Origin of the sequence: Pseudomonas sp. PS02302, from assembly GCF_029959585.1 — a bacterium.
Lineage (GTDB): Bacteria > Pseudomonadota > Gammaproteobacteria > Pseudomonadales > Pseudomonadaceae > Chryseomonas > Chryseomonas aestiva.
Genome location: NZ_JASCON010000007.1, coordinates 1 through 55,431, shown reverse-complemented (window position 1 = coordinate 55,431; position 55,431 = coordinate 1). Strand labels below are relative to the sequence as shown.

Annotated in this window: 55 protein-coding genes and 7 tRNA genes (1 of these 62 only partly in view); 26 read left to right on the top strand and 36 right to left on the bottom strand. The window is 65.9% G+C overall.

The window, feature by feature from the left end; genetic code table 11:
- The 4 genes from glpK to metR form a co-directional block, all read left to right on the top strand.
- A protein-coding gene (gene glpK / locus QMX82_RS04235) for a glycerol kinase GlpK (RefSeq protein ID WP_282281339.1) crosses the window boundary here: on the top strand, positions 1–817 show its 3' portion. Its footprint begins 692 nt before the window's first position; only the last 817 of its 1,509 coding nucleotides appear in the window; its start codon lies beyond the left edge, outside the window; its stop codon occupies positions 815–817.
- A 170-nt stretch (positions 818–987) separates the two neighbouring features.
- Positions 988–1,752: a DeoR family transcriptional regulator gene (locus QMX82_RS04230; protein WP_282281338.1), complete on the top strand. Its 765-nt coding sequence runs from the start codon at positions 988–990 to the stop codon at positions 1,750–1,752.
- Positions 1,753–1,908: 156 nt separating this feature from the next.
- Entirely contained in the window at positions 1,909–3,438 is a 1,530-nt protein-coding gene (gene glpD, locus QMX82_RS04225) for a glycerol-3-phosphate dehydrogenase (RefSeq protein WP_208694752.1), read from the top strand.
- A gap of 150 nt (positions 3,439–3,588) precedes the next feature.
- Positions 3,589–4,506, top strand: coding sequence for a transcriptional regulator MetR (metR, locus tag QMX82_RS04220; protein WP_187978968.1), 918 nt, complete (start codon positions 3,589–3,591; stop codon positions 4,504–4,506).
- Positions 4,507–4,530: 24 nt separating this feature from the next.
- Here metR and QMX82_RS04215 read toward each other — a convergent pair whose 3' ends face one another.
- Entirely contained in the window at positions 4,531–4,791 is a 261-nt protein-coding gene (locus tag QMX82_RS04215; protein ID WP_133859431.1) for a type B 50S ribosomal protein L31, read from the bottom strand.
- 397 nt (positions 4,792–5,188) lie between these two features.
- Between QMX82_RS04215 and QMX82_RS04210 the strand changes: the two genes are divergently transcribed.
- Genes QMX82_RS04210 through QMX82_RS04195 form a run of 4 tightly spaced genes read left to right on the top strand, consistent with a single transcriptional unit; the run spans position 5,189 to position 10,183 of the window.
- A complete protein-coding gene (locus tag QMX82_RS04210; RefSeq protein WP_282281337.1) occupies positions 5,189–6,961 on the top strand; it encodes an N-acetylglutaminylglutamine amidotransferase in 1,773 nt (590 codons plus the stop codon).
- A gap of 13 nt (positions 6,962–6,974) precedes the next feature.
- Positions 6,975–8,714: an N-acetylglutaminylglutamine synthetase gene (ngg, locus tag QMX82_RS04205; RefSeq protein ID WP_282281336.1), complete on the top strand. Its 1,740-nt coding sequence runs from the start codon at positions 6,975–6,977 to the stop codon at positions 8,712–8,714.
- Positions 8,711–9,898: an osmoprotectant NAGGN system M42 family peptidase gene (locus QMX82_RS04200; protein WP_017640298.1), complete on the top strand. Its 1,188-nt coding sequence runs from the start codon at positions 8,711–8,713 to the stop codon at positions 9,896–9,898. Before ngg ends, QMX82_RS04200 begins: the two co-directional genes overlap by 4 nt.
- Before the next feature lie 54 nt (positions 9,899–9,952).
- A complete protein-coding gene (locus tag QMX82_RS04195) occupies positions 9,953–10,183 on the top strand; it encodes a YheU family protein (RefSeq protein WP_158896618.1) in 231 nt (76 codons plus the stop codon).
- A gap of 15 nt (positions 10,184–10,198) precedes the next feature.
- Here QMX82_RS04195 and QMX82_RS04190 read toward each other — a convergent pair whose 3' ends face one another.
- From QMX82_RS04190 to QMX82_RS04130, 13 genes are all read right to left on the bottom strand, one after another.
- On the bottom strand, positions 10,199–10,528 hold the full coding sequence (locus tag QMX82_RS04190) for a YnfA family protein (protein ID WP_282281335.1): 330 nt from the start codon (positions 10,526–10,528) through the stop codon (positions 10,199–10,201).
- Positions 10,522–11,664 (bottom strand): GNAT family N-acetyltransferase, encoded by a 1,143-nt coding sequence (locus QMX82_RS04185; protein ID WP_282281334.1) that lies wholly within the window; start codon positions 11,662–11,664, stop codon positions 10,522–10,524. Before QMX82_RS04185 ends, QMX82_RS04190 begins: the two co-directional genes overlap by 7 nt.
- A 134-nt stretch (positions 11,665–11,798) precedes the next feature.
- Positions 11,799–11,874: transfer RNA gene (locus QMX82_RS04180), tRNA-Glu, on the bottom strand.
- A gap of 34 nt (positions 11,875–11,908) precedes the next feature.
- Positions 11,909–11,984, bottom strand: a tRNA-Ala gene (locus QMX82_RS04175).
- Positions 11,985–12,024: 40 nt separating this feature from the next.
- Positions 12,025–12,100: transfer RNA gene (locus tag QMX82_RS04170), tRNA-Glu, on the bottom strand.
- A 34-nt stretch (positions 12,101–12,134) separates the two neighbouring features.
- Positions 12,135–12,210: transfer RNA gene (locus QMX82_RS04165), tRNA-Ala, on the bottom strand.
- A gap of 39 nt (positions 12,211–12,249) precedes the next feature.
- Positions 12,250–12,325, bottom strand: a tRNA-Glu gene (locus QMX82_RS04160).
- A gap of 41 nt (positions 12,326–12,366) precedes the next feature.
- Positions 12,367–12,442: transfer RNA gene (locus QMX82_RS04155), tRNA-Ala, on the bottom strand.
- Between the two features lie 99 nt (positions 12,443–12,541).
- Entirely contained in the window at positions 12,542–13,420 is an 879-nt protein-coding gene (locus QMX82_RS04150) for a ParB/Srx family N-terminal domain-containing protein (RefSeq protein ID WP_282281333.1), read from the bottom strand.
- Positions 13,421–13,490: 70 nt separating this feature from the next.
- Positions 13,491–14,612: a beta-ketoacyl-ACP synthase III gene (locus tag QMX82_RS04145; protein ID WP_282281332.1), complete on the bottom strand. Its 1,122-nt coding sequence runs from the start codon at positions 14,610–14,612 to the stop codon at positions 13,491–13,493.
- A gap of 72 nt (positions 14,613–14,684) precedes the next feature.
- Entirely contained in the window at positions 14,685–15,674 is a 990-nt protein-coding gene (locus QMX82_RS04140) for a DctP family TRAP transporter solute-binding subunit (RefSeq protein ID WP_282281331.1), read from the bottom strand.
- Between the two features lie 187 nt (positions 15,675–15,861).
- The gene (locus QMX82_RS04135) at positions 15,862–15,993 is read right to left on the bottom strand and encodes a hypothetical protein (protein WP_007162893.1); all 132 of its coding nucleotides are present in this window, start codon (positions 15,991–15,993) and stop codon (positions 15,862–15,864) included.
- Positions 15,994–16,050: 57 nt separating this feature from the next.
- Positions 16,051–16,290, bottom strand: coding sequence for a DUF2789 domain-containing protein (locus QMX82_RS04130; protein WP_208694744.1), 240 nt, complete (start codon positions 16,288–16,290; stop codon positions 16,051–16,053).
- A 139-nt stretch (positions 16,291–16,429) separates the two neighbouring features.
- On the opposite strand from QMX82_RS04130, the gene cprA reads away from it, so the two are divergent.
- A complete protein-coding gene (cprA, locus tag QMX82_RS04125; protein ID WP_208694743.1) occupies positions 16,430–17,581 on the top strand; it encodes an SDR family oxidoreductase in 1,152 nt (383 codons plus the stop codon).
- Positions 17,582–17,624: 43 nt separating this feature from the next.
- Here cprA and QMX82_RS04120 read toward each other — a convergent pair whose 3' ends face one another.
- Positions 17,625–18,563: a bestrophin family protein gene (locus QMX82_RS04120; protein WP_222613582.1), complete on the bottom strand. Its 939-nt coding sequence runs from the start codon at positions 18,561–18,563 to the stop codon at positions 17,625–17,627.
- 283 nt (positions 18,564–18,846) lie between these two features.
- Here QMX82_RS04120 and QMX82_RS04115 point away from each other — a divergent pair, with 283 nt between their 5' ends.
- Positions 18,847–19,485, top strand: coding sequence for a DsbA family oxidoreductase (locus tag QMX82_RS04115; protein ID WP_282281330.1), 639 nt, complete (start codon positions 18,847–18,849; stop codon positions 19,483–19,485).
- Here the strand turns inward: QMX82_RS04115 and def are convergent.
- Positions 19,482–20,021 (bottom strand): peptide deformylase, encoded by a 540-nt coding sequence (def, locus tag QMX82_RS04110; RefSeq protein ID WP_282281329.1) that lies wholly within the window; start codon positions 20,019–20,021, stop codon positions 19,482–19,484. The genes QMX82_RS04115 and def overlap by 4 nt on opposite strands.
- 60 nt (positions 20,022–20,081) lie before the next feature.
- Between def and QMX82_RS04105 the strand changes: the two genes are divergently transcribed.
- Entirely contained in the window at positions 20,082–21,272 is a 1,191-nt protein-coding gene (locus tag QMX82_RS04105) for a serine hydrolase domain-containing protein (protein ID WP_282281328.1), read from the top strand.
- Here QMX82_RS04105 and QMX82_RS04100 read toward each other — a convergent pair.
- From QMX82_RS04100 to QMX82_RS04060, 9 genes are all read right to left on the bottom strand, one after another.
- Complete coding sequence (locus tag QMX82_RS04100; RefSeq protein WP_282281327.1) at positions 21,260–22,105, bottom strand: hypothetical protein; 846 nt, start codon at positions 22,103–22,105, stop codon at positions 21,260–21,262. The genes QMX82_RS04105 and QMX82_RS04100 overlap by 13 nt on opposite strands.
- Positions 22,106–22,108: 3 nt before the next feature.
- Positions 22,109–23,011, bottom strand: coding sequence for a response regulator (locus QMX82_RS04095; protein WP_158889922.1), 903 nt, complete (start codon positions 23,009–23,011; stop codon positions 22,109–22,111).
- Positions 23,012–23,079: 68 nt separating this feature from the next.
- Positions 23,080–24,687, bottom strand: coding sequence for a M48 family metalloprotease (locus tag QMX82_RS04090; RefSeq protein ID WP_282281326.1), 1,608 nt, complete (start codon positions 24,685–24,687; stop codon positions 23,080–23,082).
- Positions 24,688–24,723: 36 nt separating this feature from the next.
- Positions 24,724–24,939 carry a hypothetical protein gene (locus QMX82_RS04085; RefSeq protein WP_282281325.1) on the bottom strand — a complete coding sequence of 72 codons (216 nt, stop codon included), beginning with the start codon at positions 24,937–24,939 and terminating at the stop codon, positions 24,724–24,726.
- 4 nt (positions 24,940–24,943) lie between these two features.
- A complete protein-coding gene (locus QMX82_RS04080; RefSeq protein ID WP_282281324.1) occupies positions 24,944–25,531 on the bottom strand; it encodes a LemA family protein in 588 nt (195 codons plus the stop codon).
- 123 nt (positions 25,532–25,654) lie between these two features.
- A complete protein-coding gene (locus QMX82_RS04075) occupies positions 25,655–26,263 on the bottom strand; it encodes a hypothetical protein (RefSeq protein WP_282281323.1) in 609 nt (202 codons plus the stop codon).
- A 317-nt stretch (positions 26,264–26,580) separates the two neighbouring features.
- Positions 26,581–29,220, bottom strand: coding sequence for an aminopeptidase N (pepN, locus tag QMX82_RS04070; protein ID WP_282281322.1), 2,640 nt, complete (start codon positions 29,218–29,220; stop codon positions 26,581–26,583).
- A gap of 11 nt (positions 29,221–29,231) precedes the next feature.
- On the bottom strand, positions 29,232–30,074 hold the full coding sequence (locus QMX82_RS04065; RefSeq protein ID WP_208694943.1) for a DUF2797 domain-containing protein: 843 nt from the start codon (positions 30,072–30,074) through the stop codon (positions 29,232–29,234).
- Positions 30,075–30,345: 271 nt separating this feature from the next.
- Positions 30,346–30,609, bottom strand: coding sequence for a YeaC family protein (locus tag QMX82_RS04060; protein ID WP_007162881.1), 264 nt, complete (start codon positions 30,607–30,609; stop codon positions 30,346–30,348).
- Between the two features lie 296 nt (positions 30,610–30,905).
- On the opposite strand from QMX82_RS04060, the gene pdeM reads away from it, so the two are divergent.
- Positions 30,906–31,565 carry a ligase-associated DNA damage response endonuclease PdeM gene (pdeM, locus tag QMX82_RS04055; RefSeq protein WP_282281321.1) on the top strand — a complete coding sequence of 220 codons (660 nt, stop codon included), beginning with the start codon at positions 30,906–30,908 and terminating at the stop codon, positions 31,563–31,565.
- Positions 31,566–31,583: 18 nt separating this feature from the next.
- Here the strand turns inward: pdeM and QMX82_RS04050 are convergent, their stop codons facing one another.
- Entirely contained in the window at positions 31,584–31,808 is a 225-nt protein-coding gene (locus tag QMX82_RS04050; protein WP_208694734.1) for a hypothetical protein, read from the bottom strand.
- 67 nt (positions 31,809–31,875) lie between these two features.
- Positions 31,876–32,757 (bottom strand): polyprenyl synthetase family protein, encoded by an 882-nt coding sequence (locus QMX82_RS04045; RefSeq protein WP_282281320.1) that lies wholly within the window; start codon positions 32,755–32,757, stop codon positions 31,876–31,878.
- A gap of 135 nt (positions 32,758–32,892) precedes the next feature.
- On the opposite strand from QMX82_RS04045, the gene fni reads away from it, so the two are divergent.
- From fni to QMX82_RS04015, 6 genes are all read left to right on the top strand, one after another.
- Positions 32,893–33,942 (top strand): type 2 isopentenyl-diphosphate Delta-isomerase, encoded by a 1,050-nt coding sequence (gene fni / locus QMX82_RS04040; RefSeq protein WP_208694732.1) that lies wholly within the window; start codon positions 32,893–32,895, stop codon positions 33,940–33,942.
- Entirely contained in the window at positions 33,942–35,237 is a 1,296-nt protein-coding gene (locus QMX82_RS04035) for a nucleotide disphospho-sugar-binding domain-containing protein (protein WP_282281319.1), read from the top strand. The genes fni and QMX82_RS04035 overlap by 1 nt, the downstream gene beginning before the upstream one ends.
- Entirely contained in the window at positions 35,200–36,393 is a 1,194-nt protein-coding gene (gene crtY / locus QMX82_RS04030; protein WP_282281366.1) for a lycopene beta-cyclase CrtY, read from the top strand. The genes QMX82_RS04035 and crtY overlap by 38 nt, the downstream gene beginning before the upstream one ends.
- A complete protein-coding gene (locus tag QMX82_RS04025; RefSeq protein ID WP_133859456.1) occupies positions 36,390–37,886 on the top strand; it encodes a phytoene desaturase in 1,497 nt (498 codons plus the stop codon). Before crtY ends, QMX82_RS04025 begins: the two co-directional genes overlap by 4 nt.
- A 2-nt stretch (positions 37,887–37,888) precedes the next feature.
- Positions 37,889–38,824: a phytoene/squalene synthase family protein gene (locus QMX82_RS04020; RefSeq protein WP_282281318.1), complete on the top strand. Its 936-nt coding sequence runs from the start codon at positions 37,889–37,891 to the stop codon at positions 38,822–38,824.
- Between the two features lie 172 nt (positions 38,825–38,996).
- Positions 38,997–39,530, top strand: a complete 534-nt coding sequence (locus QMX82_RS04015) for a gluconate 2-dehydrogenase subunit 3 family protein (RefSeq protein ID WP_282281317.1) — start codon at positions 38,997–38,999, stop codon at positions 39,528–39,530.
- 40 nt (positions 39,531–39,570) lie between these two features.
- On the opposite strand, the gene QMX82_RS04010 is transcribed toward QMX82_RS04015, so the two are convergent.
- From QMX82_RS04010 to QMX82_RS03990, 5 genes are all read right to left on the bottom strand, one after another.
- A complete protein-coding gene (locus tag QMX82_RS04010) occupies positions 39,571–40,098 on the bottom strand; it encodes a sterol desaturase family protein (RefSeq protein WP_282281316.1) in 528 nt (175 codons plus the stop codon).
- Between the two features lie 165 nt (positions 40,099–40,263).
- Positions 40,264–41,208: a lipid kinase YegS gene (gene yegS / locus QMX82_RS04005; RefSeq protein ID WP_208694726.1), complete on the bottom strand. Its 945-nt coding sequence runs from the start codon at positions 41,206–41,208 to the stop codon at positions 40,264–40,266.
- 126 nt (positions 41,209–41,334) lie between these two features.
- Positions 41,335–42,531, bottom strand: coding sequence for a molybdopterin molybdotransferase MoeA (locus QMX82_RS04000; protein ID WP_282281315.1), 1,197 nt, complete (start codon positions 42,529–42,531; stop codon positions 41,335–41,337).
- On the bottom strand, positions 42,528–43,067 hold the full coding sequence (moaB, locus tag QMX82_RS03995; protein WP_133859462.1) for a molybdenum cofactor biosynthesis protein B: 540 nt from the start codon (positions 43,065–43,067) through the stop codon (positions 42,528–42,530). Before moaB ends, QMX82_RS04000 begins: the two co-directional genes overlap by 4 nt.
- 233 nt (positions 43,068–43,300) lie before the next feature.
- The gene (locus QMX82_RS03990) at positions 43,301–43,792 is read right to left on the bottom strand and encodes a hypothetical protein (protein WP_133859463.1); all 492 of its coding nucleotides are present in this window, start codon (positions 43,790–43,792) and stop codon (positions 43,301–43,303) included.
- A gap of 204 nt (positions 43,793–43,996) precedes the next feature.
- Here QMX82_RS03990 and mobA point away from each other — a divergent pair, with 204 nt between their 5' ends.
- The 3 genes from mobA to QMX82_RS03975 all read left to right on the top strand — a co-directional run bounded on the left by mobA (position 43,997) and on the right by QMX82_RS03975 (position 45,056).
- The gene (gene mobA / locus QMX82_RS03985) at positions 43,997–44,572 is read left to right on the top strand and encodes a molybdenum cofactor guanylyltransferase MobA (protein WP_282281314.1); all 576 of its coding nucleotides are present in this window, start codon (positions 43,997–43,999) and stop codon (positions 44,570–44,572) included.
- Between the two features lie 109 nt (positions 44,573–44,681).
- Complete coding sequence (locus QMX82_RS03980) at positions 44,682–44,903, top strand: YgdI/YgdR family lipoprotein (protein WP_059314378.1); 222 nt, start codon at positions 44,682–44,684, stop codon at positions 44,901–44,903.
- A 76-nt stretch (positions 44,904–44,979) separates the two neighbouring features.
- Positions 44,980–45,056: transfer RNA gene (locus QMX82_RS03975), tRNA-Pro, on the top strand.
- Positions 45,057–45,295: 239 nt separating this feature from the next.
- On the opposite strand, the gene QMX82_RS03970 is transcribed toward QMX82_RS03975, so the two are convergent.
- Positions 45,296–46,099, bottom strand: a complete 804-nt coding sequence (locus QMX82_RS03970; RefSeq protein ID WP_282281312.1) for a cation transporter — start codon at positions 46,097–46,099, stop codon at positions 45,296–45,298.
- Positions 46,100–46,167: 68 nt separating this feature from the next.
- On the opposite strand from QMX82_RS03970, the gene QMX82_RS03965 reads away from it, so the two are divergent.
- Positions 46,168–46,602, top strand: a complete 435-nt coding sequence (locus QMX82_RS03965; protein ID WP_208694721.1) for a MerR family transcriptional regulator — start codon at positions 46,168–46,170, stop codon at positions 46,600–46,602.
- Positions 46,603–46,708: 106 nt separating this feature from the next.
- Here the strand turns inward: QMX82_RS03965 and QMX82_RS03960 are convergent, their stop codons facing one another.
- The 3 genes from QMX82_RS03960 to QMX82_RS03950 all read right to left on the bottom strand — a co-directional run bounded on the left by QMX82_RS03960 (position 46,709) and on the right by QMX82_RS03950 (position 48,529).
- Positions 46,709–47,329 (bottom strand): LysE family translocator, encoded by a 621-nt coding sequence (locus QMX82_RS03960; RefSeq protein ID WP_282281310.1) that lies wholly within the window; start codon positions 47,327–47,329, stop codon positions 46,709–46,711.
- A 108-nt stretch (positions 47,330–47,437) separates the two neighbouring features.
- Positions 47,438–47,926, bottom strand: coding sequence for a hypothetical protein (locus QMX82_RS03955; RefSeq protein WP_133859468.1), 489 nt, complete (start codon positions 47,924–47,926; stop codon positions 47,438–47,440).
- A 216-nt stretch (positions 47,927–48,142) separates the two neighbouring features.
- Entirely contained in the window at positions 48,143–48,529 is a 387-nt protein-coding gene (locus QMX82_RS03950; RefSeq protein WP_133859469.1) for a response regulator, read from the bottom strand.
- A gap of 232 nt (positions 48,530–48,761) precedes the next feature.
- Here QMX82_RS03950 and QMX82_RS03945 point away from each other — a divergent pair, with 232 nt between their 5' ends.
- From QMX82_RS03945 to QMX82_RS03930, 4 genes are all read left to right on the top strand, one after another.
- Entirely contained in the window at positions 48,762–50,375 is a 1,614-nt protein-coding gene (locus tag QMX82_RS03945) for a histidine kinase famiy protein (RefSeq protein WP_282281309.1), read from the top strand.
- Positions 50,376–50,610: 235 nt separating this feature from the next.
- Entirely contained in the window at positions 50,611–52,104 is a 1,494-nt protein-coding gene (locus tag QMX82_RS03940) for an ATPase domain-containing protein (RefSeq protein WP_133859471.1), read from the top strand.
- Entirely contained in the window at positions 52,101–54,203 is a 2,103-nt protein-coding gene (locus QMX82_RS03935; protein ID WP_282281308.1) for an ATP-binding protein, read from the top strand. Before QMX82_RS03940 ends, QMX82_RS03935 begins: the two co-directional genes overlap by 4 nt.
- 35 nt (positions 54,204–54,238) lie before the next feature.
- Positions 54,239–54,724 carry a GNAT family N-acetyltransferase gene (locus QMX82_RS03930; protein ID WP_133859473.1) on the top strand — a complete coding sequence of 162 codons (486 nt, stop codon included), beginning with the start codon at positions 54,239–54,241 and terminating at the stop codon, positions 54,722–54,724.
- Positions 54,725–55,431 lie beyond the last annotated feature (707 nt).

The following is a 55,431-nucleotide window of genomic DNA, read 5'->3' as shown; positions in this document are numbered from 1 at the left end:
CCTGGGTAGCAGCCAGACCACCGGCATCCCCATCGCCGGTATCGCCGGCGACCAGCAGGCGGCGCTGTTCGGCCAGATGTGCGTGGAACCCGGCCAGGCCAAGAACACCTATGGCACCGGTTGCTTCCTGCTGATGAACACCGGCGAGAAGGCGGTACAGTCCCAGCATGGCCTGCTGACCACCATCGCCTGCGGTCCGCGCGGCGAGGTCAACTACGCCCTGGAAGGCGCCATCTTCAACGGTGGCTCCACCGTCCAGTGGCTGCGCGACGAACTCAAGGTGATCAACGACTCCCTGGACTCCGAGTACTTCGCCACCAAGGTGACCGACAGCAACGGCGTCTACCTGGTCCCGGCCTTCACCGGCCTGGGCGCGCCCTACTGGGATCCCTATGCCCGCGGTGCGCTGTTCGGCCTGACCCGTGGCGTCAAGGTGGACCACATTATCCGCGCCACCCTGGAATCCATCGCCTTCCAGACCCGCGATGTGCTGGATGCCATGCAGCAGGATGCCGGCGAAGCCCTGAAGTCCCTGCGGGTGGACGGTGGCGCCACCGCCAACAACTTCCTCATGCAGTTCCAGTCGGACGTGCTCGGCACCCGGGTCGAGCGGCCGGTAATGAAGGAGACCACCGCCCTGGGCGCGGCCTACCTGGCCGGTCTTGCCACCGGCTTCTGGAGCAGCCTGGACGAGTTGCGCAGCAAGAGCACCATCGAACGGGTCTTCGAGCCGGCCTGTGACCCGACCAAGAGAGACACCCTGTACAAGGGCTGGAAAAAGGCCGTCGAGCGTACCCGCGGCTGGGCCCTGGACTAAGTGACTCCGCTTCGGAGGCTGCCGGCGGTTGCCCGGCGGCCTACCGGACGGCTCCCCCATGAGGCCGGCGTCTTCCGACGCCGGTCTTGCTTTGCGCGACAAGCGCTTTCCACCCGGAAAGACCTACGGCATCCTCTGTGAATTTACTCGATCACCTCAAGGAAGCCGCAATGAGCCTGGCGCCTCGCCAACAGCAGATTCTCGAACTGGTCCGTGAGCGCGGCTACGTCAGCATCGAAGAGCTGGCCCAGCATTTCTCCGTCACCCCGCAGACGATCCGCCGCGACATCAACCAGCTTGCCGAGGCCGGCCTGCTGCGGCGCTACCACGGGGGGGCCGCCCATGACTCCAGCGTGGAGAACACCGAATACAGCATGAGGGCCGGCCAGATGCGCGAGGAAAAGCGCGTGATCGCCGAAGCCGTGGCCGCCGCCGTACCCGACCACGCCTCGCTGTTCATCAATATCGGCACCACCACCGAGGCCATCGCCCATGCCCTGCTCGGGCATCGCAGCCTCAAGGTCATCACTAACAACCTGCACGTGGCCAACATCCTCAGCGCCAAGGACGACTTCGACGTCCTGATCGCCAGCGGCAAGGTGCGCAGCGACGGCGGCGTGGTGGGCCAGGCGACCGCCGACTTCATCAAGCAGTTCAAGGTCGACTACGCCCTGGTCGGCATCAGCGGCATCGACGAAGACGGCACCCTGCTCGACTTCGACTACCAGGAGGTCTGCGTCTCCCAGGCCATCATCCATAACGCCCGCCAGGTGTTTCTTGCCGCCGATTCCAGCAAGTTCGGTCGCAACGCCATGATCCGCCTGGGCAGCCTGGAGCAGATCGACCAGCTCTTCACCGAGCGCGAGCCGTCACCCGCCTTCGCCCGTTGCCTGCAGGAATGGCAGGTCAAGGTGGAAGTGGCGCGCCCGCGCTGAGCTCCCCGGGCGACGACCATTCGTCGCCTAGCTTCTCTCTATATTCGTTTTTTTTCGTTTTAGCGGTCTGAAGACACAGACCTGGCTAGAACCTGAGTTTTTGCTGGGCTATTATGTTCGAAACCGAATAATTATGTTCGTTTCACAGGAGGCACCATGGCCCAGGCACCCACTGCAACTCCCCGGACTTACGATCTCGCCGTCATCGGCGGTGGCATCAACGGCGTAGGCATCGCGGCCGATGCCGCCGGTCGGGGTCTGTCGGTGTTTCTCTGTGAACGAGACGACCTGGCGAGCCATACCTCGTCCGCCAGCAGCAAGCTGATCCACGGCGGCCTGCGCTACCTGGAACATCACGAATTCCGCCTGGTGCGCGAAGCCCTCGCCGAGCGTGAGGTGCTGCTGGCCAAGGCGCCCCACATCGTCAAGCCGATGCGCTTCGTCCTGCCCCACCGCCCGCACCTGCGTCCGGCGTGGATGATCCGAGCCGGTCTCTTCCTTTATGACCACCTCGGCAAGCGCGAGAAGCTGCCGGGTTCCCGTGGCCTGAAGTTCGATGCCCAGGGGCCGCTCAAGGCCGAGATCAAGCGCGGCTTCGAATATTCCGACTGCTGGGTGGACGATGCCCGCCTGGTGGTGCTCAACGCCATGCAGGCGCGTGACAAGGGTGCCGACATCGTGACTCGCACCCGCTGCGTCAGCGCTCGTCGCGTCGAAGGTCACTGGGAGGTCGAGGTCGAAGGTCCTCAGGGTCGCCAGCAGATCCGTGCCAAGGGCCTGGTCAATGCCGCCGGCCCCTGGGTCGCCAGCTTCATTCGCCAGGACCTGCAGCAGAAGTCGCCCTACGGGATCCGCCTGATCCAGGGCAGTCACGTCATCGTGCCCAAGCTGTACGAAGGCGAGCAGGCCTACATCATGCAGAACGAAGACCGCCGCATCGTCTTCGCCATTCCCTATCTCGGCCAGTACACCATGGTCGGTACCACGGATCGCGAGTACCAGGGCGATCCGGCCAAGGTGACCATCACCGACCAGGAAATCGACTATGTCCTGGGCGTGGCCAATGCCCACTTCCGCAAGCAGCTCAGCCGCGACGACGTTCTGCATACCTTCTCCGGCGTACGCCCGCTGTGCGACGACGAATCGGACAACCCTTCCGCCATCACCCGCGACTACACCCTGTCGCTGGCCGAGGAGCAGGGTGCCCCGCTGCTGTCGGTGTTCGGGGGCAAGCTGACCACCTACCGCAAGCTCGCCGAGTCGGCGATGGCGCAGTTGCAGCCCTTCTTCCCGCAGCTGGGCAACAGCTGGACCGCATCGGCACCGCTGCCCGGTGGTGAGAACATGACCACGCCCCAGGCGCTGACCCGCGAGTTGCTGGACAAGGTCAGTGGCCTGACGCCAGCCCTCGCGCAGCGCTGGGCAACCACCTATGGCAGCCAGGTCTGGACCCTGCTGGGTGACGGACGCTCGGTGGAGACGCTGGGCAAGGTGATAGGTGCCGACCTGTACGCACGGGAAGTCGAATACCTGCAGCGATACGAGTGGGTCACCAGTGCGGAGGACGTGCTCTGGCGGCGGACCAAGCTGGGCCTGGTATTCAGCGACGCCGAACGGGCTGCGCTGGAAGACTTCCTGGCGCATTCGGAAGCGGCCCAAGCCAGTAAGGACAGCAACGCGGCCTGAGCGTGATGCTGATTTGCCCCCGAGCGGACGACCTGCTCGGGGGCACTCGATTCATCAAGCGCACTGGATTTCGCAACAGCCGGCGTGGCGGAAGATGGCCAGCACCATGAAAAGCCTTCATGATGCGGCTTTATCTCCAGCGCCAGCGCCATGTTCGAACTCCGTCACCTGAAAACCCTGCATGCTCTCCGCGAATCCTCCAGCCTGGTGGAAGCGGCGGAGCGCCTGCACCTGACCCAATCCGCCCTCTCCCATCAGTTCAAGGAACTGGAAGAGCGCCTGGGTACCCCGCTGTTCATCCGCAAGACCAAGCCCATCCGCTTCACCAGTGCCGGCCTGCGGCTGCTGCAGACCGCGGACGCGGTGTTGCCGCATCTGCGCAGTGCCGAGCGGGACCTGGCGCGGCTGGTGGGCGGGACCGCGGGGCGGCTGCACATGGCCATCGAATGCCACAGCTGCTTCCAGTGGCTGATGCCCACCATCGACCAATTCCGTGATTCCTGGCCGGAAGTGGAGCTGGACCTGGCCTCTGGGTTCTCCTTCGCGCCCCTGCCGGCCCTGGCCCGAGGCGATCTGGATCTGGTGGTGACGGCCGATCCGGTGGACCTTTCGGGCGTCACCTACGTGCCACTGTTCACCTACGAGGCCCTGCTGGCGGTGGCCAACCAGCATCCGCTGGCGCATCGTCCCTTCATCGTGCCCGAGGATCTCGCTCAGGAGACCCAGATCACCTATCCGGTGGAACGCGATCGACTGGACATCTTCACCCGCTTTCTCGATCCGGCCGACGTCGAGCCGTTGTCGATACGCACGGCGGAGATGACGGTCATGATGCTGCAACTGGTGGCGTCGGGCCGTGGCGTCTGCTGCCTGCCCAACTGGGCGATCCACGAATACAGCTCACGCGGCTATGTCACCGCGCGCCGACTCGGCGAGAAAGGCCTGTATGCGACGCTCTATGCGGCGATCCGCGAAGACATGCTGGAGGCGCCCTTCATGCAGGATTTCCTGCTGACCGCCAAGGACACCTCCTTCGCCACCCTGGAAGGGGTCAGCAGCGCGCGCTGAGTCGGCGCGCTGCTCGCGAGGGGCTTACTTGCTGTTGCCACCCGGGAAGCCGGCGAACTTCTTGTTGAAGCTCGAGACACGACCCTCGACCTTCATCTGGCGCTGCTCGCCGGTGTAGATCGGGTGGGAGGCGCTGGATACGTCCAGACTGATGTAGGGATAGGTCTCCCCTTCGTATTCCTGGGTCCGATCGCTCTCGGCGGTGGAGCGAATCAGGAAGTAGGTGTCCGAGGTGGTGTCGTGGAACAGCACGGGACGGTAGTTGGGATGGATACCGGGTCTCATGAGGCGTCTCCTGGTCTGGGGCGTCGACGACGACAGGTCATCGCTGGGCCCAATAAAGATACATTATAACATAAACAAGCCAGTTTGACAGCCGCACCTGTGACGGTGGCGGCAGCCACGGGCTTTTCGATGGAACCATCCGCCGCGCCTGGGGCTCGTAACCTGAGGCCCTGACCGGCGGCATCCTACCCTCTCTGAGACCTGCTGTCGGTCGCTGCGTGCGTTCAGACCTGGAGCGCCAGACAGACGACCTGTCCACCCCACGTCTCCCGCGCGCACAGCGCCCCCGCATTGGCTTCTCAAGGATCGCGAGAAGTCCACACGCATTGGATGCGCACGCCGAGTTCGGGACTGAACTCACCGCGCCGCATCCCAAGGATTCAAGAGGCACAGCACCATGTGCGGCATCGCCGGAGAGCTTCGTTTCGATCAACAACCCGCTGCCATCAGCGTGGTGGAGCGCATCACCCACCGTCTCGAACAGCGCGGACCCGATGCCTGGGGCTTCCACAGTCAGGGCCCGGTCGCCCTGGGCCATCGGCGGCTGAAGATCATGGATCTGGCGGAAGCCTCGGGCCAACCCATGATCGAGCCGGAACTGGGACTGTCGATGGTGTTCAACGGCGCCATCTACAACTATCCGGAATTGCGCACTGAGCTCGAAGCCAAGGGTTACAGCTTTTATTCCGGGGGTGACACCGAGATCCTGCTCAAGGCCTATCACGCCTGGGGCAAGGATATGCTGCCCAAGCTCAATGGCATGTTCGCCTTCGCCATCTGGGAGCGCGACAGTGGCCGGCTGTTCATTGCCCGTGATCGCCTGGGCATCAAGCCGCTGTACCTGTCCTTCACCGACAAGCGTCTGAGATTCGCCTCCAGCCTGCCCGCCCTGCTGGAAGCCGGTGACATCGACACCCGTATCGATCCGGTCGCCCTCAATCACTATCTGAACTTCCATGCCGTGGTGCCGGCGCCGCGTACCATCCTGCAAGGCGTGCAGAAGCTGCCGCCGGCGACCTGGATGACCGTGGATGCGTCCGGCCAGCAGCACCAGGAGACCTGGTGGAACCTGGACTACGGTCCCCGTGACGATGAGCGCCGCTACACCCTGGACGACTGGGCCGAGCGGGTCCTGCATGGTCTCAAGGACGCCGTGGCGATCCGCCAGCGCGCGGCGCGCGAGGTCGGGGTACTGCTGTCCGGCGGGGTGGACTCCAGCCTGCTGGTGGGCCTGCTGCACGACTCGGGGGTCAAGGACCTGCTGACCTTCTCCATCGGCTTCGAGGATGCCGGCGGCGAGCGCGGCGACGAATTCCAGTATTCCGATCTGATCGCCAATCACTACGGCACTCGCCACCATCAACTGCGCATCGCCGAAGACGAGATCATCCAGCAGCTGCCGCGGGCCTTCTCGGCCATGAGCGAGCCGATGGTCAGTCACGACTGCATCGCCTTCTACCTGCTGTCGCGCGAGGTCTCCAAGCACTGCAAGGTGGTGCAGAGCGGCCAGGGTGCGGACGAACTCTTCGCCGGCTATCACTGGTATCCCCAGGTGCATGGCGCCGCCGATCCCTTCGCCGCCTACCGCGCCGCCTTCTTCGATCGCGACTACGCCCAGTACGCCGCCACCGTGCAGGCGGGTGTACGTCTGCAGGAAGACGCCGCCGAAGCCTTCGTCCGTCAGCACTTCGCCAAGCCCGGTGCCAGCGCCGGCGTAGACAAGGCCCTGCGCCTGGACAGCACCGTGATGCTGGTGGATGACCCGGTCAAGCGGGTCGACAACATGACCATGGCCTGGGGCCTGGAAGCCCGGGTGCCCTTCCTCGACTATCGCCTGGCCGAACTCTCGGCGCGCATTCCCGCCGAGTTCAAATTGGGCGATGGTGGCAAGCAGGTACTCAAGGCCGCCGCGCGCAAGGTCATTCCTCAAGAGGTGATCGACCGACCCAAGGGCTATTTCCCGGTGCCGGGCCTCAAGCACCTGGAAGGCAACACCCTGACCTGGGTCCGCGAACTGCTGCTGGACCCCAGCCAGGATCGTGGCCTGTTCGACACCGCCGAGATCGATCGGCTGCTGACCAATCCGGCCGATCGCATCACGCCCCTGCGCGGTTCCAAGCTCTGGCAACTCGCCGCGCTCAACCTCTGGATGAGCGAACACGGACTGTGAGGGTGCAAGACGCATGAAAGCGACCAGCTACAACCAGCGCCTCCAGCGTGCCCAGACGCCCTCCTACGAACGGCTGCAGGCACGCCTGGCGGAAGGCGACCAGCCAACCTGCCAGCCGCTCTCCCTGCAGTGTGGCTGGGGGCGGTTGCTTATCGGCCATACCTATCCCGACCCCGCCAGCCTGGCCAAGGAACTGCTCACTGAAACGCCCGGAGAACGCGACATCGCCCTCTATGTGGCCGCGCCCCACCAGGTGCTGGCCCAGGCGCCACAACAGCTGTTTCTCGACCCCAGCGACACCCTGCGGATCTGGTTCAGTGACTATCGCCCAGCCCGGCGGATCTATCGCGGCTTTCGTATCCGCCGCGCCTGCTCCGCGCAAGACTGGAGCGAGATCAACCGGCTCTATCAGCAGCGCCATATGCTGCCCGTCGACACCGAGCGGCTGACGCCGCGGCACAAGGGTGGTCCGGTCTACTGGCTGGCGGAAGACGACGACAGCGGCGCCATCATCGGCTCGGTGATGGGCCTCAATCACGTCAAGGCCTTCCGGGATCCGGATGGCGGCTCTTCACTGTGGTGCCTGGCGGTCTCGCCCGAGTGCAGCCGGCCCGGTGTCGGCGAGGCGCTGGTTCGCCACCTGATCGAGCACTATGCCAGTCGCGGCCTCGCCTTCCTGGATCTGTCGGTGCTGCACGACAACCAGCAAGCCAAGCGACTCTACGACAAGCTGGGTTTCCGCCCGCTGCAGACCTTCGCCATCAAGTGCAAGAACGGCATCAATCAGACGCTGTTCCTCGGCCCCGGCCCTGCCGCCGAGCTGAATCCCTATGCACGCATCATCGTCGACGAAGCCCTGCGGCGCGGCATCGAGGTGCAGGTGGACGATGCCGAGGGCGGCCTCTTCACCCTGATCCAGGGCAACCGGCGCATCCGCTGCCGCGAGTCCCTGACCGACCTCACCTCGGCAGTCACCATGACCCTCTGCGCCGACAAGGTGCTGACCAGTCGCACCCTGGCCCGTGCCGGGCTGAAGGTCCCCGAGCAGCAACTGGCGGGCAGCGACGAAGACAACACCACCTTTCTGGAGAAGCATGGCGCCCTGGTGGTCAAGCCGGTCAATGGCGAACAGGGCAAGGGCGTGGCCGTGGACATCCGCGACGCCGAGCACCTTGCCACCGCCATCCAGGCGGCGCGGCGCCATGACGATCGCGTGCTGCTGGAAAGCTTTCACCAGGGCCTCGACCTGCGGGTGGTGGTCATTGGCCACGAGGTGGTGGCCGCGGCCATTCGCCGGCCGGCGGAAATCGTCGGCGATGGCCAGCACAGCGTCCGCGACCTGATCGAAGCCCAGAGCCGCCGCCGTCAGGCCGCTACCGGCGGCGAGTCGCGCATCCCGATGGACGAGGAAACCGAACGTGCCATCCGCGGCGCCGGTCATGACTGGGACAGCGTGCTGCCCACCGGCACCCACCTGGCCGTGCGCAAGACCGCCAACCTGCACACCGGCGGCATCCTGGAGGACGTCACCGACAGTCTGCATCCGGTGCTCGCCGACGCGGCCATCCAGGCAGCGCGCGCTCTGGACATCCCCGTCACCGGCATGGACCTGCTGGTCCCAGCCGCCGACTCACCCGACTACGTCATCATCGAAGCCAACGAGCGACCGGGCCTGGCCAACCACGAGCCGCGCCCCACCGCCGAACGCTTCATCGACCTGCTGTTCCCGCTGTCCCGGGAGGTTCCGCTATGAATCGCTTGCCCGAGCCCGATCTGGATTACCTGCGCAAGGTCCTGCTGGACATGCTGGCCATCCCCAGCCCCACGGGTTTCACCGATACCATCGTCATGTACGTCGCCGAACGGCTCAACGAACTCGATATTCCGTTCGAACTGACCCGCCGCGGCACCATCCGCGCCACCATCAAGGGCCATAAGGAGAGTCCGGATCGCGCCGTCTCCGCGCATCTGGACACCATTGGCGCCATCGTCCGCGAGATTAAGGACAACGGCCGTCTGGGCCTGGCGGCCGTGGGCCACTGGTCGAGCCGCTTCGCCGAAGGCAGCCGCGTCAGCCTGTTCACCGATGACGGTACCCTGAGGGGCAGCGTGCTGCCGCTGCTGGCCTCCGGCCACGCCTTCAACACCGAAATCGACAAGATGCCGGTGACCTGGGACCACATCGAATTGCGCCTGGACGCCGTGACCAAGAGTCGCCACGAGACCGAGCAGCTGGGTGTGCAGGTCGGCGACTTCGTCGCCTTCGATCCGCTGCCGGAGTTCACCGACAGCGGTTACATCAGTTCGCGCCATCTGGACGACAAGGCTGGCGTCGCCGCCCTGCTCACCGCCTTGAAGATGCTCAAGGAAACCGGCCAGACCCCGCCGATCGATTGCCATCCGCTGTTCACCATCACCGAGGAGGTGGGCTCGGGCGCCGCTGGTGCCCTGCCCTGGGACGTCAGCGAATTCGTCGGCATCGACATCGCTCCCGTGGCGCCCGGCCAGCGATCCGACGAGCACCGCGTCAGCGTGGCCATGCAGGATTCCGCCGGCCCCTATGACTATCACCTGTCGCGGCACCTGCTGCGCCTGGCGCAACGCAACGACATCCCGGTGCGCCGCGACCTGTTCCGCTACTACTACAGCGACGCCCACTCTGCGATCAGCTCCGGCCAGGACGTGCGGGTCGCCCTGCTGGCCTTCGGCTGCGATGCCACCCACGGCTACGAGCGCACCCATATCGTCAGCCTGGCGGCGCTCAGCCAGCTGCTGACCGGGTACATGCTCAGCCCGCCGGTGTTCGACAGCGATGCGCAGCCGGCCGACAGCTCGCTGGATCGCTTCGGTCATCAGCTGCTACCGGAAGACACCCAGATGGACAACCAGACGCACCTGCCGCCGCTGGAGGAGGTCGTCGGCGACGGCAGCAAATAGCGTTCGAACCAAGCGCCTGGGGTATCCTGGGCGCCTTTTTCCAGGCACCTCTCGATGATCATCCCCCACGACCAGCTCGCTGCCGCCACCTTGGACAACCTGCTTGAAGACTTCGTCACCCGCGACGGCACCGACAACGGTGACGAGACACCCCTGGCGACCCGTACCCAGCGCGCTCGCCGCGCCCTGGAAACCGGCGAGGCCGTCATCCTCTTCGATCCGGACAGTGCGCTGTGCCAACTGGTGCTGCGCCGCGACGTGCCGCCCGAACTGCTGAACGACTAGCGCATCTCGCGCCTGTCAGGCACTGCCGCGCGGCGCCAGCAGGATCACCAGCGCCCCGGCCACGCACAGCAGACCGCCCGCCAGATCCGTCCAGATCGGCCGGGTGCGCTCGACCAGCGCCAGCCAGCCCAGCGAGGCCACCACATAGATGCCGCCATAGGCCGCATAGGCCCGCCCGGCGTAGGCCGACTCGATACGCGTCAGCAACAGGGCGAAGAGCACCAGGCTGGCAAGCCCGGGCGCTATCCACCAGGGACTGCGATCCAGCCGTAGCCAGAGCCAGAAGGCATAGCAGCCGGCGATCTCGAACAGCGCCGCCAGCAGGAACCAGAGATAGTTCAGCATGGCGCCGCGCCGTCTTCCTGGCGATAGGGCAAGGCCTCGGCGGCTCGCTGCGCATAGGCCTGGACGCCATCGCGCTCCTGGTCGAGAAACTCCGCCACCGCCGCTCTCAGGCCTGGATGCACCAGATAGTGCCAGGAACGGGTCAGGGTCGGTTCGAAGCCGCGAATCAGCTTGTGTTCGCCCTGGGCGCCGGCGTCGAAGCGCTGCAGCCCTTCGGCGATGGCGTATTCGATGCCCTGGTAGAAACAGGTCTCGAAATGCAGCTGGTCGAATTCCTGCAGGCAACCCCAGTAACGGCCATAGAGGGTGTCACCGTCCTTGAGATAGAAGGCCATGGCCACCGGCCGACTGCCCTGGCGGACCAGCACCACCCGAATCGCCTCGGGCAGCCGTTCGGCCAGCAGACTGAAGAAGGCGCGGGTCAGATAGGGATCCTGGCCACGCACCTCGTAGGTGTTGGCGTAGCAGGCATAGACGAAGTCCCACTCCGCCTCGCTCAGCTCATCGCCCTTACGCCACTCGAAACCCACCCCCAGGCCGGCAACCTGGTCACGTTCCTTGCGCAGCTGCTTGCGCTTGCGCGAGGTCAGGGCGGCGAGGAAGTCGCCATAGTCGCGATAGCCGCGGTTATGCCAGTGGAACTGGCAGCCAAGCCGCGCCAGCCAGCCCTCGCGATCCTGGAGCAGGGCATCGGCCTTGGGATCGGTGAAGTTCACATGCAGGCTGGAGAGCTCCAGATCGGCCAGGCTGCTCGTGGTGGCGTCGAGCAGGGTCGCGCAGGCAGCCGGATCACCCAGCAGGCGCGCGCCCTGCACCGGTGAAAAGGGCACCGCGGCCAGCAGCTTGGGATAGTAGTCGATCCCGGCACGGCGGCAGGCATCGGCCCAGGACCAGTCGAAGACGTATTCGCCATAGGAATGCATCTTCAGATAGGCCGGCATCGCGGCTCGTAGATGCCCCTGGTCATCCTTGAGGATCTGGTGCGCCGGCTGCCAGCCGGTCCCCTGCCCCAGGCTGCCACTGTCTTCCAGGGTGGCAAGGAATTCATGCCGCAGAAAGGGCTGGTCGTCCACCAGCAGCGCGTTCCACGCGGCGGCAGGCACCTGGGCCAGGCTGTAGAGATACTCGACGATCATCCCACTCCCCTTGCTTGGACTCGGCCTACAGGTCTAACACAGATGAGTACCCGGACGGGCACCTGTGAAAGACTCTGACGGCGGGCTTTCGTGCGGACGAAAAAAAACCGCCGTGAGGCGGTTTCTTTCGAGTGTGGCGTCCCCTAGGGGACTCGAACCCCTGTTACCGCCGTGAAAGGGCGGTGTCCTAGGCCACTAGACGAAGGGGACGTTACCCTGGTGCGATCCCTGCGGATCACGAATTTGGTGGAGCTAGACGGGATCGAACCGTCGACCTCTTGCATGCCATGCAAGCGCTCTCCCAGCTGAGCTATAGCCCCAAGTACAGCATCTTGCCACGCCTGGGCTGCGTGACCGATATGGCGTCCCCTAGGGGACTCGAACCCCTGTTACCGCCGTGAAAGGGCGGTGTCCTAGGCCACTAGACGAAGGGGACGTTACCCTGGTGCGACCCTTGCGGATCACGAAATTGGTGGAGCTAGACGGGATCGAACCGTCGACCTCTTGCATGCCATGCAAGCGCTCTCCCAGCTGAGCTATAGCCCCGCGTACAACGTTCGCCACGTCTGGGATACGTGACTGATATGGCGTCCCCTAGGGGACTCGAACCCCTGTTACCGCCGTGAAAGGGCGGTGTCCTAGGCCACTAGACGAAGGGGACGAAACCTTCTACCGATTTCCCCCGCAGGCGAAACCGAAATTTGGTGGAGCTAGACGGGATCGAACCGTCGACCTCTTGCATGCCATGCAAGCGCTCTCCCAGCTGAGCTATAGCCCCGTCGGTCAGGACGGGGCGCATGTTAAGAGGCCCGGCCTCCCCTGTCAACACCAATAAAAAAAAAACCTGCTAGTAACAGACACTTAAGCCGGAAAACGGCTAGATCGCCCGGGACAGGGCCGCACGCTGGGCGCGGGCCGCCAGCAGGTAGGTGAACTTGCCGTCGCTGGCGGAGAGCTTGCGCAGGACCTTCTTGTCCAGGGCGCGATAGCCACCCATCTCCAGCGCTGTGCGCCCCGAACTGCCGATCAGCATGCCGGGGTTGGCCACCATCAGACGGGCGGCTTGCTCCACGGCCTTGGCGTAGCTCTTGCGATCGTCGAGATCGTAGCCCTGCAGGGGCAGCAGCATGCGCAGCCACTCGGCCCAATAGAACTCGAGGAATTCCGACGGCAGCACCCGACCGTCCGGGGTACGCGGTTTGTCGTAGCCGATCTGGCGGGTGAAATACACCAGCGCGCGGTAGGGATCGTCGGCCATGGCGGTGAGCCCCAGGGTTTCCGGGAGCTGCTCGGGGAGGATCGGGCGGCCCTGGGGGTCCTTGAGCCAGGCCTTGCGCTCGTCGAGCAGGCGAATCCAGAATTCCGCCATGCTGGCAGCGCCACTGAAGTCGTCGGTGACCCTGACCCATACCGAGGTTTCCGGACCACCGCCGGGGTGTTCCCAGAAGGCGGAAAAGGTGTGGTGGCCATCGGTGAGATAGAGCTGTCGTCCCGGCCCTATGACGACGGTCTTCATCTCATCCGGACAGGTACCGGGCGGCCGCACACCGAGGGCGTCACCGGCCGAGCGCAGACTGGTGCTCGGCTGGACGCCGCCACTCAGGTGCTGGCCGTTGGCTTCGCAGTAGTCGTCGAACAGCTTGCGCCGGTCGCAGGCATACTTGCCAAGCTTGTACAGCACCTGGTCGTGGCCGATCGCGGGCTGGGTGGGGCGCAGCTGACGCAGCTGGACCTGGAGCAGGCTTCCTGGCGGCACGGGGTCTCCCTATTTCAAGATGTCTTCCCAGGTCCGACAACGGTCATCCCGGGAAGACTCCTGCCGTCGATCAGACCTTGCGCAGCACCACACTGCCGATGGAATAGCCGGCGCCAAAGGAGCTGAGCACCCCCAGACTGCCACTGGCCAGATCCTCGTGGTGCAGATGCAGGGCAATGACCGAACCGGCCGAGCTGGTGTTGCCGTAGGTGTCGAGGATGACCGGCGCCTCGCCGGACTCGGGTTCGCGGCCCAGCAGGCGTTTGACGATGAGCTGATTCATCGCCAGGTTGGCCTGATGCAGCCAGAAGCGCGAGACCCGTGCGACGGGAATATCCAGTTCGGCGAGGTGATTGGCGATCAATTCGGCCACCAGCGGGCAGACCTCCTTGAACACCTTGCGCCCTTCCTGGACGAACAGCTTGTCCGGGTGGGTCATGCCCTCCTCCGCCGCGCGGTTGAGGAAGCCGAAGTTGTTGCGGATGTTGTTGGAGAACTGGGTGAACAGCCGGGTCCCGAGGATCTCGAAGCGGTGCGCCGAGGTCGCCTGGTCGGCGCGCTCCACCACCAAGGCGGTGGCGGCATCGCCAAAGATGAAATGGCTGTCGCGGTCGCGGAAATTCAAATGGCCGGTGCAGATCTCCGGATCTATCACCAGTACCGCCCGCGCCTGGCCCAGTTGCACGGCGTTGGCCGCGGCCTGCAGACCGAAGGTCGCCGAGGAGCAGGCGACGTTCATGTCGAAGCCGTAGCCCTGGATGCCCAATGCGGCCTGGACCTCGATGGCTACCGCCGGATAAGGGCGCTGCAGGTTGGAACAGGCGACGATGACGCCATCGATGTCGGCGGCCGTCCGCCCGGCGCGTTGCAGGGCCTCGCGCGCGGCGGCGATCCCCATCTCGCAGAGGATCGAGGGCTCGTCGTTGGAGCGCTCGGGGATCTGCGGCACCATGCGCGCCGGATCGAGGATGCCGGCCTTGTCGACTACATGACGGCTGCGGATGCCGGAGGCCTTCTCGATGAAGGCGGCGCTGGATTCCGGCTGGGGCGCCAGGCTGCCCTGGGCGATGGCTTCGGCATGCTCGGCATTCCACTGGCCAGCCCACTGGTTGAAGGACGCAACCAGCTCGTCGTTGGAAATGCTTTCGGGCGGCGTATAGAGCCCACTACCGCTGATGACCGCGTGCTGCACGGCTATTCCTCTTGTTGTCAGGATGACGCCGTGCCAGTTTGCCGCAAATCCGGGGTGGACGCCCGTGCAATCTCAGCGCCGATTGGCGGCCTCGGCGGCGCGCAGGACGTCGCTGCCCACTTCGCTTTCATACCGTTTGATCAGAGGCGCCACCGCCGCGCGCCAGGCATCGCGCTCGGCAGCCGTCGGCACCAGGATCTTGCTGGTATTGGCCGCCACCACCCGCTCGCGTGCTTTGGCGTTGATGGCTTCGGCATCGCGATTCACCCCTTGGGACACCTCTTCGAGGATGGCCTCCAGCTCGCTGCGGATCTCGAAGGGCAGCCCGTTCCAGAACGTGGTGTTGGTGATAAGCATATAGGTGAGGAAGCTGTGGTTGTCCTCGACGATATAGGGCTGCACGGTGTTGATCTTCTGCCCCAGCAGATTCGACCAGGAATTCTCTGCGCCCTGGACCTTGCCGGTGCGCAAGGCGTCGTAGACCTGGGCGAAGGGCAGCTTGACCGCCTGGGCGCCCAGTTGCTGGTAGTAGGCCGCCAGAACATCGGAGGACTCGACGCGGAAGGTCAGACCCTTGAGGTCGGCGGGGACGTGGATTTCCCGCGTGGCCGAGAGCTGCCGGCCACCGTTGTTCCAGTACGCCAGCCCGGTGATGCCGTGGGGGACCAGGCTGCCCAGCAGCTCGCGGCTCTTGTCGCGGCGCTGGAAGCGCTTGACCGCCTCGATGTTGTCGAACAGAAAGGGCAGATCGTAGACCCTGAGCGGCTTGGCCAGGGCGTTGAGCTTGGAAACCGAGGGCGCCAGCAGCTGGACCCGGTTGCTGCGCAGGGCCTCCAGCTCGTCGGCATCGCCCACCAGGCTGGAGTTGGGATAGACCTCGAGCCTGACCTTGCCGGCCAGCCGCTCCTGCACCAGCTTCTGTACCTGCAGGGCTCCACGGCCCTTGGGGGTATCGTCCGTCACCACATGGGCGAACTTGATGACGATGGGCTCGGCCACGGCAAGGGGCACGGCCAGGGCAAAGAGCGAGCCGGCCACGGTGGCGAAGAAGGTCTTGATCATGGGATTCCCTGCGTTGAACGATCCATCGGATCGCCCGTGCGACCCCGGTCGCGGTGCGTGCGCGACGCAATTACCTTAGCAGTCGCGGCGGGAAAGGCTGGTCAACGGCGGAAAACGGTACGACGAGTGTGCAAGAAAGGCGGATCAGGGGTAGGGTCAGCGCCGCCGAAGCGGCGCCAAGAAACCATCAGGGCGAAATGGGATCGCTTGCGGGGAAGGTTTCCTCGACGGATTCGTCGAGCTGTTCCTCGCTTACCTCGTCTTCATCGTCGGCGACGGGCGGATCGTTGGGCTGCTGCTGGGCATGGACGGCATTCATGGCAAGTCTCCGGACAGGGAAGGGTCTGCAGGGCTGAATGCTTCCAGCCCTGTAGGTTTAGTCATGACTGTGCAGACGGACGTTCAGCTCGTCGACGATCGGTGCCCAGTCGGCGTCGCCCATTATTTCGTCCTTGAGAAAGGCCTTCTGCGCCGGCGACCAGAACTCGGCTTCGGATACCTTGACCGCGTCCGGCAGCGGGGAATGGCTGGCGATGAAGTCGTCGATGGCAGCCGGATCGGAATCCAGGCCCAGTTGCTCGAAGAGGGTCGTCAGATCGTGAACGGGAAGTTCCATGGGGGTCTCCAGGCAGTTATCGGTCGTTACGCTCAGGTATCTAGAAAGACGCCAGCCTTGAGGGGTTCCCCTGCCTTAATAAATCCTTCAGCGACGAGCCTTAAGGTACGCCCACGTTCCGCCAACCAGGGCCTCTGCCATGTCGCTTCCCGTCTCTTCCATTCAATTTACCGCCGCGCCGCGCCGCATCCTCGTTACCGGTGCCACCGGCTTTCTCGGTGGTGCCGTCACCCTGCGTCTGCTGGAGCTGGGCCATGTCGAAGGGCTGAGATTCCTGGTCCGTGCCGCCACCCCGGCGGAAGGCCTGGAGCGCCTGCTGCAGAATCTGCGCGTCCATGACATCGACGAGCGCCTGGCAGCCCTGCTCAAGCCCGAACAGATTCTCTGTGGCGACCTGCTCGACACCCACTGGATCGAAGCCGCCAAGCCGCTCCTGCAGACCCTGGACGAGGTCATCAACTGCGCGGCGGTGGCCTCCTTCTCACGCAATCCGAAGATCTGGCCGGTCAACGTCGAGGGCACCTTCGCCCTCGCCGAGGCGTGCGCCCAGTCGCGGCGACTGAAGCGCTTCCTGCACGTCAGCACCGCCATGGCCTGCGGCCCGCAGCGCCAATCGCCGGTCGCCGAAACCTGGGACTTCCCCGAACCGGACCAGCAACTGGTGGACTACACCGCCTCCAAGGCCGCCATCGAACTCAAGCTGCGCAACGAGTTGCCGCTGCTGCCGCTGGTGGTGGCGCGCCCCTCCATCGTGGTGGGTCATCGTCGCTCGGGTTGCAAGGCATCGGGCAGCATCTTCTGGGTGTTCCGCATGGGCTTCGCCCTGGAACGCTTCACCTGCGGCCTCGATGAGCAGATCGATGTCATCCCGGTGGACTACTGCGCCGAAGCCCTGGTGGAACTGGCGCTCAAGCCCAGGCTGAACCACAGCCTCTACCATATCTCAGCGGGCAACGCCGGCGCCTGCACCTTCGGCGAAATCGACGAGGCCTATGCCGGCGCCATGGGCGATGCCCCGGTCGGCGAGCGCTACCGCCAGGTGGACAGCGCCGATCTCAAGGAGCTGGCCGCCGACTTTAACGAACGCATCGGCCCGGCCAATCCGCGCCTGGTGCTGCGGGCGCTGAAGCTGTACGGCGGCTTCGCCGATCTGAACTACCTGTTCGACAACCAGCGCCTGCTCGACGAAGGCATCGCCGCCCCGCCGCGCTTCACCGACTATCTGGATGTCTGCGTGCATTCCTCGCGGGACATCAGCATCCCGGCGCAGATGCAGTGGGATTTCAAATGAGGCGCGTGCCCGGTGCCGGCGACCGCCAGGCACCGGGCCCTGCTCAGACGGAATCCCGCTCCGGTGAAGTCAGTCGCGAATCCCGGACGATATCGCTGACCGAGGCGTAGCCCCCGCGCGCATCGCGCAACATGGTGCGCAGGTTGCCTTCGATGGTGTTGCAGATGGTCCCCATGGTGATCTGGTGGCGACTGCGCTGGAAAGGATTCTGCAGATCGGTACCGACCTTCTCCATCGCCAGGAAGATGAAGCCCACCACCGTGGAGGCCAGCGGGGTATACCACTGCAGGCTTTCCACCAGACCAATGGGCATCAGCACGCAGAACAGGAAGATGAACAGCCGCGGGAAGTTCACATAGGGATAGGGCAAGGGCGTGTTGGCGATACGCTCCATGCCACCCTGCCAGTTGGACATGTCGACGAAGGTGGCTTCGAGTCGCTCCAGGCGAATGCTGTCCAGGCGGCCGGCGCGGTATTCCAGGGCGATCAGGCTGGAAGAGCCGCTCAAGATGGCATTGGCGAAGTTGTTGGTCTCCTTGCGCATCGCCCACTCTTCCTTGCCCAGGTAGGTACGCACCTCCTTGGGCAGGGGATCGCCGCTGAGCTGGCAGGCGAGGCAGCGGACATAGGCCAGATGGCGTTCGATCAGCACCGTCTTGATCGCATTGAAATGCTCGTCGCCGTCGTCGATGAGCGTCAGCACCTGGCGGGTGAAGCTGCGCGAGCTGTTGACCATGCCGCCCCAGAGGGTGCGCGCCTCCCACCAGCGTTGGTAGGCGCTGGTATTGCGGAAGCTGGTCAGCACGATCAGCGCCGAGCCGATCAGCGTCAGGGGGATATTGGGCAGCTCCGCCCGTTTCTCCACCAGCAGCATGTAGTCGACGGTGACGGCGATGTCCCACAGCAGCAGCCAGAAAACCGACCAGCCGACATAGCTGAAGGTTTGCCGAAGGAATGTCAGGATGCGGTGGAAATAGCCCACGGTGATAGTCCTTAGCGCGTGAAAGAAGGGGTGCGGCCATAGGAACCTGGGGTCGGAAACAGGTTCAAGGCAAGCGTCTGGAGCGCGGATCGCCGCCCATTTCACGCAATTGACCGGTGGCATTCCGTTTCCGGATATGAAGGGGTAGCGGTTCGTGGACTGAGATCCCTCAAAGCCGCAGGGCCTGACCGGGCGCCAGATGGTCCAGGGATATCGACACCGGTACCGAACATCCGGCCCCCGCTGCGGTCCGACGGACACCATGCCCTTCCGGAGCACTGCCATGACCGCCACCCCGCGCGTTCGTCTGGATGTCTGGAGCGATTACGTCTGCCCCTTCTGCTATCTGGAACTACCCCAGCTGGCGCGTCTGCAGGAGGAATTCGGCGACCAGTTGGCCATCGAGTGGCATGCCTTCGAATTGCGTCCCGAGCCCACCCCTACCCTCGATCCTGCCGGCGATTACCTGCGCCGGACCTGGGATCGCGCCGTCTATCCCATGGCGGCGGAGTACGGCATGGTGCTGCGCCTACCGCCCGTGCAACCGCGCAGTCGCCTGGCGCTGGAGGCGGCGGAATTCGCCCGCGAGCACGATCGCTTCGACGCCTTCCATCTGGCGGTCTTCCAGGCGTTCTTCGAAGAGGGTCGTGATATCGGTGAACTGGATGTGCTGCTCGACCTGGCGCGGCGCACGGGTTTGGACAGCGAGGCGCTGAAGGCCAGTCTCGCCCGTGGTGATCACACCGACCTGGTGCTGCATGCCGAGGATCGCGCCGAAGCCCTGGGCATCACCGCCGTGCCGACGCTGCTGCTGCGCTCCGCCGGGGCGCCCGTCGAAGCGGCTCGGGCGCTGGATGGCGCGGTGCCCTTCGCCCAGTTGGCGGCGGCCGTCAGAGCCCAGCTGGAGACTGCCAGCGCCTAGCGCCGGGCGTCCGGCGTAAGCTCGGGGAACAGCACCTCGGTAAAGCCGAAGCGGCCGAAATCCTGGATCCGCGACGGATAGAGGCGGCCGATCAGATGATCATATTCATGCAGGACTACCCGTGCATGAAAGCCCTCGGCTTCCTGGTCGACGGTGCGGCCATCGCCATCCACGCCGCGATAGCGGATCCGCCGTGGCCGCGGCACCTCGCCACGCAGTCCGGGGATCGACAGGCAGCCTTCCCAGCCCAGTTCTTCGCGGGCGTCCAGCACCTCGATCCGCGGATTGATCAGCACCTGCAGCGGCACCGGCGCCGCCTCGGGATAGCGGGCATTGCGCTCGAAGCCAAAGACCATCAGCTGCAGATCTTCGCCGATCTGGGGCGCCGCGAGGCCCACGCCAGCGGCGGCGGCCATGGTGTCGAACATATCCTGGATCAGGCCGTGCAGCTCGGCCGAGCCGAAGCGCTCGACCGCCACCGGCGGTGCCACCTGCAGCAGGCGCGGATCGCCCATCTTCAAAATGTCGCGAATCATGCGAGGATTCCTCTCTTTGGCCGGTCCAGCCGCCGGCGTTTCGCCAGGAGCTTAAACCAGATGTCTTCCCTACTGCTCGCCAGCGCACTCGGCCTCGGCCTGAGTACAAACCTCGCCCAGGCCGAGGACGCCACCCTCGCCGCCCGCCTGGATCCGATCCTGGAACGCGCCGTCGCCCAGCAGCGTATCGTCGGCACGGTAGTCATGGTCGCCCGCCAAGGCCGGGTGGTGTACCAGCGCGCGGCCGGTTTCGCCGATCGCGAAGCCCAGCGGCCGATGCGCGAAGATCAGCTGTTTCGCTTCGCCTCCTTGACCAAGCCGCTGGTGGCCGTGGCGGCCTTGCGTCTGGCGGACCAGGGACGCCTGGATCTGCAGGCCCCGGTCAGTCGCTACCTGCCCTACTTTACCCCGCGGCTGGCCGACGGCACTCCGGCCGTACCCACCCTGGCGCAGCTCCTCAGTCATACCGCCGGCCTGCATTACGGCTTCGGCGAAGATTCGAACGGACCCTATCACCGCGCCGGGGTATCCGACGGCCTGGATGGGGCCCCCCTGACCCTGGAAGAGAATCTGCGGCGCCTGGCGGGGGTGCCGCTGGACTTCAAGCCGGGCACCCAGTGGCGCTACTCCCTCGGGCTGGACGTGATGGGCGGCGTGCTGGCGGCCGCGACCGGGCAGCCCCTACCCGCGGTCGTCCAGCAGCAGGTGGCCGCTCCGCTGGGCCTGCACGATCTGAGCTTCCAGGTCAGCGACGCCGAGCGCCTGGCCACCGCCTATCGCGATGGCTATCCGCGCCCCGAGCCCATGAGCGAACCCTATCTGCTGCCCATGCCCAAGGGCGGTATTCTCTATTCGCCGGCGCGCGCCCTTTCGGCGCAGGCCTTCGCCTCGGGCGGCGGTGGCATGCAGGGCAGCGCGGGCGACTATCTCGCCTTTCTGGAGGCGCTCCGCCAGGGCAAGCTGCTCACGCCCGCCAGCCAGCGCCTGATCATGGAAGACCAGATCCCGGGGCTGCAACGCGACGATGCGCCGGGCTGGGGTTTCAGCCTGGGCGCGGCGGTACTGCGCGATGCCCGGGTGGCCAAGACCCTGCAGGCGCCCGGCACCCTGCAGTGGGGCGGCGTCTACGGCAATGCCTGGTTCATCGATCCAGCGCGGGAGCTGAGCGTGGTGATCCTGACCAATACCGCGATCGCCGGCATGAGCGGGCCTTTCCCGGAGGCCATCCTCGCCGGCCTCTACCGCGACTGAGCGGACTCCAGGCGGGCCTGGAGCGCCTGGAGTTGCTCCTGCAGCGCGGCATGCTCGTGCTGCAGGGCCTGGTAGCTGTCGGTGACGGCATCGGTATCGATGAACACCTGCTCGATGAATTCCTTTTCCACCAGGGTCCGCGACAGCTTCGCCCGTTCTGCTTCGAGGCTTTCGCGCAGGGTCTCCAGCTCCTCCTGCAGGTGCCCATCCAGTTCCGGCGAGGCCGCAACGGCCGGGGTCGTCGGCTGCTGTCGCAGCTGCAGCAGGTCTTCGCCGAGTCGCTGGACCGTCGCCTTGAGCTGATCGCGCTCGCGGCGCATTTCCAGCAGGGTGCCCTGGACCCGGTCATGCTCGAGACTCAGGCGCTGCAGCTTCGCCTCGGCGCCGCGCATCTCGCGATTCTGCACGTGCAGATTGGTGACCAGCTTGTGCGCCCGGTCGAGCTTGGACTTGAGATCGTCCAGCTTGAATTCGAGATTTTCGCGGTGGGCCAGCAGGTCGTCGATATAGGGCTGGTTGGTCTTTTTCCAGTCCGGATAGTCGTCGCCCTCGACCCCGTCGAGACGGCCCACCAGGTCCAGGCTGTCGCTCATGGCCTGACCCAGGTGCTCGACATCCGCCTGCCGCGCCGCGTCGATCAGGCCGGCCGCGGTCTCGGCCTGGCTGGTGAGCAACTGTGGCTCACCGGGCTCGGGAGTCTCGCTTTCCTCGACAGCCGCTTCAGAGCGCGGAAAGAGCCGCTGCCAGAGCAGCGTCAGGACCAAGGCGATGAGCAGCACGTTGGACAGGGTGACCAGCAGGAAACCCCATTCGACGAAGCGCGAGTCGTTCATTCCCTAGCTCAACAGGAAGGCGATGAAACCGTCGCCGAGTCCGGGAAAGGACAGGCTGAAGTCGGCGCGCCCATTGTTCTGCCGCCAGAGGCTGTAGAGCTTTTCGAAGGGCTTCTGCACCAGGTGACTGGTGCTCAGCACCAGCGGCGCCCCGCCCTTGCCGGCGGAGATCATGCCGCTGAGGTCGGCGAGGAAGGCGGTGGCGTTCTCGTAGATCTCGCGGCTCAGGGTCGCACTGGCGATGGCCGCATGGATGGCGGCGGGCGAGAGCCCGGCCAGAGCGCCACCGAGAATGCAGGCCGCATTGAGGTCCAGCAGGCAGACGGCTTCCAGCGCCTTGCTCTGCGGGTGGCCATAGATGCCAATCACATAGGGCAAGGCCAGTCGATCAACCGGGATCGGCGCCATGGGCTCGATCTGGCAGACGATGGAGGACAGACCGAGCAACTGGCGAATACGCTGTGGATCGGGATTGAAGCGGGTCGGGATTGGCAGGCTCTCGCGACCGGAGGATTCGATGGCCTGCTCGGCACTGGCGCCGTCCTGCAGCACGGTGAGCACCGCCTGCTGCAGGGTTTCCTGGACGAAGGGCTTGGTCACGACGAAGGCCGCGCCGTTGCGATAGGCCGCCTCGATGTTGCGCGCCGAGGACTCGGTGGTGACAAAGCCCACATGGATATCGGCGCCCACTCGCTGGCGGATCGCCTGGAGCAATTCCAGACCGGTCATCCCGGGCATGTGCCAGTCGGTGAGCACCAGGTTGGGGGTCCAGCTCTCCAGCAGCGCCACGGCTTCCTCGCCAGTGGACGCCACGCGCAATTCGATATCCCTGTAGCCGGTATTCGCCAGAATCCGCTTGATGATGGTCTGGACCGCTCGACTGTCGTCTACCACGAGGAACTTCATGTTCCATCCCTGAATTATGAACGCCACGTTATCCCTCGGCGATGACTCGCCTCGGGCGCCAGTATGGATCACACATCAGATATCACATGGCCAGTATCAGCTGAACGGCGACCTTTTTGCGACAGCTTGTCATCGGCAACTGCAAGGTATTCGTCAAGCGCAGGATACGGCAAATCGAGCACCGTACAATATAACCTCAGCAGCTCTAACTCGGAGGTTTTGACGCGCTCGTCCGCCTTGACCAGGCACAGCAGGCCCTCCAGCACCAGGGTACGGGCCGCGATGCTCAGCAGGCCAAGTCGCGCCAGGGCGCCGTCCAGCGCCGGACGCCAGGGGTGCGGGGGCTCATAGGCACAATGCAGGCCGGGAAAGGTGCTGGCGACGGCCAGCAGAAAGGCCCGCCGAGCGGCCTGGACGTCCCGGTGATTCTGTTCGGCGGCCACCGCATAGAGGGTGAGCGCCGCGGCCCGGGCCTGGGCCAGGGTTCCCCGCCCCGACAGTCGCTGACGCCCGGGCGCCAGACTGCCGATCAGCTGGCGCTGGATGATGCGCGCCAGGCAGTAGCGCGAGAGATCCAGCTCAGGCGCAGCGGCGAAACCTGTCTTGAGGTCGACGAGCAGCTGGCGCAGGACCGGCCGCGGCAGCTGGCGGATGGCTGGAAAGGTCAGCTGGGCAACCGGCAGGCGCAGCGACGGATGCAGGCTGTCGGCCCAGTGCTGCCCTGCCCCGCCGCTCGCTGCCGACGGGCTGGCCGCCAGCGCCAGCAGCAGCTCCGCCGCCTGCCGGGGTTGCCGCACGAAAGCCCGCAGGGTCACGGGAATGTCCCGCCAGGGCGCGGGGTTAGCTACCGCCGCGGGCGGGGGCGCGGTGGACACCGGCGGCGGCGCAGCGAATGCCGGATTGCCCGCGACATGGGCAACCCCCATGGGCAGCAGGGCTTCGGCCCGGAGTCGCTCGAGCTGCCACTCGTCAAAGTCTGGTTCCAGCTGCTGGATGCGCTCCAGCACCGGGGGGTGGGTGGCGAACCAGGAGGCACCCGAATCGCCCAGCACCATGTGGGCGACGCTGCGCGCCCGGCGGTGATAGAGCCGCCCCTGCAGCGGATGGGCGGCGATCTTCTTCAGGGCATTGGCCAGCCCCTGGGGCTGGCGGGTGAACTGCACGGCGGAGGCATCCGCCAGGCGCTCGCGCGAGCGCGCCGCCGCGGCCTGGATCAGATTGGCGAAGAACAGTCCGCAGCCGCCGATCACCAGCAGCAGGGTGCCCAGCAACCCACTCAGCAGGGGGTTGCCACTGCCCCGGCCGGTGGTCGAGCTACGATCGGAGAACAATTCCCGACCCAGGTCGGCGATCAGGCTGATGCCATGCAGCCAGCCCAGCAGACGCAGATTCAGGCGCATGTCGCCATTGAGCAGATGACTGAATTCGTGGGCGACCACCCCCTGCAATTCATCGCGGGTCAGCTGGTGAAGGGCGCCGCGGGTCAGGCACAGGGTGGCATCGGCCGGTCCGTAGCCGCTGATGAAGGCATTGATGGCCGGTTCGTCCGGCAGCAGGTAGAGGCGCGGCACCGGGATGCCGGCGGCCAGGGCCATCTCCGCCACCACGTTGTGCAACTGGCGCGTCCTGGGGTCGGCCTGATCGTCCAGGGGCAGCGCGCCCAATCGCCTGACCACGGCCTCCCCGCCCAGGCGGGCGAGTTGCCGGACCTTTCAGCAGGAGGCCGCGGTGATGACGCCGGTGAACGTCAGGCCGGCCTTGACCAGCGTCGCCTCGCGCCCGCCCAGATAGTCGATCACCTCCCATGGCAGGAACACCAGGGCCAGGCCGGCGCTGGCCAGCGCCATGAGCAGCACCACCAGGGCCAGCAAGACGAGACAAAGCCGGGTGCGCCGGCGCGCCGCGGCCTGGTCCTCGAGGAAACGCACGCGCTCAGCTCAGGCTGATCCGCGGTGCCTGCCGCGCGTCTGCGTCCGGCAGGGCCAGCGGCTGCGCCAGGCGGAAGCCGAAGCGGCTGGCGAGCAGCGAGCCGGGAAAGGTCTCGCAGCGATTGTTGTAGTCCATCACCGCATCGTTATGGGCCTGGCGCGCATAGGCCAGGCGATTCTCCGTGGAGCTCAGCTCCTCCATCAGCTGCATGACGGTCTCGTTGGCCTTGAGCTCGGGATAGGCTTCGCTGACGGCGAACAACCGCCCGAGGGCGCTGCCGAGGCGCTGCTCGCCCTGCTCCAAGGCGGCCCGCGCGACCGGATCCTCCGGTCGGGTCTTGGCCTGGTGCAGACCGGATTGCGCCTGCTGCCGCGCCGCCATCACCGCCTGCAGCGTCTCGCGCTCGTGCTGCAGATAGCCCTTCACCGCCTCCACCAGATTGGGGATGAGATCGTATCGACGGCTGAGCTGGACATCGATCTGGGCGAAGGCGTTGCGATAGGCGTTGCGCGCCGTGATGAGGACGTTGTAGAGGCTGATCGCGAACAGGCCGAGGGCGACCAGGGCAGCCAGCAGGAGCAGCAGTTTCATCGATTCGTCCTTGAAGGTGCTGAGACGCCCCAGTCTAGGGGCACGCCACGCCAACGGTTGCGCAGCGCGACGGATGCGACGGTTGAGGGGATGGCTGGCGAATCAGGCGCCGCACACCACCGTTCAGGACGAGGAAGGCGCGCCCGTGTCGGTCGGATGCCGGGGCGCCGAGTCCGCCTTGCGACCGGGCTGTAGCTCGGCCAGCAGGGCGTCACGCTCCTGGCGCAGCTGGGCAAGGCTGGTCTGGGTCCGGGTCAGCTCTTCCTGCAGGCGCTGCGCGTGGGCCTCCGAAGCGCGCAGCTCGCGATTCTGTGCGCGCAGGCCGGTCACCACCTTGTGCGCCCGGGTCAGCCGCATGACCATGTTGTCCACCTTGAGCTCCAGGGCTTCGCGGTGCGACAGCAATTCCTCGACGTAGGGGTCGTCGCTCTTCTTCCACTCGGGATAGTTGGCGTCGTACACCTCTTCCGGACCCTCGTCGAAGAGATCGACGTTGCGGTTCACCGCCGGGCCGCTGCTGGCGGGGAGCGGTGGCGGCGGGGTATCGGCAGGCAGGCTCTCGGGCACTTCGGGAACCGGCAACGGCTGCTCCTCGCTGGCACCCTCGGCCTTGGCTGACGCGTCGCTGGCGACATAGCGCTGCCACAGGAGAAACACCACCAGAGCGATCAGCAGGATGTTGCACAGGGTTATCAGGACGAATCCCCAATCCATCAGCTGTGCATGACTCATCTGCCGCTCCGCTCTCTTCCGGTGATTAGGGCCTGGGTGCCGCTCGAAACACCCCCTGCCCACCCTGTCGGCGGCGGCGCCTCGTTCTGCAGCTGATTTGAATACAGCTGCCGGCCTAAAGCATTTCTATCAGCCCAGCGGCGCCAGAGCCGAGACGAGTTGCCGGGCACGGGCATGCGCTGCCTTTTCGCAGGCGGAACCATAAGCTTCGGCTTCGGAGAAAAGCTGGACGAAAAAAAGCCTGACGCTGGGCGTCAGGCTTTGCGCTAGCGGGCAAGGTCGGGCTTCGTTGCGTTCAACCTAACCTGCGGATGGCCCTACGCCAGGCTCTTGCTCACCACCTCGTAGACGTCGCTGGACAGCTCGCCGCTGGCCAGGATCCGCTCCAGTTCGGCACGCATCAGGGCCTGGCGCGCGGGACCGTACTTCTTCCAGCGGGTCAGGGGCGTGAGCAGGCGCGAGGCGATCTGCGGATTGAGGCGGTTGAGGGTGATGATCTGGTCGGCCAGGAAGCGATAGCCGCTGCCGTCCTCGGCGTGGAAATTGACCAGGTTGGCGTTGGCGAAGGCACCGATCAGCGCCCGCACCTTGTTGGGGTTCTTCAGGGTGAAGACCGGGTTCTGCATGAGTGCCTGGACGCGCGCCAGACCGCCCGGCAAGGGACTGGAGGCCTGGACGCTGAGCCAGGTGTCCATCACCAGCGGATCGGCCTTGAATTCCTCGAAGAAGCGCGCCAGCACCTCGGCCTTTTCCTGCTCGAAGCCGGAATTGACCAGGGCGCTCAGCGCGGCCAGGCGCTCGGTCATGTTGTCGGCGTGCTCGAATTGCTCCAGGGCGGCATCGCGCGCCTCCGGCTCTTCCAGCAGCATCAGGTAGCCGAGGGCGGCGTTCTGCAGGCTGCGGCGAGCGATGTGGTCGGCGCTGGCCTGGTAGGGCGTGGCGCGCGAGGCTTCGCGGGCACTGCGATAACGCTGCCAGAGCACGTCGCGCAGGGACTCGGCAATGGCCCGGCGCGCCTGGCGACGAGCACCATGGATGGCACCCGGATCGGCCTGCTCGGACAGCTCCACCAGATAGGCTTCGGACGGCAGCGACAGCATCTCGGCGACCATGGCCGGATCGAGGGACTCATCCGCGGCCACGCTACGCAGGGCCTCCACCAGTCGGCTGTCCAGCGGCTCGCCAGCGATCATGCCCTGCAGCACCTGCACGGCCAGCTGCTGGCCGGCATCCCAGCGGTTGAAGCCGTCGCTGTCGTGTTGCATGAGGAAGGTCAGCTGCTCGCGACTGTAGGGGAAGCTGAGCTTGACCGGCGCGGAGAAGCCCCGCAGCAGCGAAGGCAGCGGTTGCTCGGGTACGTCGACGAAGCTGAAGGTCTGCTCGGCCTGGGTGACCGACAGCACCCGGTCGCTGCCCTGGGCCGCGCTCTCGCCGTCCAGGCGCAGCGGCAGGTCGCGGCCCTGGCCGTCCAGCAGCCCCAGCTGGACCGGGATGACGAAGGGTTCCTTGGTCGGCTGACCCGGGGTGGGCGGGCAGCTCTGGCGGAAGGTCAGGCGATAGGTCCTGGCCGCCGCGTCGTAGTGCTCGCTGACCGCCAGGCGAGGGGTGCCGGACTGGCTGTACCAGCGCTTGAACTGGCTGAAGTCGGCGCCGTTGGCGTCTTCCAGGGCCTTGATGAAGTCGTCGCAGGTCACGGCCTGGCCATCGTGGCGCTCGAAGTAGAGATCGGTGCCCTTGCGGAAGCCCTCCGGCCCCAGCAGGGTGTGCAGCATCCGCACCACCTCGGCGCCCTTCTCGTACACCGTCAGGGTGTAGAAGTTGGAGATCTCGATGAAGTGATCCGGGCGCACCGGGTGGGCCATAGGGCCGGCGTCCTCGGCGAACTGGTTGGTGCGCAGGAAGGCCACGTCCTCGATGCGCTTGACCGTGGGCGAATTCATGTCGGAGCTGAAGCCGGCGTCGCGGAACACGGTGAAGCCTTCCTTGAGCGACAGCTGGAACCAGTCGCGACAGGTCACGCGGTTGCCCGACCAGTTGTGGAAGTACTCGTGGGCGACGATGGCCTCGACGCGCTGGTGAGCGGCGTCGGTGGCGGTACGCGGACTGGCCAGCACGGCGCTGGAGTTGAAGATGTTGAGCCCCTTGTTCTCCATGGCGCCCATGTTGAAGTCGTTCACCGCGACGATCATGAAGATGTCCAGATCGTATTCGCGGCCGTAGACCTCCTCATCCCAGCGCATGGACTTCTTCAGGCTGTCCATGGCGTGCTGCAGCTTGCCGATGTTTTCCGGTTCGACGTAGATGCGCAGCGCCACGTCGCGACCGCTGCCGGTGCGATAGCTGTCTTCCACGGACCGGAGGTCACCGGCCACCAGGGCGAACAGATAGGCCGGCTTGGGGAAGGGATCTTCCCAGGTGGCCCAGTGACGTCCGCCCTCGGCATCGCCGCTGGCCACGGGATTGCCGTTGGAGAGCAGGATCGGGTACTTGCCCCTGTCGGCCTCCACCGTGGTGGTGAAGACGCTCATCACGTCCGGCCGGTCCAGGTAATAGGTGATCTTGCGGAAGCCCTCGGCCTCGCACTGGGTGCAGAACATGGTGCCGGAAACGTACAGCCCTTCGAGGGCGGTATTGCTTTCCGGATGGATGCGCACCGAGGTCTTGAGCACGAAGGCTTCGCCCTGCGGCTGCAGGGTCAGGCTGCCCGCCTCGACCTGGTAGTCGCCCGCCGCCAGGGTCTGGTCGTCCAGCGCCACCGCCAGCAGCTCCAGCTCCTCGCCATGCAGCACCAGCGGCGGCAAGCCCGCGCCACGCGTCGGGTTGCGCTGCAGGCGCAGCTCGGCATGCACCAGGGTCTGGTCGTCATGCAGCTCGAAGCGGAGGCGGGTTTCCTCGATGAGGTACTCGGGCGCCTGGTAGTCCTTCAGGTAGATGGTCTGGGGCTGGTCGGTGCGCATGGCTTACGTCCTTACATCTCTGCTGCGGAGGCGGACACGGCCAGCTGATAGGCCGTGTACTTGCGAATGTTGATCACGCCGGTGTCGAACATCAGGTATTGACCCTTGATGCCCAGCAGCGTGCCTTCCACCACGGGGGTCTTTTCCAGGTCGTGGCTGACCACCTTGGTGGGATAGACCGTGACCGGATAATGGATCTCGATGGGCGCCATGTCGACCACCGGCTGGATGGCCTGCAGGCCGAAGCGCCCCTGGAGATCGTCCAGTCCCTGGGCGCAGGCATCGAAGATCCGCTCGCGCACCGCGGCCAGGTCTTCCGGCGCGGCCACGCCCTTGAGCATGGCCCGCCAGTTGGTGCGGTCACCCACCTGGCTGCGCAGTACGTCTTCCACCAGCCCGGATTGCTGGCGGGTGGCGACCCTCAGGATCGGCAGCGCCTGGTAGGCGCCCTGGTCGATCCAGCGGGTCGGCAGCTGGGTGGCGCGGGTGATGCCGACCTTGAGGCCCGAGGAATTGGCCAGGTAGACGATGTGGGGCACCATGCAGTGGGCCTCGCCCCACTCCGGCTGGCGGCAGGTGCCGTGCTCGTAGTGGCACTTCTCGGGGCTGACGATGCAGCTGTCGCACTGGGCCAGGGCGGTGAAGCAGGGATAGCAGTAGCCCTGGCTGAAGCTCTTGCGGGTCTTGCGTCCGCAATGGGTGCAATGGATGGCGCCCAGGTACTCGAGCCGCAGGCGACGGCCGATCAGCGGATTGACCGGCACCTCGCGCTCATCGAGGCGGAAGGCATAGTTGACGGGGTCGGCCAGGGTCACGGCCATCTTGCGCAGGGCGCCACGGCCCAGTTCGGTCATCACGGTGGTGCTTCTCGGTTTCTAAGAGCCCGCTCAACGTCTCGTGAGCTAGCGACAAACAAGGCCTAGGCGGCCCCACGAAAACGCCTGAGGAAGCGGATCGGACCCGCGCTCGGGTTCACGAATGGTAAATGAGCATTCCGACGGGGCTGGCCCTCCAGGGCCTTTTCAACGCCGTTTGGCCGACGCGCAGCAGACGTTGGGCGGGCTCTGATAAAGACGCGAGGTGCCTCTTCTGGCGAAGGCCCCTCGTCGGGTAAGGCGCGGACGATCAGTGAATGGCGTCGGACTTGAACAGGATGTTCTCGATGGGCACCGACTTGGAGGCACACTCCTGGGGACCCATATAGCCGGTCCGCTGGTCTTCGGGCAGGTGCTTGGCCTCGTAGGCGATGACCGCCTGCAGACAGAGCTCGACCTGGTCGCGACTGAGCTTGCGGCCGTCCGGCCACTTGCCGATCTCCACGGCCAGCTTCAGGCCCTCGTAGATATCGGGGGTGATGTTTTCCAGCATCTGGGCGAAGGATGTCGACATGGGTCGCTCCGGACTCTAGTGAACCGCCAGTTTACCGGGCTGCCGGCGACGGCGCACCTGGCCTGGCTCAATCGTGGCCATAGGCCCTCGCGGGCGAGCGGGTCGCGGGTTCTAGCGCTTGCACGCGCGGCAGGCGCGGCGACGGCGGCGGATCGCCAGGGTGACGCGAGTCAACAATCCATCTCTATCGGCGGGCGGCCATCACTACGGGCTGGCGATGCGGCCCGGCACGCACCACACTGCTGAACCCTGGCATATGGCCGCCATCAGAGCAGGAAGCGCTTTCCGGAGACCCCATGCCTGCCTATCACCCCCTCATTCTCGCCGGCGTCGAACTCTGGCTGCTCGCGGAAAAGGCCATCTACTGGCCGGCACGCCGGGCGTTGCTGGTGGCGGACATCCATTTCGGCAAGGCGGCGGCCTTCCGGGCCCTGGGCCAACCGGTGCCCCATGGCACCACTGCGGGCAACATCGCCCGGCTGGACAGCCTGCTGGCGCTCTACGACTGCCAGGAGATCATCTTTCTCGGTGACTTCCTGCACGCCCCGGAATCCCGCGCGCCCCTGACCCTGGACACCCTGGAGCGCTGGCGGGAACACCAGGCCCATCTGCGCCTGCTGTTGATCCGCGGCAACCACGATCGTCGCGCGGGAGATCCGCCCACCGCCCTGGGCATCGACGTGGTGGGCGAACCGCTGGAACTGGATGGTCTGTCGTTGCAGCACGAACCCGATCCGCACCCGCGACTGCCGGTGCTGGCCGGCCATATCCACCCGGCCTTTCGCCTGCAGGGACGCGGGCGTCAGGCGCTGCGCCTGCCCTGCTTCTGCCTGGAAAACGACGAGGTGCTGATCCTGCCGGCCTTTGGCGATTTCACCGGCGGGCACCTGCTGGCACCCGACCCGGCGCGGCGGATCTTCGTGGTGGGGGATGGCGGTATCTGGCCCCTGCGCTAGAGCCAGATACCCAGGAGATCAGCCTTCTTCGGTGATCCCGGTGATGGTGATGCCGTGGCGCTCCAGCAAGGCTACCGTGGGTTCGTCGTAGTCCCGTGGCACCTCACTGTCGTCGTACTCTTCCAGGGCATCGTCACGGACGATCTGGGCGACCCGCTCCATGTCCGGCTTCTGTTCAGCATCGGTGGTCACCACCGAGGTATTGCCGTCAACATTACTGTAAGCAATTTTCCACTTCGACATCTCAAGACTCCTCACACGGAAACAAGGCTATCGAGAGGTTAGAGGGCCGGATGCCCAGTAATTCGCCCTAACGCGGACGAAAGACGATATCCAGCAGGCCGGCCAGGGCGCCCTCGGCGCAGTCGGCCTGGGCCAGAGCCTCGCGGGCCTGCCTGAGGTGACTTTGTAACTGGCGTTGAGCATGGTCGCGGCCGAGCAGGCTGACCAGCGTGGACTTGTCGCCATCCTTGCCGGCGTCCTTGCCCAGACCCTTGCCGTCGTCCAGATCGTCGAGCAACTGGAAGGCCAGGCCGAGCTGGCAGGCGAACACCTGGAAGGCTTCGCGCTGCGTGGCGGTGGTGACCAGGGCGACACCGGCCATGCCCATGGCCGCGGAAAACAGCGCACCGGTCTTGAGCTGGTTGGTCAGGGCGATGGCATCGGCCGGGCGCGTCTGGCGACCACCGTGCAGGTCATGGTACTGGCCGCAGACCAGACCGGCGGTGCCGACCGCATCGGCCAGTTGGCAGACCATCTGGGTACGGGTTTCCGCCGGTACGCCGGAGAGGCCCGCGACCAGGCGCAGGGCATGGCTGAGCAGCGCCACCGCGGCCAGCATGGCGACGTCTTCGCCGAATTCGACGTGCAGTGTCGGCCGACCGCGACGCAGACGGGCATCGTCCATGCAGGGCATGTCATCGAGGAACAGCGAGGCGGCATGGACCATTTCCACAGCGCAGCCCAGATCGAGGACGGCTTCATCGGGCTGACCCAGGTCCTCGGCGGCCAGCACCATCAGCAGCGGACGCAGTCGCTTGCCCGGGGCCATGACCCCACTGCGGATGGCGGCGGCGACCGGATCGGTCCCGGCCGGCAATAGCTCTGCCAGACGCTCGTCGATACGGGTACGCTGCCATTGCAGCGAAGCGGCAAAATTGTCTGTCGCGTTCGGCACTAATACGGTCGCCATGAGTCGAGATACTCCATATGTGGAACCGACGAACGGTCGCACCTCGGTGGATTAGGTCTTCGCAAAGCGAACCCGTCGTCCCCTACCAGACCACAACGACCGACGAAAGGTCATTCAGGGCGGACTCTAGAAGACATGGTGGATTGGGAACTGGCAAGCCGCAAGAACGACCATCTGGACATCGTGCTGGATCCCCACAAGGCCCGTAGCGCCGTAACCACGGGCTTCGACGCCTATCGCTTCACGCACTGCGCGCTGCCCGAGCTCAATCTCGACGAGATCGACCTGGGCACCCGCCTGTTCGGCCGTCCCCTGGCCGCGCCGCTGCTGATCAGCTCCATGACCGGCGGGCCAGAGCGGGCCGCGCTGATCAATCGCCACCTCGCTGAGGCGGCCCAGGCCCTGGGCATCGCCCTGGCGGTCGGCTCCCAGCGCATCGCCCTGCAGCAGGGTGGCGATCAGGGCCTGACCGGCGAATTGCGCCGCCTGGCGCCGGACGTGCCGCTGCTGGCCAACTTCGGCGCCGCGCAGCTGGTGGCCGGCTACGGCCTCGACGAGGCGCGGCGCGCGGTGGAGATGATCGAGGCAGACGCCCTGATCGTGCATCTCAATCCCCTGCAGGAAGCCGTGCAGGCCGGTGGCGATCGCCGCTGGCGCGGCATTCTGGCAGCCCTGGAAAATCTGGTTACACAACTGTCCGTGCCAGTGGTCGTCAAGGAAGTCGGCGCCGGTCTGTCCGGCCGGGTCGCCACGCAACTGCTGGAGGCTGGCGTGGCGGTACTGGATGTCGCCGGAACCGGTGGCACCAGCTGGGCGGCGGTGGAAGCCGAACGCGCCCGTGACGAGCAGCAGCGTGCCATCGCCCGCGCCTTCACCGACTGGGGCATCCCCACCGCCGAGAGCCTGCGCCAGGTGCGCGCCGCCTGCCCCCAGGCGACAGTGATCGCCTCGGGCGGCATCCGCGACGGTATCGACGTGGCCAAGGCCATCCGCCTTGGTGCGGACCTGGCCGGCCAGGCCGCTGCGGCCCTGCCCGGCGCCACCGAATCCACCGAGGCGGTGATCGCGCATTTCCGGGTGGTGATCGAACAGCTGCGCATCGCCTGCTTCTGTACCGGCTCGGCGGATCTGGCCGGGTTGCGCCAGGCCGAGCTGCTGGACGCCGCGCCGCGGCGGTGCCCATAGTGGCCGACACCCGACCGGACGCCGCCATGCATGTCGCCCTGATCTCGCCGCCGCTGCCGAGCCACCTGTCCACCCATCTGGTGCTGGGCGAGGCGCTGGTCGCGCTCGGCCACCGGGTCACCCTGCTGCACCAGGTGGAAGTGGGCGATCGGGCGCTGCCGGCAGGTATCCAGTTCCAGGCCGTGGGCGCGACCAGCCATCCACGTGGCAGCCTGGCGCCCCTGCTGGCGCGTACCGCCAGCAGCAAGCCCTGGTCGGTATTCGGCGTGATCGCCGACATGGCGCGCAATACCGAACTGTTCTGCCGCGAAGGCCCGGCCGCCTTGCGTGACCTCAGGGTCGACTGCCTGATCGCCGACCAGATGGAACCGGCCGGTGGACTGCTCGGCGACCATTTGGGCCTGCCCTATGCATCGCTGGCCTGCGCCGTGCCGATGAATCGCGAGCCCCACCTGCCGCTGCCCACCCTACCCTTCGCCTATCCCGCCACCGAGCGGGAGCGGCAGATCGTCCAGGGCGCCACTCAGGTGTTCGACCTGATGATGCGCGGCCAGGGCAAGGTCATCCAGCGCCAGGCCCAGGCCTTCGGCCTCGGCGAGCGACGGACCCTCGACGACTGTTTCTCGCCGTATCTGCAGCTGAGCCAGTGCCTACCGGGCTTCGACTTTCCACGTCGTGCACCGCCGCCGCACTTTCACGAGGTCGGGCCACTACGTTCGCCGGCGGTGCGTGAGCAACGACTGGAACTGGAGATCGATCCGCGCCGGCCCTTCGTCTTCGCCTCCTTCGGTACCCTGCAGGGTGGCCGGCTACCGCTGTTCCGTCACATCGCCCAAGCCTGTCGCCAACTCGGCGTCCAGGTGCTGATCGCCCACTGCGGACGTCTGGATGCCGATGCCGAACGCCGTTTGCTCGACGACGGCGCCACCTGGGTGACCGACTTCGCGCCCCAGGAGGCGGCCATTGCCCGCGCCGACGCGGTCATCACCCACGGCGGCTTCAATACCGTGCTGGACGCCCTGGCGGCTGGCAAACCCATGCTCGCCCTGCCCATGGTGTTCGACCAGCCTGGCATCGCCCGCCGCCTGGAATGGGTCGGCGCCGGCATCTGCCTGGCACCGCGCCTGGCCAGCAAGGCCCGCCTGACCCAGGCCCTGGGCGCCGTGCTGGCCGATCCGGCCTATCGCCGGGCGGCCGAACGCTTCGTGCCCATTACCCAGGCGGCCGGCGGTGTCGCGGCTGCCGCCCGCCTGGTGGATGGCCTGGCCCGACGAGGACTCGAACGTGCGTCCTGACCTGCTGATCGTCGGCGGCGGCCTGGCCGGCGGCCTGCTCGCCCTGCGCCTGGCGGAAACCCGTCCGGAGCTGGACTGGCGCCTGGTGGAAGCCGGTCCGCGGCTGGGCGGCAACCACACCTGGTCCTTTCACGAGCCGGACCTCACCGCGCCGCAGCATGCCTGGATCGAGCCCCTGGTCGCCCATCGCTGGCCGGGCTACGAGGTGCGTTTCCCCACGCGCCAGCGGCACCTCGGCAGCGGCTATGCCAGCATCAGCGCCGAGCGCTTCCATGAGGTATTGAGCGCGCGGCTGCCAGCCGAGCGCCTGCTGCTGGGCCGCGAGGTGCTGCGCCTGCAGGACGATGGCGTGGTGTTCGCCGATGGCTACACCCTGGCCGCCGGCGCGGTGATCGACGCCCGCGGCCCGCGACCCGATCCGGCGCTCTGGCTGGGCTACCAGAAATTCCTCGGCCAGGAAGTGCGTCTGATTCACCCCCATGGCCTGGCCGAACCCATCGTGATGGACGCCACCGTCGATCAGCTGGACGGCTATCGCTTCGTCTACAGCCTGCCGCTGGCGCCCGACCGGCTGCTGATCGAAGACACCTACTATGCGGACGGCGAAAGCCTCCCCGCGGAACGCCTGCGCCAGCACCTGGCCGACTATGCCCGGCAGCAGGGCTGGGAAATCGCCGAGGTACTACGCGAAGAACAGGGCGTGCTGCCCATCACCCTGGGCGGCGATCTCGACCGCTACTGGGACAACGTCACCGCCGGCGCGCCCATTGGCCTGGCCGCGGGGCTGTTCCATCCCACCACCGGTTACTCGCTGCCAGAGGCGGTGCGCCTGGCGGAGCACCTGGCCGCGCAACCCTTGACCTCCAGCGCCAGGCTGCGCGACTCCCTGCGGCAGTACGCCCAGGGGCGCTGGCAGCAACAGGGCTTCTTTCGCCTGCTCAATCGCATGCTCTTTCTCGCCGGCCGCCCCGAGCACCGGGTGCGCGTCATGCAAAGGTTCTACGGCCTCGGCGAACCGCTGATCCAGCGTTTCTACGCCGGCCGCCTCACCGCCTTCGATCGGCTGCGCATCCTCTCCGGCAAACCGCCGGTACCGCTGAAACCAGCCCTGGATGCCGCACTGGCTCGTCCCCCTCAGTCCAAGGAAGCACCATGACCCAAGGTAACGCGCCCAAGCGGGCCATCGTCATCGGCGCCGGCTTCGGCGGTATCGCCCTGGCGATCCGTCTGCAGTCGGCCGGCATCGCCACCACCCTCATCGAGGGCCGCGACAAGCCCGGCGGCCGTGCCTACGTCTATGAGGAGGCGGGCTTCACCTTCGATGCCGGCCCCACCGTCCTCACCGACCCCTCCGCGCTGGAAGAGCTGTTCGCCCTGAGCGGCCGGCAGATGAGCGACTATGTGGAGCTCTTGCCGGTCAGCCCCTTCTACCAGCTGTGCTGGGAAGACGGCACCCGCTTCGACTACGTCAACGACCAGGCCCGGCTGGACGAGCAGATCCGTGCCCTGGAGCCGGACGACGTGGCCGGCTACCAGCGCTTCCTGGCCTATTCCCAGGCGGTGTTCGAAGAAGGCTACATCCGCCTCGGCGCCAAGCCCTTCCTCAAGGTCGGCGACATGCTCGCCGCGGGTCCCAAACTGGCCAAGCTCACGGCCTGGCGCAGCGTCTACACCCAGGTGTCGCGCTTCGTGAAGAGCGAGAAGCTGCGCCAGACGCTGTCCTTCCACACCCTGCTGGTGGGCGGCAATCCCTTCGCCACCTCCTCGATCTATGCGCTGATCCATGCGCTGGAACGCAAGTGGGGCGTCTGGTTCGCCAAGGGTGGCACCCATCAGCTGGTCCTGGGCCTGCTGAAGCTCTTTACCGACCTCGGCGGCGAAGTGCGCCTGAACACGCCGGTGGAGCGCATCCTCACCGAAGGTAACAGGGCCACCGGCGTCTGCCTGGCCGATGGCAGCCAGATCGAAGCCGACCTGGTGGCCTCCAACGCCGACGTGGTGCATACCTATCGCAAGCTGCTCGGTCACCACACTCATGGCGTGGTCGAGAGCAACCGCCTCAAGCGCAAGCGACACAGCATGTCGCTGTTCGTCATCCACTTCGGCCTGAGCCAGCCGCCGGTGGGCCTCGAACACCACATGGTCTGCTTCGGCCAGCGCTATCGCGGCCTGATCGACGAACTGTTCAAGGGCCCGGGCGTGCCGGACGACTTCTCGCTCTACCTGCACTCACCCTGCGTCACCGATCCGTCGCTGGCACCGCCCGGGCACAGTTCCCACTACGTGCTGGCGCCGGTGCCGCACCTGGGCAATGCCGACGTCGACTGGAGCGTGGAGGGTCCGCGCCTGCGCGACAAGATCCTCGCCTACCTGGAAGAGCGCTACATGCCCGGCCTGCGCGAGCACCTGGTCACCTCGCGCATCTTCACCCCGGCCGATTTCCGCCAGGAGCTCAATGCCCACCTTGGCTCGGCCTTCTCCCTGGAGCCCATCCTCACCCAGAGCGCCTGGTTCCGGCCGCACAATCGCGATAGTGTCATCCCCAACCTCTACCTGGTCGGCGCGGGCACCCATCCCGGGGCCGGCGTTCCGGGCGTGGTCGGCTCGGCCAAGGCCACCGCCAGCGTCATCCTCGAGGAGCACGGTTAGCCATGCCAGCCACCCATGACGTCGTCGACCACGCCGAGCAGAGCATCGCCGTCGGTTCCAAGAGCTTTGCCGCAGCCGCCAAGCTGTTCGCTCCCGAGACCCGCGAGAGCGCCGTGCTGCTCTATGCCTGGTGCCGCCATTGCGACGACGTCATCGATGGCCAGGAACTGGGCCATGGCCAGGTCGACGGCGATCGTCGCGCCGGGCGCGAACGTCTGGCCGAACTGGAACGCCTGACCCGCGCCGCCTACGGCGATGAGCCGCTGCAGGATCCGGCTTTCGCCGCCTTCCAGCGGGTGGTCAGGCGCCACGGCATTCCCCTGGCGCTGCCGCTGGATCACCTCGCCGGCTTTCGCATGGATGTCGATGAACGCATCTATGTGGAACTGGAAGACACCCTGGAGTACTGCTACCACGTCGCCGGGGTGGTCGGGGTGATGATGGCGCGCATCATGGGCGCCGAAGACGAGGAAACCCTGGATCGCGCCTGCGACCTGGGCATGGCCTTCCAGCTCACCAACATCGCTCGCGACATCGTCGAGGACGCCCGTATCGGGCGCATCTACCTGCCACGGCTGTGGCTCGACGAACTCGGCGTGCCGGCGGGCGAACTGGCGGAGCCGCGCCATCGCGAAGCGGTCGCCCAGCTGGCCGAGCGGCTGGTACGCCTGGCCGAGCCCTACTATGACTCGGCACGCCAGGGCATCGCCGCCCTGCCCCTGCGCTCGGCCTGGGCCATCGCCACCGCCCGCGGCGTCTACCGCGAGATCGGGGTCCAGGTCCTGCAACTGGGCAGCCATGCCTGGGACCAGCGCGTCAGCACCAGCACCGCCGACAAGCTGCGCCTGGTCTGTCGCGGCGCCGCGCGCGCTATGCTCTCCCGTCACCAGCGCGACGAGCCTCGCCCGACCGAGCTCTGGACCCGGCCGCGGCGCTGACGCCAGTGATCGCGCCTCGGTCACATTTGCGTGCATCTCGGGGATGCCCAACAGCAAACTTTTATGCGATAAACGGGTCGGATTAAAGCGACCCCTCGCGGGCCGCGGATGGATGGATGCCTGAGCCAGAGCGCTGCATCCGGTAGTCAGCCTACGAGTATGGGATATGCACATGCACAAGACGGAAACGGCTGTTTCACACGATCGCTTCGCTGCCTCCTCGTCACTACTTGCCCTTGGCCTTTCCGCTAACGCGCAGTCCGGTTACAAGCCCGAATTCTTCAACGCCACCCAGTGGCGCACCCTGGTCGCCCTCTGCGCTCACTTGCAGGCCGATAGCGAACAGGCTGATACCCGCCTGCCCGAATTCATCGACCGCCACATGCTGACCCCCTACGCCCACGGCGACAGATCCAGCATCGCCGATCCCTTCGACGAGCAGGCCCAGGTCCAGCAGGGTGCCAACCTGCGCGATCTGCTGCGTGACGGCCTGGCGGTGGTGAACAGCTACTGCACCGAGCGGCTGGGTGCCGGTTTCGCCGAGTTGGCGGCCGGTGAGCAGGCCCAGGTGGTCACCGCCGCCGAGGCGGGCACCCTGAATCCGCCCGCCAAGGAATTCATCGATCTGCTGCGCAACGAGAGCGAACGCAGCCAGTATGCGCACTCGCTGTTCGCTGCCTACGACGATACCCCCGCCGTCGCCTGACTCCGGTTAGCGCCTCCCTGGAGGCGCTTTCCTCTCCCGCCTAGTCCGCGCCTTCCTGCACCCGGTCCCGGGTCTTGCGTTCACGCGAGGAATCCAGGGCGCCGCCGTGTATCTCGCGCAACTGCTGCTTGAGCTGCTGGGTGGTCGGTGCCAGCAGGAAACCGAAGGACACGCAGCCGTCCTTGCCGTCCACCGCATGGTGCATGCGATGCGCCTGATAGAGCCGCTTCAGATAGCCGGTGCGCGGGATGTAGCGGAAGGGCCAGCGCTGATGCACCAGGCCATCGTGGGCGATGAAGTACAGCAGGCCGTAGAGGGTCATGCCGGCGCCTATCCATTGCAGGCGCCAGTAACCGGCATTGCCCAGGGCGATCAGCAGGATGGCCAGGCCGGCGAAGACGATCGCATAGAGATCGTTCTTCTCGAACCAGCCCGTGCGTGCGCGGTGGTGGGATTCATGCCAGCCCCATCCCCAGCCGTGCATGATGTACTTGTGCGACCACCAGGCGAAGACTTCCATGCCCGCCACGGTGGCCAGCACGATGCCCGCATTGATCAGTAATTCCAACGTTACCTCCGCAGGCGCCTGCTCAGAAGCTGCTCACAATCTGCTGCGCGTCGGCCAAACTGTGTTGAAAATGCTTTCGGAATGCTCATTTACAACTCGTAAACTCCGCTTCCTCAAGCATTTTCGCCTTGTTTGTCTCTAGCTTGCGAGATCGTGAACACCCTCTCAGGACGTCGCCGCCGGTTCGGCCAGGGAGCCGGCGGTCGCGCCCAGCAGGGGCGAGTCCACCGGTAGACAGACCTGCAGGATACCCGGACGTACCTCGAATCTCACCCGTTCCCGCTTGACCGGCTCACCGTCCAGGTTCATATCCAGACCTTCGGCGGCTTCCAGCTCCACCCAGGGCAGGCGCGCGCGGATGAACATCTCTTCGGTGCTGAAGCCCTTGCTGAGGAATTCGCCCAGGGTACCGAGCACATCCTGGGACGCCGGCAGGATGCCCACGTCGAGCAGGCCATCGTTGACCACGGCGGTGGGACAGAGCACATGGCCACCGCCGGCCTGGCGACCGTTACCGATGCCCAGGGCAAGGAATTCGCCTTCCCACTCGAAACCGGGACCGCGGAAGCGACCATAGGCCGAATGCACCTCGGCGAAGCGGGTCAGGCCAGTGAGGAAGTAGGCCGCACCACCCAGCAGGCGCTTGAGTTCGCCGGGGGTGTTGGCGGTCACCTGGGAGCCGAAGCCGCCGGTGGCCATGTTGAGGAACAGCTGGCCTTCCGCTTCGACCAGGTCGATGGCACTGGTCGGGCCATCCAGCAGCGCCAGGGCCGCCCCAGGCTCCACCGGCACACCCGCCGCCCGGGCGAAGTCGTTGGCGGTGCCCAAGGGCAGCAGACCGAGGCGGGCCTGGCTGTGATTCTGCGCCATGGCTTCGGCGACAGCGCGCAGGGTGCCGTCGCCACCCGCGGCCACCAGGGTGCCGTAGCCTTCGCGGGTCGCCTGCTCGACGAAGCGCGCGGCATCGTCTTCTTCCCAGGTCACCCGTACATCGATGCGATGACCGGCGGCACGCCGTTCCAGAATGGCCTCCCGCACGTCCTCGTTACCGGTTTCCTTGCCATTGAGAATGACCAGGGCTGCGTCAGCCAGGGTGCCAGTCGTCGTCATGTCTGTCGTCCAAGGTTGGCTCTGCGCGGCGAGATGCCGCGCCAGGTACCGGGCAGCGCCCGGCGAGCGAATCTGGAGACTAGGACTGTGGCCCAACGGCCACGTTCAGTCCTGACCGCCGGTTGGCTAGGGCTTGAGCAATTCGGCCAACGGGAGGAAGCGCACCGGATCCCCGACGGCGAAGGTACGGTCCTCGCGAATCTCCACCAGGCCATGAGCCCAGGCCGCCGTCTGCAGCACGTTGGAGCCCTGGTTGCGATGGGGTACCACCCGGCCATTCTCCAGGCGCGCCCGCTGGTATTCACGGCGCGCACCGGCACGCGGCCAGTCGAAGCCGGCCGGCACCTCGACGCTCAGGGGAGCCACGTCGATCTTGCCGGTACGCCGCAGCAGGTAGGGCCGCGCCAGCAGGCCGAAGGTCACCAGGGTGGACGCCGGATTGCCCGGCAGGCCGATCAGCGGGATACCGCGGAAGCGCCCGCAGGTGAGCGGCTTGCCCGGCTTGAGCGCCAGCTTCCACAGGGTCAGCTCGCCCTCTTCGCGCAGGACCTGGCCCAGATAGTCGGCCTCCCCTACGGAAACACCGCCCGTGGAGAGGATCAGATCGGCCTGCAGCGCGCCCAGTCGCTTGCGGGTCTCGGCGAGATCGTCCGGCAGGATGCCCTGGTCCGCCACCTCGCAACCCAGCCGCCGCAGCCAGCTGATGAGCAGGGCGCGATTGCTGTTGTAGATTTGCCCCGGACCGAGCGGCTGTCCGGGCGCCACGAGTTCATCGCCGGTGGACAGCACCGCGACCTTGAGGCGGCGAAAGACGTTCAGCTGGGCGCGCCCGAGGGACGCGGCGACCCCCAGCTCCGCCGGACCCAGGGCAGTGCCGGCCGACAGCACCTCGTCACCCACCCGGACCTCGTTGCCGCGGCGACGAATGTTGCGCCCCGGCCGCAGCTGCTCGACGAAGCGTACTCGACCATCGTCCAGCACCTCGGTGTTCTCCTGCATCTCCACGCAGTCGGCACCCGCCGGGACGGGCGCGCCGGTGAAGATGCGCGCACAGGTGCCCGGCTCCAGCGGCGCCGGGGCCTGGCCGGCGAAGATGCGCTGGGAGACCCGCAGCGGCTCGCCCTGCCAGTCATCCAGGCGCAGGGCATAGCCGTCCATGGCACTGTTGTCCCACGGCGGAAGATCCAGGTCGGCCACCAGGGGCGCGGCCAGGATGCGCCCGTCGGCGTTCTCCAGGGCCACCTGCTCATGGGGCAGGGGACCGTCTTCCGCCGCCATGGCCAGCAGTCGGGCCAGGGCTTCATCCAGCGATAGCAGGCTCATCCGCGCGGCCCGCAGGGCTCGGCCTGCTTGAGATGCGGCACGAAGTTGCAGGGGCGATGACGGTTGTCCAGCTGTTCGGCGAGGATGCCGTCCCACGCGGTACGGCAGGCGTTGGTCGAACCCGGCAGGCAGCAGACCAGGGTGCCATTGGCGAGGCCGGCCAGCGCCCGGGACTGCACGGTGGAGGTGCCGATGTCGGCCACGGAGATCTGGCGGAACAGCTCGCCGAAGCCATCCACCTGCTTGTCCAGCAGGCAGGCGACGGCTTCCGGGGTGCTGTCGCGACCGGTGAAGCCGGTGCCCCCGGTGATCAGCACCACCTGCACCTGGTCTTCGGCGATCCAGTGGGCGACCTGGGCGCGGATCTTGTAGAGGTCATCCTTGAGCAGCACGCGATCGGCGAGGAAGTGACCGGCAGCCTCCAGGCGGTCGACGAACAGCTGACCCGAGGTGTCGGTCTCGAAGGTGCGGGTGTCGCTGACCGTCAGGACAGCGATGTTCAGCGGTACGAAAACCGCCTCGGCTTTGTGGCTCATCTGGTTGGGTTTCCGAAGAGTGCGAAGGGAAGGGTGCAGCGGAAGACCGCTGGACGGGCAGCGGGTTTCCCGAAGGGGGCGAGCGTCGGACTGGCAGCGGCTGGAAGGTGGCCGCTCCGACAGTGAGGGTCGCTGTCGACCCTGGTCGACGTGAAGGTCCGCGAAGGCTGCATCATCACAGCCTAGAGGAAAAGCCGACGCCCCTACAACCGAGAGGGCGCCGCCGCCCCGACCTAGCGCTGGCGTTGCTCGCCTTCAGCGTGAGTCTCCCACTTGATGGGACGCGGATCGGTGATGTCGTTGGCATCCTGACTGAAGCGACCGTATTGCGGGGCGATGTTCGGGTCCTCCTCCCAGGTCGCCTGCTGGGTGAAGGTGCCGGCCTTGCGATCGAACGTGAGGAAATGCCGGGCCGTCTTGCCGCCCCAGTCCGCGGAGGGCAGGGAGATGAAATCCACCTGGTACTGGTCGTCGGTCAGCTTGCCGTGCACCACGTAGACGCCATAGTGCTCCTCGCCGGGCGAGATGATCTTGTAGACGCCATTGCTGTAGTAATAGAGGGTAGCGTCGGGATAGGGCTTCTTCTCGTAGAGCTTCTCGTAGAACAGCTTCTGGCGGACGGTCGGCTGGCCAAAGGTGACCTTGACCGCAGGAGGTTCACCACCGCCGGCGCCAAAGGCGGGCAAGGCAGCCAGGGCCAAGGCGGAAAGCAGCATCGTCTTCATCGTTTGCAAACTCCTTCTGGGCAGGGACTCCCCGCTACCACGCCGCGGGGATCAAAGGTGTCTAGCACGCCCCTTTGCACGGAACGCGCTCGAGTCTAGCCCAGCCGTCCCACCCGGATAAAGCCCGCTCTGGCCAGCCGCCGCGTTGAAACCGGGCTAGGATGGACACCCACTTCCCGCGTCCGCAAGCCCGAGGCCTCCTGCATGCCACTGCTCCCCTCTTCCATCCTCATCCTGGCCGGCGGTCGCGGCCAGCGCATGGGCGGGCGCGACAAGGGCCTGGTGGAATGGCAGGGCCAGCCGCTGGTGGCCCAGGTGCAGGCTGCGGTACGGGCACTGACCGATGACCTGGTGATCTCCTGCAACCGCAATGCGCCGCGTTATGCCCTGTGGGCCGACCAACTGGTGGCCGATGAGCAACCGGACTTTCCCGGTCCCCTGGCCGGCATCCTCGCCGGGCTCGCCGTGGCGCGGCATGACTGGGTGCTGCTGCTGCCCTGCGATGCGCCGCGAATCGATACCGCCCTCGCCCTGCAGCTGCTCGCTGCGGCCCAGGCGAGCGCGGGCCCGGTGATGGCGCGCCAGGGTGGCTACTGGCAACCGCTGTTCAGCGCCCTGCCCCGGCGCCTGCTGCCGGCCTTGCGCCAGGCCTGGGCGGACGGCGAACGCAGTCCGCGTGGCGCCCTGCTGCCACTGGGCCTGACCGCCGTGGAGTTCGCCGAAGACGATGTTCGCCTGGCCAACTTCAACGATCCCGCGGCCCTGGAAAATGCGATCTGAACCCGGCGATCCAATAGGCCAGAAGGCGTGACCCAGCGGTTCCGGCACGAACTCGGCCCCGCACCCGCGGTCCTAAGCCCGCTTGGTTGCCAAGAAAGGAGACCGTCACATGAACAAGCACCTGCTCCCCGCCGCCCTGCTGGTCGTCGCCAGCGCCCTGCTCGCCGGCTGCTCCACCCCCAGCGTCATCACCCTCAACGATGGCCGCGAGATCCAGGCCACCGACACGCCGAAGTACGATGACGACTCGGGTTTCTATACGTTCAAGCAGCTCGACGGCAAGCCGACCCGCATCAACAAGGACCAGGTTCGCACCATCAAGGAGCTCTGATTCCTGCCCGGCGCGATTTTTTTACCTAACCCCTTGTGCTTGCATGAGTTTTAGGTAGAATGCGCGCCATCCATTACGGAGCGTAGCGCAGCTTGGTAGCGCGTCTCGTTCGGGACGAGAAGGTCGCTGGTTCGAATCCAGTCGCTCCGACCAATCTGATCCGCAAGGATCACCCCAAAGCCCGCCCAGTGCGGGCTTTGTTGTTTCTGGCGTTTGGCAGCATGCTCTCGCGGTGTTCCCCCTTTTCTCTCCTGTACGACCGTTCCCACAGGCGCTCGTCTTGGTCTCCGGCATGCCATACCAAGAAGCGGACGTCTCGGTGGTGGATTGTCCACGCCCCAAGGGGCGACAAGATCGCCTCGCCCGACCCTGCCTGCACAGCGACAGAGCGCCTACGCGCGGCCTGGTTTTTCCACGACTTCGAGAGCCTCCTTGCTGTCAGAGGCGCAGCACGAAGCAGCCGGAGCGCGCTGGCCAGGCTCAACGATGACCAATGGCGCCTCACCGCCGCAGCAGGAAGGCACCGGCGGCTCTTGCATCGGAGCGGCTTGCAGCTCCTGCGCTGGCTCTGCCTGCCCTTCCGAAGCAAGACGCCACGCGCGGTAGGCCTCACGACTGACCTGCCAGGCCGAGAGCAGGAACAGCGCGGCGATGGCCAGACCGACCAGGACGTCTGGCCAGAGACTGCCGGTGACAGCCACCAGGATGGCGGCCAGCACCACGCTGGTATTGGCGACCAGATCGTTCCGTGAACAGATCCAGGTGGACCTCATGTTCAGATCGTCCGCGCGATGGCTGTACAGCAGGTAGAAGCAGTAGGTATTGGCGAGCAGCGCGACGAGTCCGACCGTGCCCATCCAGTCGGCCTGGGGCACCTCTTGCAGGATCATCTTGCGCACCGCGTCCGCGATCACCAGCACGCCGAACAGCAGCATGAAGCCGCCTTTCACCAGGGCCGCACCAGCGCGGGCTCTATCGCTGCGATGCAGCACGAACAGCGTCAGCGCATAGACCGAGGCATCGCCGAGCATGTCCAGGGAATCCCCGAGCAGCGCCGTCGAGCCGGCCAGCCAACCGGCCGCAAACTCCACCAGAAACATCACCGCATTGATCGCCAGCACGCTGTAGAGCACGCGACTCTGGCGACCTCGCAGCTGAGCCAGCTCGCTGGCCTTGTTTTCACAGCAACTGTCCACGGCACCCTCTCGGCAACACTCAGGATTTGCCTTAGGCTGAAGGTTATAGTCGCTATAAGGTCAAGGCCATGAACGCCCCTACGTACACCATCGGTCAGCTGGCCAAGGCCACGGAGACCAAGACCGTCACCATTCGCTATTACGAAAAGGAAGGCTTGCTGCCATCCTCGACGCGCTCTGCGTCCGGCTACCGGCTGTACGGCCCGACCGAGCGGGATCGGCTGCTCTTCGTCAGACGTGCCCGCACACTGGGCTTCAGCCTGGATGAAGTCCGGGAGCTACTCGGCCTGGCGGATCGGCAGCAGGCGCCTTGCGCTGCCGTGGATAGCCTAGTGGCAGAACACCTGCAGCAGGTGCGGCAACGGCTTGCCGATCTGCAAGCCCTTGAGAGCGAATTGCAGCGGCTGTTGGCGTGCTGCCACGGCGGGACCATAGCGGAATGCAGGATCATCGAGTCGTTGGCTGGTACGTCGATGCCTGGAGGTGGGCGGCGCCTTGGCTAAAAGGTGCAGCCACCTGTGCGCTTGCACCCCGAGGCCCGCTGAGTGCGGGCCTTGTCGTTTCTGTCGTTTGGGTTTGGCGCCCGCTCCGCAGCGCCTCTCCCCCTCTCTACCGCCGACTCAGCGCCAGCTTGGCGGCGAACAGCAGGAAGACCACCCCCGTCACCCGATCCAGCCAGCGGATCACCGTGGTCTGGCGCAAGGCCTCGCCCAGGGTGCGGGTGGCGCCAATCAGGGCCAGGGACCAGAGCAGGCCCAGCGCCACATGGATGGCGACCAGGCCGAAGGTCCAGGCGATCAGGGGTTGGCCCTGGGGAATGAACTGGGGCAGGAAGGACACGTAGAAGATGCCGACCTTGGGATTGAGGACATTGCCCAGCATCCCCTTGAGGAACCAATTCGAGTCTGTGCCGCCCTCGCCTGCCGTTGGCGTGAGGGTCGTACGAGGTCGCAGCAGCAGATTAAGGCCGAGCCAGCAGAGGTAGGCGGCGCCACAATACTTCAGCAGCGTATAGGCCAGTTCCGAGACTGCCAGCAGCGCGCCTAGGCCGAAGGCCACAGCGGCGCCCCAGAGCAGGCAGCCCGCGTTGATCCCCAGGGCCGCACGCCAAGCCTGGGCGCGCCCTTCGACAGCGGCAGTGCGCAGGATCAGCGCGGTATCAAGGCCTGGGGTGATGGTGAGCAGGGACGCGGCCAGGGTGAAGGCCAGCAGGTTATCGGCGAGGGCCATGACAGGGGTCGTTTCGGCTGGGGGCTTGGAAACGGTAGCACGGGGTCAGGACGGCGATCAGCCTGGTCTTGAATTGCCATGGCCGCCCGCAGGCGGCCATGGCGAGACTCAGCCGGCGGCGCGGAAGGCCGGTTCCTGCTCGGCAATGTAGCGAGCGGCGGCGCGGCGGGCTTCCAGACCGAAGGCCTGGGGATTGCGATCGACGATGCGCTCCAGGGTGCCGCGGGGAATGCCGTCGGCTTCGAAGTCGGTGCGGCACTGCAGGGCGCCGGCGTGGCAGACGTTGCGCTCGACCGCCTCGATCAGGCCACCCGCGCGCAGGGTCTTGACGATGTTATGGGGCAGGCGCCGACTGCGGCGCAGGGCGGCCGTGGCCGTGGCCAGAACGTCGAGGATCTCGTTTTCCACCGGAGTGAAGGGGCCGTTGCCGAGCTTGCCCTTCTGCATCAGGTAGCGGCGCGAGAGCAGCCTGCCCTGGCGTTCGAGGGCTTCGCGCGCTGCCAGGTCGAGGCGACCGCGGCTTTCCAGGCTGCGCTCCAGCGCAATGAGAAATTCCCAATCGGTGATCTGAGAAATCTGGGTGATGACTGCGTCCATGAAGCGCTCCTTGCCAGTCGGGAATAGATGGCACATTGATAGCGTTCAGCGCTTTTGGTTCCCTGCAAAACAGGCATGCCGACGGACGTCATATCATTTGGCCAGCCGAAACGGGGTACTCCCGACGAGCGCGTCTATTTGGGAGACGAAAGGAGGCGTGACTTGACCAGAGCGGCAGGCCGGCACGGGCAAGTCGCGCCACCCAGGAAGCAGGCCCTAGCGACGCGGCAGTAGGCTCTCGACCAGTTGGTTGAGGTCGGCCACGCTCCAGGGCTTGGGCAGGAAGGCCGCCCGGCGCGGCAGGATGGCGAGATCCTGGTCGATGTAGCCGGAGATGATAATGAAGGGGATCGTCGGCCAGCTCACAGCAGCAAGTTGGGCGAAGGCCAGGCCATCCAGCATGCCCGGTACGTTGACATCGGCGATGACCATCTTGGTATCGCTGCCACGGGTGTCCATGTGCGCCAAGGCCTCGTCACTGGAAGCGACCGCCACGACATCCAAGCCCTGTTCGGTGAGAATTTCGGTCAGCAGTTCGCGCTGGCCCGCATCATCTTCCAGAACAAGAATTTGTCTTTGTATTTCAAGGCTTCTCGGCTTCATGGCAGGTCAGACAGCCAAGGTTGAAGAGGTTCTCCCGAAACTTACCTAACGGTCACCTGAGGCAGGTGAGCGGTACGCTGGCACATTGCCGCCAAAACCGCGCCACGCTTGGCTTTCAGCCCCGAAAAAGGCGATGCCAGAGGGCCTCATGAGGGGTACAAATGAAGTTTTCTTGCCGCTTGGCTGTCTGAGGGTCAAGACGCCCACTATCGCCTGCAAGGATTCCACCTCCGTGAGCCAGAAGCACCCACCCCGCAAGGCGCGGGTCGACAACTCCGCGACGAGCGATGTCTCGCACGAGGGCAAGAACATCTTCTTCGCCGCCGTGGAAACCACGCGGATGCCGATGCTGATCACCGACCCCAATCAGCCGGACAACCCGATCCTGTTCGCCAACAATGCCTTTACCGACATGACCGGTTATGGGGTGGATGAACTACTAGGGCGCAACTGCCGTTTCCTCCAAGGCCCCGAGACCGATCGCTCGGTGGTCGCCCAGATTCGCGAAGCTGTGGAGCAGGAACGCGAGATCTCGGTGGAGATCATCAACTATCGCAAGGACGGCTCGTCCTTCTGGAACGCGCTATTCGTCTCGCCGGTATACAACGATGCAGGCGAGCTGACCTATTACTTCGCGTCCCAGCTGGATGTCAGCCGACGGCGCGACGCCGAGGATGCCCTGCGCCAGGCGCAGAAGATGGAGGCGCTCGGCCAGCTCACCGGCGGTATCGCCCACGACTTCAACAATCTGCTGCAGGTGATGCTGGGCTATATCGACATCATCCAGCGCACCGCGGAAAAGCCCAGCTTCGACCAGGAGCGCATCGTCCGCAGCGCCACCCACGCCAAGTCGGCGGCGGAACGCGCCAGTACCCTCACCCAGCAGCTGCTGGCCTTTTCGCGCAAGCAGAAGCTCGAAGGCCGGGTGCTCAATCTCAACAACCTGATCCGCACCTCCCATGAGCTGGCAGAGCGGACCCTGGGCGACGTGGAAATCCGCGCCCAGCTGGAACCCGAACTGTGGAATTGCCGGATCGACCCGACCCAGGCCGAGGTGGCGCTGCTCAATATCCTGATCAATGCCCGGGATGCCCTGGCCGAACGCCCGCAGCCCAGCGTGGGCATCGAGACGCGCAATGTCGAGGTGCGCGAACTGGCGAACATGTCCTACGACGGCCTGATGCCTGGTCGCTATGTCAGCCTGGCGATCACCGACAACGGTCATGGCATGCCCGCCAGCATCCGCGACCGGGTGATGGACCCCTTCTTCACCACCAAGGAGGAAGGCAAGGGCTCCGGGCTGGGCCTGTCGATGGTCTATGGCTTCGCCAAACAATCCGGCGGCACGGTACGCATCTATTCGGAAGAAGACGTCGGCACTACGCTGCGCCTGTATTTTCCGGTGGATGACAGCCTCATCACCCACCAGCAGGCGGAGCAGCGTTCGGATCGCCGCAGTGGTACGGAGCGCGTCCTGGTGGTGGAAGACCGCCCGGAGGTGGCCGAACTGGCCAAGCTGGTAATGGAAGACTATGGCTATACCGCGCAGATCACCTTCAATGCCAGCGAGGCGCTCAGGGTGCTGCGCGAGAGCGAGCAGCCGTTCGACCTCCTGTTCACCGACCTGATCATGCCGGGCGGCATGAACGGCGTGATGCTGGCGCGGGAGGTGAAACGCCTGTACCCGGGGATGAAGATCCTGCTCACCACCGGCTACGCCGAAAACTCGCTGGAGCGCACTGATATCGGCGGCTCGGAGTTCGAGGTAATCTCCAAGCCCTATATCCCCAACGATCTGGCGCGCAAGATCCGCCGAGTGCTGGATGGGCCGAACGGGATCGCCTGATCCCCTGTCGGGGCTCGCGCAGCGTTGTGTCGGAGTGGCCGGCGTCAAGCCAGGGTATTAGACTTACAATAACGTCAGTGTGGGGCTCGTCGCCGCCCTCTCCCGCCGTCGACTCGCGGCGTGACATCATCACGGCCTGCACCCTGCCGCCGGCCCCTCGGGTTTGCCCGGAGCTCAGGCTGGGCCTTGCTCATGCCGTCCCCTTCGCTTCCGCCACCTCGAGGTCCGGTCACCCATGAATTCCCCTAGCCCGTCCATTATCGCGACAGGCAATGCCGGTCTGGATCAGGTGTTGCGCGGTGGTCTACCCCGTGATCGACTCTATCTGCTCGAGGGCACACCAGGTTCGGGCAAGACCACCCTGGGCCTGCAGTTTCTCTTCGAAGGGGTGCGCCAGGGCGAGTCGGTACTCTATATCTCCCTGTCGGAAACCAGCGAAGAATTGCAGAGCGTCGCCGAATCCCACGGCTGGAGCCTGGACGGCGTGGAGCTGTTCGAACTGTCCGCGGCCGATGCCGTGCTGGGCGGTGCCCAGGAGCAGACCATTCTGCACCCCTGGGAATCCGAACTGGGCGATACCATCGAGCTGATCCAGGCGCGGGTGGACGAACTCAAGCCGAGCAGGCTGGTGTTCGACAGCCTGTCGGAGATGCGCCTGCTGGCCCAGGATCCCTTGCGCTATCGGCGCCAGGTGCTGGCGCTCAAACAGTTCTTCGCCGGGCGCGGCATCACCGTGCTGCTGGTGGACGACCTGACCACCAGCCCAGGCGGACGTGACAACCACCTGCACAGCCTCTGCCACGGGGTGCTGACCCTGGAGCGCCTGACTCTGGACTTCGGCGCTGCCCGCCGCCGCCTGCAGATCCAGAAGTTGCGTGGCCGAGATTTCGTCGCCGGCTATCACGACTTCACCATCCGCCGGGGTGGGCTGGAGATCTATCCGCGGATCATCGCTGCGGGGCATTACGAAGAATTCCTTGGCGCCGTCGTCCCGAGCAACATCCAGGACCTCGACGCACTGCTGCACGGCGGGCCCTTGCGCGGCACCAGCACCCTGATCACCGGTCCGGCGGGTGCCGGCAAGACGACGCTTGCCTTGCAGTTCGTGATGGCGGCCTGCGCGCGCGGGGAAAGATGCGCCGTCTACGAATTCGACGAGCGTATCGGCACCCTGATCAAGCGTGCGGAAAGCATGGGCATGCCGCTGCTGCGCTACATCGACGAAGGTCTGCTGGTCGTCCACCAGATTCATCCCGCTGAGTTGTCGCCAGGCGAATTCGCCTGGCGCGTGCGGCAGGACGTCGAGGAAAACAACTGCCGGATGCTGGTGCTGGACAGCCTCAACGGCTACCTGGCCGCCATGCCGCAGGAGCAGCAGCTGATTCTGCAGTTGCACGAATTGCTCTCCTACCTGAGCCAGTCCGGGGTGGTGACCTTTCTTATCAATCCCCAGCATGGCCTGGTCGGCTCCATGACCTCCAATCTGGATATTTCCTACATTGCCGATACGGTGGTGCTGGTCCGCTTCTTCGAAGCGCACGGCCGTCTGCGCAAGGCCATTTCCATCCTCAAGCACCGCGGCGGCGCGCATGAGGATGCGATACGGGAGTTGCGCATCGATACCCAGGGCATCCGGGTGGGTAAGCCGCTGGTGGACTTCCGCGGCGTGCTGACTGGCACCCCGGAGTATTTCGGTGACAGGCAGCCCCTGATGGAAGAGCGCGATTGAGCGAGACCAAGACGCCCGCCTGCGAACTGATCATCTGTGCTCCGCTCCGCGGTGACGCGGCCAATCTGCAGCGGCTTTTTACCCAGGGCTATCTCACCCGCTACGTTGCTAGCCTCGACGAGGTCGCGGCGGCCCTGGGCGACGACACCGGCATCATTGTCTTCACCGAAGAAGCCCTGCGCCAGGACCTGAGCGCCCTGGCAGAGGCACTGGAGCGGCAGCCCACCTGGTCGGATATCCCGCTGGTGCTGCTGGCTTCCGACGCCAAGCGCTCGGGACGCGGCAACGATCTCCTGCGCCGACAGCTGCCGGCGGCGACCACCAACCTGGTCATCCTCGAACGGCCGCTGAGTGGTGCCTCGCTGCTGAGCAGCGTCGCGGCGGCCTGGCGCTCGCGCCTGCGTCAGTTCGAGATGCGCGACCGCCTCGCCGAACTCGCCCAGGAACGCGAGCGCCTGCAGACGCTGCTGGAGAATCTGCCGGTCGGGGTGTGCTTCATGGATGCCGAGGGTCGGACCCTGGTCAGCAACCCCTTCTATGAGCAGTACGTGCCGGGTCAGCGCATTCCCTCCCGGCAGCCTGAGGAAGTGTCGCGCTGGACCGCGCTCGACGACAGTGGCCGCCTGTTGTCGCCCGAGCGCTTTCCAGGTGCTCGGGCGCTGGCTGGCGAGCGGGTCAAGGGCCAGGATTTCTATCACACCAGTGCAACCGGCGAGGAATCCTGGCTGCGGGTGAGCGCGGTGCCGCTGCACGACGCTGGCCGGCAGATCATCGGGGCGACCACGGTGATCGCCGATGTCAGCGAGGAGAAGCGCGCCGAACTGGCGCTGCGTCGCTTCAACGAAGAACTCGAACTCCAGGTCGAGGAGCGCACCCGCACCCTGGCGCTTACCCTCAGCGAATTGCAGCGGGAAACCGCCGAGCGCAATCGCGCCGAAGAGCAGTTGCGCCAGTCGCTGAAGATGGAAGCGGTCGGTCAGCTCACCGGCGGCATCGCCCATGACTTCAACAACATGCTCACCGGGGTGCTGGGCGCCCTGGACCTGATGAAGATCAAGAACAAGGGACAACTCGCCGGCCTGGAGCGGTACATGGAGGCCGCGCAGTATTCGGCGCACCGGGCGGCAGCCCTTACCCAGCGGTTGCTGGCCTTTTCCCGCCGGCAGTCGCTGGAGTCCCGGCCGATGTCCGCCAACGAGCTGATCCTGGCGCTGCAGGACCTGCTGCAGCGCACGGTGAGCGAACAGATCTCGGTGGAGCTGGCGCTGCGCGAGGATCTGCCCTGGATCCTGGCCGACGCCAACCAGCTGGAGAATGCGCTGCTCAACCTGGTGATCAACGCCCGCGATGCCATGCCCGATGGCGGTGTCGTGACCCTGGCGACCTCGCTGCTGACGGTCACCGAGCCGGGGACCGACGACGAGGCGCTCGCCCCGGGCGACTATGTCTGCATCGAGGTGCGGGACAGCGGTACCGGTATTCCAGAGCGGCTGCTGGACAAGGTGCTCGAACCCTTCTTCACCACCAAGCCCCAGGGCCAGGGCACCGGCCTGGGGCTGTCGATGGTCTATGGCTTCGCCCGGCAGAGCAATGGCCGCCTCACCCTCGCCAGCGACAGCAGCGGGACGCAGGTCTGCGTCTATCTGCCGACGGCCGAGCAACGCCACGAACCGAAACGGAGCGACCCGGCGGAAATCACCCAGGGTGCCGGCGAGACCATTCTCCTGGTGGAAGACGACGTCGCGGTCCGGCTGGTCAATCAGGAAGCCCTGGAAGCCCTGGGTTATCAGGTGTGGAGCGCGGCCGAAGGCAAGGCCGCGTTGCGCCTGCTGGATCAGATTCCCCAGCTGGACCTGCTGGTGACCGATGTCGGCCTGCCAGGCCTCAATGGTCGCCAGCTGGCGGAGGTCATCCAGCAGCTCAGGCCGCGGCTGCCGGTGCTGTTCCTTACCGGCTACGCCGAGGGTGCGCTCAGTAGGAACACCTTCCTGGGTGGTAACATGGAGCTGATGACCAAGCCCTTCACCCTGGATCAGCTGGCCGCGCAGGTCGCCGCCATGCTGGCCGGGTCCGCCAATCGGGCAGTGGTGCCCTCCTGAGGTCGGCGCCGCCCCGCGACCAGACCAAGGCACCCATGACCACCCAGATCCGCCCCGCCCGCCGCGAAGACGCCACCCGCATCCACGAACTGATCGTCGAACTGGCCGACTATGAAAAGGCCGTTCACGAGGTACTGGCCAGCCCGGCCCAGATCGAGGCCACGCTGTTCGCCGCCGATACTCCGACCCGGGCACTGGTCGCCGAGCACGAAGGCGCGGTGGTGGGCTATGCCGTGTATTTCTACAGCTATTCCACCTGGCTGGGCCGCAACGGCCTCTACTTGGAAGACCTCTATGTGAGCCCCAGCGCCCGCGGCACCGGCCTGGGCAAGGGGCTGCTGCGCGAACTGGCCCGGGAGGCCGTGGCCAACGACTGCGGCCGCCTGGAATGGAGCGTGCTGGACTGGAACACCCCGGCGATCGACTTCTACGAACGCCTGGGCGCCAAGGCGCAGGACGAGTGGGTGCGCTATCGCCTGGATGGTGCGGCGCTACGGGATTTCGCGGAAAGCGGGCGGTAGGTTTTTGTAGGTTGGGTTGAGCGCCAGCGAAGCCCGACACCGCCAACGTTGGGCTTCGACGATAGAGCCGTCTCAACCCAACCTACGGTGATCGCGACCGCGCCTGCGTAGACCCAGGGCCGTAGCGTGGAAAACGGCGCAGCCTTTTCCACCGGGGACTTCGGCGTGGGGCGCGCCCTCACCCCAACCCTCTCCCAAGGGGAGAGGGGGCTGTCCGCGCAAGCACTAGCGTCGTAGCGTGGAAAACGGCGCAGCCTTTTCCACCGGGGACTTCGGCGTGGGGCGCGCCCTCACCCCAACCCTCTCCCAGAGGGAGAGGGGGCTGTCCGCGCAAGCACCAGCGTCGTAGCGTGGAAAACGGCGCAGCCTTTTCCACAGGAGACTTCGGCGTGGGGGCGCCCTCACCCCAGCCCTCTCCCAAAGGGAGAGGGGGTTGTCCGCGCAAGCACTGGCGTCGTAGCGTGGAAAACGGCGCAGCCTTTTCCACTGGGGACTTCGGCGTGGGGCGCGCCCTCACGCCAGCCCTCTCCCAAGGGTAGAGGGGGTTGTCCGCGCAAGCACTAGCGTCGTAGCGTGAAAAACGGCGCAGCCTTTTCCACTGGGACTTCGGCAGGGGGGCGCCCTCACCCCAGCCCTCTCCCAAAGGGAGAGGGGGTTGTCCGCGCAAGCACTGGCGTCGTAGCGTGAAAAACGGCGCAGCCTTTTCC

Coding starts and splice junctions, on each gene's coding strand:
- crtY (WP_282281366.1), top strand. CDS start 35,200: ATGGCCTGGCCCGACGAGGACTCGAACGTGCGTCCTGACCTGCTGATC.
- pepN (WP_282281322.1), bottom strand. CDS start 29,220: ATGCGCACCGACCAGCCCCAGACCATCTACCTGAAGGACTACCAGGCG.
- QMX82_RS04045 (WP_282281320.1), bottom strand. CDS start 32,757: ATGGCGACCGTATTAGTGCCGAACGCGACAGACAATTTTGCCGCTTCG.
- fni (WP_208694732.1), top strand. CDS start 32,893: ATGGTGGATTGGGAACTGGCAAGCCGCAAGAACGACCATCTGGACATC.
- mobA (WP_282281314.1), top strand. CDS start 43,997: ATGCCACTGCTCCCCTCTTCCATCCTCATCCTGGCCGGCGGTCGCGGC.
- QMX82_RS04195 (WP_158896618.1), top strand. CDS start 9,953: ATGATCATCCCCCACGACCAGCTCGCTGCCGCCACCTTGGACAACCTG.
- QMX82_RS04135 (WP_007162893.1), bottom strand. CDS start 15,993: ATGAATGCCGTCCATGCCCAGCAGCAGCCCAACGATCCGCCCGTCGCC.
- QMX82_RS03940 (WP_133859471.1), top strand. CDS start 50,611: ATGAATTCCCCTAGCCCGTCCATTATCGCGACAGGCAATGCCGGTCTG.
- QMX82_RS03955 (WP_133859468.1), bottom strand. CDS start 47,926: ATGGACGCAGTCATCACCCAGATTTCTCAGATCACCGATTGGGAATTT.
- QMX82_RS03960 (WP_282281310.1), bottom strand. CDS start 47,329: ATGGCCCTCGCCGATAACCTGCTGGCCTTCACCCTGGCCGCGTCCCTG.
- QMX82_RS04140 (WP_282281331.1), bottom strand. CDS start 15,674: ATGATCAAGACCTTCTTCGCCACCGTGGCCGGCTCGCTCTTTGCCCTG.
- QMX82_RS04105 (WP_282281328.1), top strand. CDS start 20,082: ATGTCTTCCCTACTGCTCGCCAGCGCACTCGGCCTCGGCCTGAGTACA.
- QMX82_RS03965 (WP_208694721.1), top strand. CDS start 46,168: ATGAACGCCCCTACGTACACCATCGGTCAGCTGGCCAAGGCCACGGAG.
- QMX82_RS04115 (WP_282281330.1), top strand. CDS start 18,847: ATGACCGCCACCCCGCGCGTTCGTCTGGATGTCTGGAGCGATTACGTC.
- cprA (WP_208694743.1), top strand. CDS start 16,430: ATGTCGCTTCCCGTCTCTTCCATTCAATTTACCGCCGCGCCGCGCCGC.
- moaB (WP_133859462.1), bottom strand. CDS start 43,067: ATGAGCCACAAAGCCGAGGCGGTTTTCGTACCGCTGAACATCGCTGTC.
- QMX82_RS04080 (WP_282281324.1), bottom strand. CDS start 25,531: ATGAAACTGCTGCTCCTGCTGGCTGCCCTGGTCGCCCTCGGCCTGTTC.
- QMX82_RS04200 (WP_017640298.1), top strand. CDS start 8,711: ATGAATCGCTTGCCCGAGCCCGATCTGGATTACCTGCGCAAGGTCCTG.
- QMX82_RS04190 (WP_282281335.1), bottom strand. CDS start 10,528: ATGCTGAACTATCTCTGGTTCCTGCTGGCGGCGCTGTTCGAGATCGCC.
- QMX82_RS04210 (WP_282281337.1), top strand. CDS start 5,189: ATGTGCGGCATCGCCGGAGAGCTTCGTTTCGATCAACAACCCGCTGCC.
- QMX82_RS03930 (WP_133859473.1), top strand. CDS start 54,239: ATGACCACCCAGATCCGCCCCGCCCGCCGCGAAGACGCCACCCGCATC.
- QMX82_RS04020 (WP_282281318.1), top strand. CDS start 37,889: ATGCCAGCCACCCATGACGTCGTCGACCACGCCGAGCAGAGCATCGCC.
- QMX82_RS03990 (WP_133859463.1), bottom strand. CDS start 43,792: ATGAAGACGATGCTGCTTTCCGCCTTGGCCCTGGCTGCCTTGCCCGCC.
- QMX82_RS04230 (WP_282281338.1), top strand. CDS start 988: ATGAGCCTGGCGCCTCGCCAACAGCAGATTCTCGAACTGGTCCGTGAG.
- QMX82_RS04025 (WP_133859456.1), top strand. CDS start 36,390: ATGACCCAAGGTAACGCGCCCAAGCGGGCCATCGTCATCGGCGCCGGC.
- QMX82_RS04060 (WP_007162881.1), bottom strand. CDS start 30,609: ATGTCGACATCCTTCGCCCAGATGCTGGAAAACATCACCCCCGATATC.
- metR (WP_187978968.1), top strand. CDS start 3,589: ATGTTCGAACTCCGTCACCTGAAAACCCTGCATGCTCTCCGCGAATCC.
- QMX82_RS03950 (WP_133859469.1), bottom strand. CDS start 48,529: ATGAAGCCGAGAAGCCTTGAAATACAAAGACAAATTCTTGTTCTGGAA.
- def (WP_282281329.1), bottom strand. CDS start 20,021: ATGATTCGCGACATTTTGAAGATGGGCGATCCGCGCCTGCTGCAGGTG.
- QMX82_RS04100 (WP_282281327.1), bottom strand. CDS start 22,105: ATGAACGACTCGCGCTTCGTCGAATGGGGTTTCCTGCTGGTCACCCTG.
- ngg (WP_282281336.1), top strand. CDS start 6,975: ATGAAAGCGACCAGCTACAACCAGCGCCTCCAGCGTGCCCAGACGCCC.
- glpD (WP_208694752.1), top strand. CDS start 1,909: ATGGCCCAGGCACCCACTGCAACTCCCCGGACTTACGATCTCGCCGTC.
- QMX82_RS04050 (WP_208694734.1), bottom strand. CDS start 31,808: ATGTCGAAGTGGAAAATTGCTTACAGTAATGTTGACGGCAATACCTCG.
- QMX82_RS04185 (WP_282281334.1), bottom strand. CDS start 11,664: ATGATCGTCGAGTATCTCTACAGCCTGGCCCAGGTGCCTGCCGCCGCG.
- QMX82_RS04000 (WP_282281315.1), bottom strand. CDS start 42,531: ATGAGCCTGCTATCGCTGGATGAAGCCCTGGCCCGACTGCTGGCCATG.
- QMX82_RS04215 (WP_133859431.1), bottom strand. CDS start 4,791: ATGAGACCCGGTATCCATCCCAACTACCGTCCCGTGCTGTTCCACGAC.
- pdeM (WP_282281321.1), top strand. CDS start 30,906: ATGCCTGCCTATCACCCCCTCATTCTCGCCGGCGTCGAACTCTGGCTG.
- QMX82_RS04075 (WP_282281323.1), bottom strand. CDS start 26,263: ATGAGTCATGCACAGCTGATGGATTGGGGATTCGTCCTGATAACCCTG.
- QMX82_RS04130 (WP_208694744.1), bottom strand. CDS start 16,290: ATGGAACTTCCCGTTCACGATCTGACGACCCTCTTCGAGCAACTGGGC.
- QMX82_RS04065 (WP_208694943.1), bottom strand. CDS start 30,074: ATGACCGAACTGGGCCGTGGCGCCCTGCGCAAGATGGCCGTGACCCTG.
- QMX82_RS03980 (WP_059314378.1), top strand. CDS start 44,682: ATGAACAAGCACCTGCTCCCCGCCGCCCTGCTGGTCGTCGCCAGCGCC.
- QMX82_RS04015 (WP_282281317.1), top strand. CDS start 38,997: ATGCACAAGACGGAAACGGCTGTTTCACACGATCGCTTCGCTGCCTCC.
- QMX82_RS04095 (WP_158889922.1), bottom strand. CDS start 23,011: ATGAAGTTCCTCGTGGTAGACGACAGTCGAGCGGTCCAGACCATCATC.
- yegS (WP_208694726.1), bottom strand. CDS start 41,208: ATGACGACGACTGGCACCCTGGCTGACGCAGCCCTGGTCATTCTCAAT.